Below are 54,621 nucleotides of genomic sequence, written 5' to 3'. Positions count from 1 at the left end.
CTGAGTGCTGACCGGCAAAGGTAAAGGCCGTGAATATATTTTCGCGTGCCTTGTCCCTGTCTTCGACCATCCGTTTGCCGCCACCCTTCGCCGCATTCGACTTCTCCCCAAGTATGTCCGCCAGCGTGTCGAATGTATCACCCACTGGCACATGAGGTCCGACATTTTGGAAGGCGGCGTGCCCCCTCAACCTTCGCCCAAAGATGCGAGCTTCCTGCATGAGGTCGCCGTCAGAAAGCTTCCAGAGATGCGACAGTTCGTGCTTCGGTACCGACATAATGGCCTCCTTTCATGGGTTACCTGCCTCGCATCGGCAGACGCGATGAATATTAGCTTGCGCCAATTTTTAGTCAAGCGTTGCCTGGCGTTTTTTTCCAAACTCCGTATGAAACGTAGGGCGTCCCGCGCTGTTCTCCCCCGCGTGACGCCTTCCCTCCACCACTCAAAAAACACCATACGTGCCCCCTTCCTAGCCCGGTCCTCCCTGCCTTCACCCTCCGTAGGCTTCGGTCCGCAGGTGAGTGCGGGAGCTCACCACCCCCTTGCAATATTACAAATATCTAATACAATGGTTTCATTCGGCTCATAATTCCTCGCGATGGGACCTGCCCACTCATGACTGAACCTGCTCCCGTACCGCCACATCTTTTCAAAAACCTCTCCACCAGGGCGCGTAACGTGCTCATCAATCTCAAGGTCGAGTCGCACCAGGACCTCATCGCCTTGAGCGAGCGCGGCCTCCCCAAGATCCGATGGTGCGGCACCAAAACTACGGCTGAACTCACACGGCTGCTTGAAGGGGTTCAGCTAGATTACGTGCCGATGCATTCCTCTTTGGCGCAACCTTCGGGCTGCGCCGAGGGTGCTGCTGCCTCCGAAGTTTCCGCTCCCCGAATGGCTGCCGTCCCTTCAAAATGGAGCATCCTGAATAGAACGTTTATGGAATTATCCACTGCGGCCGCTTCGCCTTCGCAGTGTGCTTGGCCGGAAACGATCAAGCTCCCGCCTGCGGACCTCGTGCGGCTTCGTGCCGTAGGCATCTTCCCGGAGGACACCCCGTACCTTCTTTGCTCGTTCACCATTGAGTACCTTCTCGAAGCGGGCTTGAGCGATACTGCCCTGTCCTCCATGTTGCATGCTATTGCGCGCGTTTCACAGCTGCCGGGGGACCCCCTTCCCACAATTACCCAAGAGGCCCAGGATCTCTCTTTATACACCGGCCTTCCTGAGGACCAGCTCGATCCGCTTATCGTCCACGATTTCCCCTTCCCCGCCCTCCTTGGCTTTGTGGATGCCCCAACTGACGCAGTTCCCTGGAGCGTCGTTGCGAAGATCACGGAACGTTCCGTTATCAAACGACTCGGCTTCTCGGTCACGGCCCTACGCGCCATCCGTTACCTGTGGCAGCTCAAGGAGCGCGCCGAGGCTTTCGTTGAGTCCGCCGCAGCTGGACTGCCCACCGCTTTGTATCTCGACTTAGACCGATTGCTCGACCAATACACGCTGACTGCAGGAACAAGCGGAGGCGGCACCGAGCCACCGAAACACTGGGACTGGTATCCGCGTCTGGCCAGGAAGCGGTTTGGGGCGGCCGCCGACAAGGTTTCCTTGCGGAAGTTAGGGGAGGAGATAGGCGTAACCACTGAACGGGTTCGACAGGTTGAAGCCAAACTGCTGCAAAAACTGACGGACGGGGCGAATCTACTGCACCTGGATTATCTCTGGCGTTTGCTCGACCATTTCTTGTTTTCAAGTGGCGGCGCGCGCTATGCCTACGAACTTTGTCTCTCTTTGCAGACGGTGCACGGCTGGGATACTCCTCCCTCAGAGGAGACGCTTTGCGTCCTCATGGGCCTCTCGCCGAGGTATCGCGTGGATCCGGATTCATCCCCCGTCAGGATATCCCTCACCACCGCTTGCTGCGCCGCTTGTGAGGCCGCCGGTGCCGCCCTTTCGGAGGCTCTCATTGCCTCGAAAACCGCCGCCTTTACCTACGATCACGCACTCGATGTCGTACGGGGTGCCTGCGTTAGGATGCAGTGCCCGGAGCTGCGTAAGATCACCTCCTTCTCCCCTAGTCTCGTTGAATTCATAGCGGACCCGTCACCGTCTCTCAGCGTCCACGACCAAGAGGTGCACCTTGAGCTGCCGCAGCATAAGTGCACCCTTATTCAGGAGCTAGAGGAGGTCATGCTCTCGGCCCCGGACGGGATGCATTACAAAGAGGCCTATCAACGCTTGAAGCTTATGGACCCGGAAACTACCACCAGCGCTCAATCGGTTCACGGCCGGTTGACGGACGCCAAGTGGGCGTTGCTGTGGGGCATGGGAACCTTCAAGCATCGTGCATTGCTGACTATCCCCGTCCCACTCATCACTGAAATTCTCGAAGACTTCGCCCATGAATTAGAGAGATACGACGTTCCCTACCTGTGTGCCAACGGTCATCATTTTGATCGATACGCGGAACGGCTCCGGGCACAGGACATACCTACGTCACGCGCCCTCTACTCTTGCATGAAAATCGTGGGAAGCCCCACCATGAGCTTCGAGGAATACCCGTATGTCCTGAGGAAAAGTCACGTTGGCCCCAGGCCCCCGGTTTCCTTATTGATCGAGCAGTTCCTCCTCAAGGCGCGTCGAGCGGTTTCCTATAAGGAACTGAAAGATTTCGAGGTTGGCATACTCGGCGGCCACATACTGCATATGCACAGCCATTTGAACCGGTCGCGCAACGTCCTGAAGATTGAGAACATCCTGCTTCATATCGACCACGCGCAATATGTAACAGATCAGTTGCGTCGCATGGTCGAGACACCTCCATTGGAGGAAGACGGGAGCGAACCCACGGAGGTCGCACTCTTCAGAAAGCATCAGGACGCATGCGAAGCAATCGGCATAGCAGGGCCAAAGGAGCTTTTTTGTTTCGTGGAGCGGTTTTTACCCGGAACGGTAAATTGGCATCTGGAGCCTCATCGGAAGTATCCGCTCTGGAAACAGGCAGCGGTTAAAGATGAGAAGGTGCAGGCAAAGCCGAAATCCAAGTCGCGCCGACACAAGTCGCCTCCACCCGAGCCGCCTGCTAAGAGGACCACCGCTGCGCCTCCCCCCGCCGACTGGGTGTACGCCTACCTGGAAGATCTGGGTAAGCCCTGCCTTACGAAGCACCTTTTCGAGGCATTCCGTGCTGACCCGCTGCGAAACAACCTCTATAAGGTGTGGCTCAGAAAGACGGAGAGGGTTTTGTGGTACTCGCGGGATAGCGTGATCGCACGAAAGGCCCTCGAGTGGGACGACGAAAAACAGTACGCCCTCGAGACACTCGCCCTGATGCATCTGGAGCGCGCAGCCGGGCTCGGCAAGCCTTACGGGTCGTGTCGCGCGATTCACACGGACCATTCGGGACAGTTACCTGAACTCGCGCACAGGGTCGCCTGGACCCCAGTGCTGCTCCATGGGCTCTTGGTATCCGGAGCAAACTTCGTCCAGATCGGCAGGCAGAAGGATCTGTTCGTTTCGGTGGACAACCCCCACGGCATACAAACGCTGAACGACCTTCTTTATCGCACTCTGCTGACCGAGCACGGCGGCTGTGTCCCGAAGAAGGAATTCCTGGCCGCTTGCGAGAAGGAAGGGATCATCCTCAAGCCTTCGGCGCTGTTTCTCACCGGGAAGGATCCGCGGGTGGTTGTCGATGGGGGTGTGATAAGGGCGGTGTCGCTTGAAGTTGGGGCTTAAAATGCCTCACCACAGAGCGCACTGAGGGGCACTGAGGGGCTCGGTGGGACACGGAGGAGTCCGGCGTGTACGCCTAGGTGAGTAGGCCTGCGTCCTAGGACGCCCTTATTGGTTAATATTTTAGGTATTGTGTTGTATATTGGGGTGCATACGATGCCGACAATCTCGATGTTTTACGGAATCGTCATTTACATGTTTTTCTACGACAACAAGCGGCATTCGTTGCCACACCTCCACGCGACTTATGGCGACCATGACGCTATTTACTCTATTGAGGATGGCGATTTGCTGGAAGGTAATTTGCCAAGGAACAAGCAAAAGCTTGTTCAGGCCTGGATCGAGATACATCGAGAGGATCTGCTTGCGGACTGGCGTCTCGCCGTCAATGGGCAAAATCCTCTGCCGATCAAACCTTTGGAGTGACAATGGACAAGGTGGTTTCAGTAAAGGCATTAACTGACAAGAAAGTCGCCGTGGTTTTCGCTGACGGGAAATCAGGGGTGTTTGACGTCGCGCCCTACATAAAGACAGAATTTTTTGAACGCCTCAACGACGCTGCGTATTTCAACCAAGTGCGCCTCTTCTTTTCGGGAATAGGATGGCCGGAGGGACAGGATTTCGGCCCTGACACCATCGCGGCTGAGTTGCAACCTATGCGGGAGTAGCTCCCTATTTCCCACCCAGCCCGCGCTCGTTATTTCTTGAGGGTTTTCTTGTACCTGCGAAGATTCTCCAGAGCTTCCTTCGCTTCCTTCAACAGCAAAGCGCGCTCACGCTCCAGCGAGTCCTCGAGCTCCGTTGGAGCCATGTCGAAACCCGCCTCAGGTCGTAGGCCCGCCAAAAGGGTCTCCGGAGCGATATCCTGATAGTTTGGCCAAGTCACTGCCCCCAGGAAGATGCCAACTTTATTGAAGTAGCTCACGTCCTTAAGCTCCCTGAAACCACCATGTTCCAGATATGGCTTCAGGTCGAAGATACCTTTGCGGCCATCCTAATTTCAACGTAAATGCGGTAGTCGGTCATCGGTTTAACGGCTTTCACGTCCCAGTACATCATTTCCTCACAGGTTCGATTTTGTATGGGTTCTCTCCACGAACTGCGAGCTCCCAGTCCGCCTGCTACTCCTCACGGTGAAGGCACAACCATGCCAAAACCAGCCTAAATTGTTTTCTCTGGAGTTGTCCAGCTGATTATGCCGTAGAACTTAGGAAATCAACGGTTCGCCTGTGTATAAGTCCCCGCATAGCCGTCCCCCAAGCTATATCTTTTCGAGGGATTGTCCCATCGCCTGAGTCCAAACCAGTTCATTCTTATTGTTCCCTGTTTTATTGTGGAGATATCCAGCTCAGCTAAAGGTTTTCTTTTGTCGAATTTATCCCAAGGCAAAGCTGCCCCTCCACTCCCCACCTCAACTACGCTTTCCCAAAACAAATACACTCTCTTCAATTTGGCGTCGAGCAGGTAACGAACATTCAAATATATCTGGTTTGACTCCACACAAAATGATTGAAGTACCCCAAGCTGAATGTCTATGCACTCTCCACAGCCACATCCAGCCGACTTTGCATGCAACTTCACCCACTTGCCGTTGATCGCGTTTGATTCCTCACCGGCATATGCCGCAGCAACGGTTGAACACATTGCCCAAAATATAATTACTGCTAACGTTCTCATCTCTTACTCCATCTAAACAAGCTAGTAGAATATACCTGGAGCAGTTCCCTCATACTCCGTGTTGACTGCCCATAGGGAGAACCAGGTAAGCTGGCCCATTCTTTGTCCCAAGTCGAATGGCTTTTTCAACGTCCCCCACAAACAAGGGTTTTCGCATTCTTCTTCTTTTGAATAGTTTGATTGCCGCTTTGTCTTGAGAGTCTGGCTTAAAATCCGGCATCTCCAAACCAACCCAAGTACTATTAAGAAACTGGTACCGTCCGGCCGCGGTACTTTTTAGTGATTTGTTCAGGGTAACGATCACATTAGGATGCTTCGAAAAATCCGTGATGGGAATACTACCTTCCCCTCTCACCATTGTGTCGTAGTTTGCCCCCTCTGCATAAGCTATGACATCGAGTAGAGCTTTGATTCTAGGATCTTTGACCAGCAACTCTTCTGACGATTGCTCGTCGATTGTTACGAAGGAGGAAAGCGCTGCACCGCCTTGATTCTTCCTCAGCGCACTCGTTTCTGTTTTAGCGTGTGGATCTGCATGGTCGTTCATGCCTAAGGGACCCGGGGTGTCACCGACAAGCGTTCTCGGTGCGTTCGGTGAAGCTGCATCGTTATGGCCAAGGGGGCCTGGGGTTAGGGACGGACGTTGGAAGGGGTCGCGATGAAAGTGCGGCTGACGGGAGTTTGCCATCTTGGAACCTCCTGTGGGAGGGGGCGCGAAGATGGAAATGTAGCAAAGGGGGGGCGGGTGTCAAATGGGGGCTGGTATGGAACTCTAGGATTCTAGAAATAAAAGCAAATCCCCCCTGCCCCCCCTTCGCAAAGGGGGGGACACTAGGGCACCTGCGGTGTTCCATGGGGAGCAGTGTTTCGCGTGCTATCGAAAAAAGCATTTAGATTTTATAGAAGGCAGCAACGTCAAACGCAAAAAGGGCACCCGAATCGGGTGCCCTCGTTTTTTTGCTTTGCTATCCTGCTTGTCTTAGAACTGCACGGCCTTCTGTGCCAGCTCGAGGACGGTGCCCGGAACCATGCCGAGTACCAGGGTGGCGCCGACGGCTACCAGCAGGCAGACGGCGACTGCCGGTGTGGCACCGGCCCACTCGAAGTCTTCGCTCGGGTCTTTCATGTACATGAAGACCATGACGCGCAGGTAGTAGTACAGGGAGGCTGCGGAGTTCAGCACGCCGATAACGGCCAGCCAGATGTAACCTGCCTTGATGGCGGCGCTGAAGAGGTAGAACTTCCCGATGAAACCGGCGGTGGGCGGCATGCCGGCCAGGGAGAACAGGAAGATGCTGAGCACCAGGGCCAGAAGCGGCTTCTTGTGGCCGAAGCCCGCGAGGTCCTGCACGTTGCCGTTGCTCTCGCCTTTCTTGGTGATGAGCACGAGCACCCCGAAGGCGCCGATGTTCATGAACGCGTAGGAGAGCATGTAGAACAGGATGCCTGCTGCGCCTTCGGCGTTGACGGCGGCGAAACCTACCAGGGCGTAACCCGCATGCGCGATGGAGGAGTAAGCAAGCATCCTCTTCACGTTGTCCTGGGAAAGGGCGATGATGTTACCGACGGTCATGGTGAGCACGGCCAGGACCCACAGGAGGTTCCCCCACTCAACCCTCAGCATCGGGAAGGCGAAGATCATCACGCGGATGAAGGCGGCGAAGCCCGCTGCCTTCGGTCCTGCGGACATGAAGGCGGTGATCGGGGTCGGTGCGCCCTCGTAGACGTCCGGGGTCCACATGTGGAACGGTGCCGCCGCGATCTTGAAGGCGAAGCCGGTGGCCATGAGCAGCATGCCGACAACGAAGAAGGTGTTGTTCGCTACGCCGGGGTTACCCATGACGAAAGCGGAGATGGCGTGGATCTTGGTGCTCCCGGTCGCGCCGTAGGTGAGCGCCATGCCGTAGAGCAGGAAGCCGGTGGAGAAGGAGCCAAGCAGGAAGTACTTGAGACCCGCCTCGTTCGACTGCAGCCTGTTGCGGTTGAAGCCGGCCAGCACGTACAGGCAGATGGAGAGAAGCTCGAGACCGAGGAAGATGACCATCAGGTCGGTCCCTGCCGCCATCAGCATCATGCCGACAGTGGAGAAGAGAATCAGGGGGTAGAGCTCACCCTGGTTGCACTCTTCCTGGGCCATGTAGCGGTCGGCGATCAGGATCGCGAGCCCCGCGGAAACCAGGAAGATCACCTTGAAAAAGGTGGCGAAGTTGTCCTGCACTACCGAACCGTTGAACGCCGATACTGACGGCCCCCAGCCGCCCACCACGCTCGCCGCGGTCACTGCAAGGCCGATGATGCTCAGGTAACCGAGGTAGGCCTTGTTATTGCCCGGCACGAAGACGTTGACGAGCAGCAGCACCATGGCTATGCATGAGAGCAGTATCTCAGGCATGATCACTGCCAGGTTTATGGCCGGCATAGCAATTGTTTCCATCTATAATCCTCCGTCAGTAGTTCTAAGCGGTCTATTTTGCTTCGTGGTTTGCGGGGATGGCCGGATGTCCTTCGGGCAGACCGGCGGGCGCTGCTGCCGGTGCCGCTTCTGCGCCGACTGCAGGGTGACCTGCGGGCATGCCGGCGGGTGCCGCACCTGCCTCGGACATGCCGGGAACGGCCATGTGCCCCGGGGGAAGCGCCGGTACTGCGCCGGGAAGCTGGGCTACCTGCTTCTGCACCTTGGTCTGGGCGATCATCTTGTCGATCGAGGGCGCCATGCTGTCGATGATCGGGCGCGGGTAGATGCCCAGGAAGAAGATGAGGAAGATAAGCGGCAGCATGATGGCGACTTCGCGTGCGTTCAGGTCCTTCAGGTTCTGGTTCTTCGGATTCTTCAGCTCGCCGAACATGACCCTCTGGAACATCCAGAGCATGTAGACGGCGGAGAGGATGACGCCGGAGGTGGCGATGATCGCGTACCAGCGCAGCCCGCTCTCGAAGGAGCCGAGCAGCACCAGGAACTCACCGACGAAGCCGTTGGTACCAGGCAGGCCGATGGAGGAGAAGGTGACGATCATGAACATGGTGGCGAAAACCGGCATCTGCTTCGCGAGACCGCCGAAGTCGGAGATGAGACGGGTATGGCGCCGCTCGTAGATGAAGCCGACGATAAGGAACAGCGCGCCGGTGGAAACGCCGTGGTTGAGCATCTGCAGCATGCCGCCGGTGACGCCCTGCTGGTTCAAGGCGTAGACGCCGAGCATTACGAAGCCTAAGTGGGCCACGGAGGAGTAAGCGACCAGTTTCTTGACGTCCTGCTGCATCATGGCGACGAGCGATGCGTAGATGATGCCGATCACGGACAGGGTCGCGATGAGCGGGGTGAACTGGGCGTTGGCATCCGGGAAGAGCGGCATTGCGAAACGAACGTAACCGTAGGTACCGCACTTCAGCATGACGGCGGCCAGGATTACGGAGCCTGCGGTCGGTGCTTCGGTATGGGCATCCGGCAACCAGGTGTGCAGCGGGAACATCGGAACCTTGATGGCGAAGGCCAGGGCGAAGGCCAGGAACATCCACATCTGGGTGGCCGGGTCAAGGTGCAGTTCGTAGAAGCGCAGGATGCTGAAGTCGCCGCCGCCCGCCTTGAAGTAAAGGGCGATCAAAGCGACCAGCATGAGGAGCGAGCCGACCGCGGTGTAGATGAAGAACTTGACTGCCGCGTAGATCCTGTTCTTGCCCCCCCAGATACCGATCATGAAGTACATCGGGATCAGCATGATCTCCCAGAAGATGTAGAAGAGGAAGAGGTCGAGCGAGATAAAGGTGCCGACCATGCCGACTTCGAGAAGCAGCAGGCAGATCATGTATTCCTTCACCTTCTCCTCAACCGCCGTGTAGGTGGAGAGGATGGCGATCGGCATGATGAAGGTGGTCAGGATGACGAGCCAGAGGCTGATACCGTCGATGCCCAGGTGGTAGCTCATCTGGAAAGGGCCGGCCGCGATCCAGGGGATGTTCTCGAGGAACTGGAACCCGCCGATGTCGGTGCCCGGCGCGTTGTACCCGGTGATCAGGGGCAGCGAGAGGATAAACGTCACCACCGTCACCGCCATGGCGATGGTACGGAGCACGCCGTGGCTGTTCTTGTTCACAAAGAGGAGCAGTATCGCCCCGATCAGCGGTGTGAAGGTTAATATGCTCAGTAACGGTAGCTGGCTCATTTACTCTGCTCCTTTTACTTCAGGTCAAAATTATCTGAAAGTCTTCAAGTCTTAACGGAAGAGGTATACCGCGACGATCAGCACCACGCCCAGAACCATGGAGAAGGCGTAGTTGTGAACGAAGCCGGTCTGCACGTAGCGCAGGATGCCGGAGAAACCACGGACCACGGCAGCGACGCCGTTCACGATGCCGTCGACCACCACCACGTCGAACCCTTTCCAGAGGAAGTTGCCGAGTGCCTTGCAGGGGTTGACGAACACGAAGTCGTAGATCTCGTCGATGTACCACTTGTTGTAGACCGCGCGGTGCAGCGCCGGGAAGGTCGCGGTGAACTTCTCGGGGATGCTCGGGGCGATGACGTACAGGGCGAAAGCGAGGCCGATGCCGGCGAAGGCGATCACGACGGAGGTGCCCATGAGACCCCACTCGAGTGCTACGGAGTGGACGCCGTGAGCGCCGTGGGCGATCGAGTACTGGGTCGAGTAGGCGAATACCGGCTCAAGCCAGTGCTCGAAGTAGTTCGGCATGTCGCCGAAGAGTTCGCCGAGGAGCTTCGGCACGCCGACCCAGCCGCCGACCAGGGAGAGGAAGGCGAGGCAGACGAGCGGCACGGTGATGACCCACGGGGACTCGTGCAGGTGGTGCCATGCCTTCTCGGAGAGACGGGTCTTGCCGAAGAAGGTCATGCAGACCAGGCGGAACATGTAGAAGGCGGTCAGACCGGCCGCGATGGCACCGGCTGCCCAGAGGGCGTAGTTGACGTCATGGTGATGCGGGTTGGCGAACGCCTGCCAGAGGATCTCGTCCTTGGAGAAGAAGCCGGCAAGGCCCGGAACGCCTGCGATGGCGAGGGTGGCGATGAAGAAGGTACCGAAGGTGACCGGCATCTTCTTGTACAGCCCGCCCATGTTTCTCATGTCCTGCGGGTCGGCCTCGGAGTGCTCGTGGTGCAGCGCGTGGTGCATGGCGTGGATGACGGAGCCGGAACCAAGGAACAGGCAGGCCTTGAAGAAGGCGTGGGTCATCAGGTGGAACACGCCGGCGGTGAAGGCGCCGACGCCCATGGCCAGGAACATGTAGCCCAGCTGGGAAACCGTGGAGTATGCGAGGACACGCTTGATGTCGTTCTGTGCGGTGCCGATGGTCGCCGCGAAGAGGGCGGTGGCGGCGCCGACGCAGGCGACGACGAGCAGAGCGGTCGGGCTCTTGATGTAGATGAAGTTCATGCGGGCGATCATGTAGACGCCGGCGGTGACCATGGTGGCGGCGTGGATGAGGGCGGAGACCGGAGTCGGGCCTTCCATCGCGTCAGGAAGCCAGGTGTACAGCGGTATCTGGGCGGACTTACCTGTTGCGCCCAGGAAGAAGCAGAGACAGATGGTGGTTACCACAGCGCCCGGGACGAAGAGGTCGGCGTTTTTCGCGAGCTCGACGAAGTTGATGGTCCAGACGTTGTTGTTGTGCCCCAGGTACCAGAAGAGGGTGAAAGTGCCGAGGAGGAAACCGAAGTCGCCGACCCTGTTCATCACGAAGGCTTTCTTGCCTGCGTCGCCTGCGCTCTTCTTGTGGAAGTAGTAGCCGATCAGGAGGTAAGAGCAGAGACCGACGCCCTCCCAGCCGATGAACATGAGGAGCAGGTTGTTGCCCGACACGAGGCAGAGCATGGAAAAGGTGAAGAGGTTCAGGTAGCAGAAGTAGCGGTAGAACCCTTCCTCGCCGTGCATGTAACCGATGGAGTAGAGGTGGATCAGGAAGCCGACCCCCGTTACGATCATCAGCATGGTTGCCGAAAGCGGGTCGATCAGGAAGCCGATGTCGGCCTTGAAGTTCCCCGACTGGATCCAGGTGAAGATCGTCTTTTGGATCACCCGCTCCTCGCCCGGCAGACTCAGGAGCTGGAACAGGATCCCGCAGGCGACCATGAAGGAGGCGAACACGCTACCGGCCGCGATACCGCCGATGACGGTCTCGTTTTTGATCTTCTTGCCGAGTAGGCCGTTGATGACCGAGCCGATGAGAGGGCACAGTGGGATCAACCATACTAAATCAAACATCCCTGACTCCTTTGTTCTGTATTCTTATAAGTCGTATCTTGGCAAGCGGCACGTCGCCGCCCATTCGCTTGTGACTGTCGCGGATTTCTCCGCCCGCAGCTGAGCGCGTCCAGTGGCGGCGGCGTGAAGCCCCGCTTCTAGAGTTTCAGCAGGTTGATGTCCTCGACGTCGATGGACTCGCGGTTCTTGAAGAAGGCGATCATGAGCGCGAGGCCTACTGCGGCCTCGGCCGCGGCGACGGTCATGACGAAGAACACGAAGACCTGCCCGTCGATGTTGCCCAGGTGCCTGGAGAAGGCGATGAAGGTCAGGTTCACCGCGTTGAGCATCATCTCGACGCACATGAAGATGACGATGGCATTTCTCTTGGTCAGGACGCCGATGGTCCCGATGGAGAAGAGGATGGCCGAAACTATCAGGTAATTTTCGATCGCTAGCATGTCAGTTCCCCTTGTAGCGTTAAATTTTCTTCTTGGCGAGAACGACTGCGCCAACGATCGCAGCCAGGAGGAGCACCGAGGTGACCTCGAACGGCAGCAGGAAATCGGTGAAGAGCGCCTTGCCGATCAGTTCGACGTGCCCGACGCTTACGATCTGTTCCTTGGTCATGGTCCCGACCTGGCCGGTCATGGAACCCTTCATCAGGAACCAGACGGTCTGGAAGAGAACGAAGAGCCCGATGGCGGAGCCGGCGATCACCGCGTGGGTGCCGCGCTTGACGGTCTCGACCCTCACGTTCAGGAGCATGATCACGAAGATGATCAGGACCATGATGGCACCCGCGTAGACGATCACCTGGGTGGCCGCCATGAAGGGAGCGTCCAGCATGACGTAGAAGGTAGCCAGGCAGAAGAAGGTCATCACCAGCGACAGCGCGCTGTTGATCGGGTTTTTGCAGGTGACAACTAGGATGCTGGAAATGATGGCCACCGCAGCCACGACGAGAAAGAATAACGATTCCATTGCTGCTCCTTTATTTCTTTTCTAAGAGTCTGTCTTTGGTGTAGGTGAAGTCAGCGCGCGAGTAGTTGGCGAGTTCGAACTGTTCCGTCATCCGAATCGCGTCAACCGGGCACGCTTCCACACAGTAGCCGCAGAAGATGCAGCGCAGCATATCGATTTCGTATTTCGCAGCGTACTTGTCGTGGTTTGCGTCCTCGCCCGCCTCGACCGTGATGCACTTGGCCGGGCAGACGGTGGGGCAGAGGTAGCAGGCTACACACTTCGCCTTGTCGTGGGAGACGTTCAGCGCGTGCAGTCCGCGGAAGCCGGGTTTGATCTCCGGACGCTCGGTCGGGTACTGCAGCGTGACCGGCTTCTTGAACATATGTGAAATGGTGATCTGAAGACCTTTTATGAGCGGCATTATCATTTGCGGCACCTCGCCTAGAAGTTGTGTATCTTAAATTCTGACTACTTGCTGATGAACATGACCCACAGGCCGGTCGCCATTACGTTGACCAGGGTGAGCGGCAGGAACACCTTCCAGCCCAGACGCATCAGCTGGTCGTAACGGTAACGCGGGTAGGTGGCCCTGACCCACATGCAGACGAAGATCAGGAAGTACACCTTGGCGATGAACCAGAACCAGCCGGGAAGGAAGGCCGGACCGTGCCAGCCGCCCAGGAACAGGGTGGTGGTGACGGCGCAGACGGTGATCATGTTGGCGTATTCAGCCATGAAGAACATCGCGTACTTCATGGAGGAGTACTCGGTGCAGAAACCGGAAACCAGCTCCGTCTCGGCCTCGGGAAGGTCGAACGGGGTCCTGTTGATCTCCGCCAGCGAGCAGATGAAGAAGATGATGAAAGCGAAGGGCTGCTTGAAGGCGTACCATGCGCCGCCCGCCTGATCGGCTACGATCTTATGCAGGCTGAGGCTCTCGGAGAGCATGAAGACCGAGATGATGGCGAGGCCGGCGGCAAGCTCGTAGGAGATCATCTGCGCCGCGGAGCGAAGCCCGCCGAGCAGGGAGTACTTCGAGTTGGAGGCCCAACCCGCGAGCACGATGCCGTAGACGCCCAGGGAAGCCATGGCCAGGATGTAGAGGACGCCGACGTTGATGTCGAAGACCTGCTTGCCGGCTTCATCGTAGTAGGCGGCGATCTGCAGCGGTACGGTGTACCCGCCGATGGTCACGCTGTCGCCGAAGGGGATAACGGCGAAGGAGATGAATGCCGGAATCAGTGCGACGAGGGGAGCTATCAGGAAAGCGAACTTGCTCGCCTGGGACGGGACGATCTCCTCTTTGAAGAACAGCTTAACGCCGTCCGCGATCGGCTGGAGCAGGCCGTGCCAGCCGGTCCTCATGGGACCCAGACGCACCTGCATGTGCCCGATGATCTTGCGCTCTGCGTAGGTGGCGTAAGCCACGGTAAGCAGTACGAAGACAAAGGCTACGAGCACTTTGGCAACCATGGCTATGTAGTACGCGACCGGCAGTCCTAAGATTAGCGTATCCATCTGATAGTCTTCCCCTCTTGTATAGATTTTCTAGCTGTCAGCTATTTCTTGGCGACGGTGACGTAGGTGACCTCGGCGCCGTCAGTGATGGTGTTGACGCTCCCCTCACCGAAGTGGTAGGGGGAGAAGACGACGCCCTGGGGCACCCTCTTGCCGACCTTGGCGGCAACCTGCACCGCGCCGGTGGCGCTCGTTACGGTGACCTGGTCACCCTCGGCGATCTTCAGTGCCGATGCGTCGGCCACGTTCAGTTCCGCGTAGGCATCCGGGCAGACGTACATCGGGCCTTCGCCGAAGCGGCTCATGGTGCCGCAGTGGTAAAGGGCGCTGCCGGTGACCATGGCGAGCTTGCCGGCAGCAGGTGCTGCCGTTTTTGCCTGAACCGGAACCAGTTTGGCGGCGACGGCGACCGGGTAAACGGCCCCTTCGTCCTTGAGACCCGCCTGGCTGAGACCCTTGTAGGCCGGGACGGTTGCTGCGATCTCGGTGAAGACCTCGCCCTGATTGTTGTAGCGGGCCCCGCCGAGAGCCTGGGAGAGCGCGTTCAGGATCTCGAAGTCGGTCTTCGCAAGGCCCACCGCCGGAATCGCCTTTCTCACGTTTTGGACGCGGCGCCCGAGCGAGGTGAAGGTACCGTTCTTCTCCGCGAAGGAGCAGGCCGGGAGCACCACGTCGGCAAGGGCCGCGGTCTCGGTGAGGAAGAGGTCGGCAACCACCATGAACTCGACGTTCTCGAGCGCCTTCTCGACCTTCTTGCGGTTCGGGTAGGAAACCACCGGGTTCTCGCCGGCGACGAACAGTGTCTTCACGTTGCCGTTCGCGCAGCCGTCGATGATGGCGGAAGCGGCAAGCCCGGTCCCTTTCGGGTAGATACCCATGTCGACCGCGCCCTGGCTGTTGTTCTTCTCGCCCATGATGAGGAGACCCGAGCCTTCCTTGCCGATCTTGCCGGTGAGGATGGCGAGGTTCGCTGCTGCGGAGGCAAGGGCAGCGTTGTGGCCGGGGTAGCCGAGGCCGATCGGGAGGATGATGAGTGCCTTCTCGGCGGTGGCGTAGTCTTTTGCGACTGCCGCGATCTCCTCGGCGGTGACACCGGCCTTCTCGGCGGTGGCATCGGCGACTGCGGCCTTCAGGGCATCCAGACCGGCAACGCCTTCAGCGACGAGACCCTGGTCGATGACCGACTTGCAGAGCGCGTTGAAGAGGGCAACCTCGCTACCCGGGGTGTGGACCGTGGTCTTGGCGCCCGGCAGACGGGTGAGTTTGCCTTTCTTGTCGGAGACGATCCTGATGGCGACCCCTTTTCTCTTCACGCCGAGGTTGATCTCGAAGCCGATGACCGGGTGGGTCTCGTAGGCGTCGGATTTCACGACGAGGAGCAGGTTCGACTTCTGGATGTCGGCGATCTCGGAGGGGGAGGCGGCGACGCCGAAGGAAGCGACGGCCCCCTTGGTGAGCGCCTCGTGGGCGAAGCCCGCCGAGTGGTCGATGTTGTCGGTGCCGATGGTGCCGCGGAAGACCTTCTCAAGGAGGAAGAGTTCTTCGTTGGTAAGCCTCGGGGTGGCAAGCGCAGCCACGGAAGCGGGATCGCTCTTGCCGGCGGAAAGCCTGGAGGTCACCTCGGCGAGGGCCTCTTCCCAGGTCGCTTCCTGGAGCTTGCCGTTTTTCCTCACAAGCGGAGTGGTGAGGCGCTTGTCGGAGTTGACGAACTGGTAGCCGAAGCGGCCGCGGGTGCAGAGCTGGCCGTTATGGAAGCCCTGGTTCTCGTCGTAGATGGTGGTGAGGACCTTGCCGTCCTTGCTCCCCAGGGTGAGCTGGCAGCCGGTGCCGCAGTAGGAGCATACGCTCTTGGTCTTCTGCAGCGCCCACCAGCGGGCCTTGAACTTGAAGGGGCGGGAGTTCAGCGCGCCCACCGGACAGACCGAGACGCAGGAGCCGCAGAACTCGCAGTTCAGGGGGCCGTCGAACTCGGTCCCCATCTTCGCCTCGATGCCGCGGTTGATGAAGGTGTAGGCGCCGTAGGAAACGATCTCGTCGCAGATCCTCGCGCACTTGCCGCAGTGGATGCAGCGGTTCATGTCGCGCTCGATGAGCGGGTTTTCGTAGTCGATCTCGTGGTTGAACTTCTCGTCCACGAACCGGTTCATGTTCACCTTGTACTCGTAGGTGAGGTTCTGCAGATCGCAGTCGCCTGCGGCGTCGCAGACCGGGCAGTCGATCGGGTGCTTGAGGAGCAGGAGCTCAAGGACCAGCTTCCTCGCCTTCACGATCTCGTCGGTGGTGGTCTGCACGATCATACCCTCGGTGACCGGGGTGGTGCAGGCGGGGATGAGACGTCCCTTCATCTGCTCCACCTCAACGAGGCACATGCGGCAGCCGCCGAACGGGTGCAGCTTTTTGTCATGGCAAAGGATCGGTATCTTGATACCACACGCCTTGGCGGCGTCGTAAATGGTGGCGTCCTTTTCTACCGCAACCTGTTTTCCGTTTATCGTAAGATTTACCATCTCGACCTCTGTCTCCCCGGAGTCATAAATCTGGTTCTACGTTCTATGTTCTACGTTCTACGTTCAGGCTTTTAACTTAGAACCTGGAACGTAGAACCTAGAACTGTCGTTATTACTCAATTGCCATGAAGCGGCAGGCGTCGTAGCAGGACTTGCACTTGGTGCAGTTCTCCTTGACCAGGAACGCCACCTCGCCCTTTTCCCACTTGATGGCGTTGGACGGGCAGGCCCTGAGGCACGCGCCACACTTGACGCACTTCTCGGGGACCACCTGCCACAGGAGGAGTTCCTTGCAGGAGTTGGAGGGGCAGCGCTTCTCCAGGATGTGCGCTTCGTACTCATGCCTGAAATACTTGACGGTGGAGAGAATCGGGTTCGGAGCCGTCTGCCCCAGACCGCAAAGGGATGCCTTCTTGATGGTGGCGCCCATCTCCAGGAGGGTGTCGATGTCTTCCATCTCGCCCCGACCTTCGGTGATCCTCTCCAGGATGTCGAGCATGGCCTTCAGGCCGATACGGCAGGGAACGCACTTGCCGCAGGACTCCATCTTGGTGAAGGAGAGGAAGAAGCGGGCCACGTCGACCATGCAGGTGGTCTCGTCCATGACGACCAGACCGCCGGAACCCATCATGGCGCCCGCCTTGATCAGCGAGTCGTAGTCGACCGGGGTGTCGAGCACCTCGGCCGGGATGCAGCCGCCGGAAGGACCGCCGGCCTGAACCGCCTTGAACTTGCGGTTGTTGGCGATGCCGCCGCAGACCTGGTAGATAACGTCACGTACCGACATACCGGCCGGAACCTCGACGAGACCGGTGTGCTTTACCTTGCCGGTGACCGCGAAGATCTTGGTACCCTTGGTGGTATCGGTGCCGAGCGATGAGTACCAATCGGAGCCCTTGTTGATGATGTGGCGCACGTTGGCGAAGGTCTCAACGTTGTTGATGTTGGTCGGGAAGCCCCAGAGGCCCTTGACCGCCGGGAACGGCGGACGGGGACGCGGCATGCCGCGCTCGCCTTCGATGGAGGCCATGAGGGCGGTTTCCTCGCCGCAGACGAACGCGCCGGCGCCCTTCTTGATCCTCATGTCGAAGTCGAAACCCCAACCCTGAATGTTCTTGCCCAGGTACCCTTTCTCGTAGCAGGTATCGAGCGCCTTCTGGAGACGGTCGATGGCGAGCGGGTACTCGGCACGGACGTAGACGTAGCCTGCGTCGCAACCGATGGCGTAAGCCGCGATCATCATACCCTCGATGACGCAGTACGGGTCACCTTCGAGGATGGAGCGGTCCATGAACGCGCCCGGGTCACCTTCGTCGGCGTTGCAGATGAGGTACTTGTGGTTGCCCGGCGAAGCGGCGCAGAAGCTCCACTTCATGCCGGTCGGGAAGCCGCCGCCCCCACGGCCACGAAGCCCGGATTTCTTCACTTCGTCGATGACTTCGGAAGGCTTCATCTCTTTGACGCACTTCTCGATCGCCTTGAAGCCGTCCTCTTCGAGGAAGGCGTCCAGACGCTCGGGGTCGATCTGGCCGCAGCCGGTCATGACCACGCGCATCTGCTGGTCGACGAAGGTGTTGTAGTAGGCCTTGGCCTTTTTCTTCTCGATGACTTCGTTGTTGACGATGTGCTGGTCGAGGATCGCCGCGACGTCCTCGGGCACGACGAAGTCGTAGGTGACCCTGCCCAGTTCGGGGGTGATGACGTCAACCAGAACGTCGTTGGCGCACAGGCCGCGGCAGCCGGTCTTGACCACGTCGCAACGCTTGCCGACCTGGGCCACGATCCCCTTCTCCGCTATCAGCCTGGTGAACTCGGCCTCGACCTGCTTGGCGCCGGCCGAGATGCCGCCGGTGCCCTGACAGATAAGTATTTTGATTCCTGCGTTATCGCTCATGACAAAAGGTCCCCTGCTGAGAAATTGACGTCTCGGCTTACTTCATCGGCCGTGCGTTGTAGGTTTCAATGATCTCGTCCACTTTCTGGACCGTCATCTTGCCGAAGGTGTCGTCGTTCACCATGGCCAGAGGCGCCATGCCGCAGGCGCCGAGGCAGGCCACCTTCTCGAAGGTGTAGCGCAGGTCGGCTGTGGTTTCCGCGTGCCCGATCCCCAGGCGCCCGAAGAAGGTCTCGGTGATGCGCTCCGCCCCCTGTACGTGGCAGGCGGTGCCGACGCAGACCCTGATGATGAACCTGCCGCGCGGCTTCAGGTGGAACTGGGCGTAGAAGGTGAGCACGCCGTAGATCTGGCTCGGGTAGACGTTCAGCCGCTCGGCGACCAGGTCGATGGTCGGCTTCGGTACGTACCCGTAAGCTTCCTGGATCCCCTGCAGGACCGGCATGAGGTTGCCCGGCAGTGTCAGGTACTTGTCGATGACTTCGTTGGCCTCGGTCAGATCGATTTCTTCGGCCGGAATTTCTTCGGCTGGAGCGTTAGACATTTACCCCATCTCCTTTACTTGTTGATTAAAACTAACGGTCAATTTCGCCAAGTACGATGTCTAGCGTTCCGATGACGGCAACCAGGTCGGCCAGCATGGAACCCTTGGCCATCTTCTCGATGGCGGAGAGGTTCACGAATGACGGCGGGCGGACCCTCATGCGGTACGGCCTGTTGCCGCCGTCCGACACGATGTAGTAGCCGAGCTCCCCTTTCGGGTTCTCGACGGCCATGTATACCTCGCCCTCGGGGACGGGGAAGCCCTCGGAAGCGATCTTGAAGTGGTGGATAAGACCCTCGATGGAGTTGTACACGCTCTCCTTCGGCGGGTAGCAGACCTGCGGCGCGTCGGCCAGGATCGGTCCGGGCTTCAGCCGCTTCAGGGCCTGGTCGATGATCTTGACCGCTTCGCGCATCTCTACGAGACGTACCTTGTAGCGGTCGAAGGTGTCGCAGTTCTCGCCGACCGGGACCTTGAAATCGAAGTCCTCGTAGCCGGAGTACGGCAGGTCGCGCCTGAGGTCGAAGTCGACGCCGGAGCCCCTGAGGGCCGGGCCGGAGATGCCGTAGTCGATGGCGTCCTCGGCGGAGATGACGCCGTTGCCGATGGTCCTTTGCAGCCAGATGGTGTTCTTGGTGAGAAGCCCCTCGTAGGTGTCGAAGTGACCCGGGAAGGTGTCCACGATCTCCTGCACCTTCTGCTCGAAGCCGGCGGGGAGCTCACGGGACAGGCCGCCCACGCGGAAGTAGTTGGAGGTCATCCTGGCGCCGGAGACCATCTCGTAGAGGTCCATCACCATCTCACGCTCGCGGAAGGCGTAGAGGAACACGGTCATCGCGCCGATGTCGAGGGCGTGGCAGGCGATCCAGACCAGGTGGCTCTTCAGACGGGTGAGCTCCGCCATGATGACGCGCACGAGCTTCGCGCGCTCCGGGACATCGAGGCCCAGGAGCTTCTCGACGGCCAGGACGTAGCCCAGGTTGTTGTGCATCGGGGCCAGGTAGTCCATGCGGTCCGTGAGGGGGAGGGCCTGGTGGAAGGTGCGGTGCTCGGCGAGCTTCTCGACGCCCCGGTGCAGGTAGCCGATGTGAGGGGTGATCTTCTGTATCACCTCGCCGTCGAGCTCTACTACGAGCCTCAGAACGCCGTGGGTACTGGGGTGCTGGGGCCCCATGTTCAAAGTCATTATTTCACTAGCCATTGATCGCCTCTATTTTCTTGGAAATGGAAATCGTCCCTGGTTTCGAACTTGCTCAGTCTTACGACACACGTCCCTTGTACGGCTCGCGGTCGGGGCCCTGGACCGGGTAGTCCTTCCTGAGCGGGTGCCCGACCCAGTCATCGGTCATCAGGATGCGCACCATGTTCGGGTGGTTCTTGAAGTCGATGCCGAAAAGGTCAAACACCTCGCGCTCCAGCCAGTTGGCGGAGTTCCAGAGGGCTGTTGCGGATTCGATGGAGCAGTCCGCCTCGGTCACCGGCGCCTTAATCCTGATCCGGTCCTTGTTGGGGATGGAGAGGAGGTTGTAGACCACCATGAAACGCGGCTCCTGGCCCAGGTAGTCGACCGCGGTAAGGTCGGAGAGGAAGTTGTAACGCAGGTCGTCCCTGAGGAACTTCAGTACCTCGAGAACGCTCTCCTTCTTGACGATCACCGTCACCTCGCCGCGATGCTCCTTGTACTCGAGAAGGGCATCCGCGTAACGCTCCTTCAGCTTCACTACAGCGCGATTATTTTCTGCCATGTCAGCCTTACCTTTCCCTTTGGTCGTTTTGGATTATGCGGCGGGTTCGAGTCTTTCGCCCAAGCCGATGGAAGAGCCGAAGGAGTTCTTCTCGTTGGCGATCTTGTCCTGAAGCTTCATCAGGCCATAGAGAAGGGCCTCAGGACGCGGCGGGCACCCCGGGATGTAGACGTCGACCGGGAGCGCCTCGTCGATGCCCTGCACGACGGAGTAGGTGTCGAAGATCCCGCCCGAGCAGGCGCAGGCGCCCATGGCAACCACCCACTTCGGTTCCGGCATCTGCTCGTACACGGTCTGAATGACCGGGAGCATCTTCTTCGTTACCGTGCCGGCGATGATGATGCAGTCCGACTGACGCGGGGAGGCGCGGAAGATGATACCGAAACGGTCAAGGTCATGCTTGGCCGCGCCGGTCGCCATCATCTCGATCGCGCAGCAGGCAAGACCAAAGGTCATCGGCCAGATGGAGGACTTCCTGGCCCAGTTAACCAGGCTGTCCAGGGAAGTCGTGATGATGTTGTCGCCCAGCGGCTGATTTACTCCCATTCCAGTGCTCCTTTTTTCCAAACGTAGATGTAGCCTACGAAGAGTATGACGATGAAGAGACCCATCTCGGCCAGGCCGAACATGCCCAGGCGCTTGAAGAGAACCGCCCAGGGGTACATGAAGACTGCCTCGATATCGAACAGGATGAAGAGCATCGCGATCAGGTAGAACTTGATCGAGAAGCGCTCGCGTGCGCTGCCCACCGGCTCGCAACCGCACTCGTAAGGTGCGAGCTTCACCTGAGACGGCTTCTTCTGGCCTATGAGCGATGAGAAGACCACCGACCCAAGACCGAACAAGACCGCTATGACCACCAGCACCAAGATTGGCAGATATGCACCAAGCATCCCTTATCCTCCCGTACTACCAGGTTGTTGTTGATTTTCTTTTCAAGCACGCGGAAATGCCGTATACTGCACGCTTCTCGACCAACAAGCCCGCCGCTTCCGATAGTTAGCAAGCGCTGCGCCTTCGAAAAAGTATACTGTATACAACATTGCGACCGAAAATTATTTCATTTCACCATCTTTGTCAAGCAGAAATTATGCAGTTAGCCACGAACCGTTTACAGAACGGCGTATACTTTTCTCAAATTGTATTACACCCTTAGGCCTCCCCCCCGCCTGCGCCTCTTTCACCCCTCCGGCCGTATACGAGAAAAGTTTTTAATTCTTGACAGAATATCCGCCCCTATGCTACCAGAGAGCCCGATAGTTAATAATTTCCAGCCATTTAGGAGAACCCCGTCATGCAAAACAGCCGTTCGTCGCAACTCTTTCAGCAGGCGCTCAAATCCATCCCCGGCGGGGTCAACTCCCCCGTGCGTGCCTTCCGTTCGGTGGGCTCCGATCCGCTGTTCATAAAGAGCGCTGCCGGCCCCATGATTTTCGACGAAGACGGCAACGGCTACATCGACTACGTGGGCTCCTGGGGTCCGATGATCGTCGGGCACTGCCACCCGAAGGTGGTCGAGGCGATCAAGAAGGCCGTCGATAGCGGCGCCTCTTTCGGCGCGCCGACCGAGCTCGAGATCACCCTGGCCGAGATGGTGATCGCGGCGGTCCCCTCCATCGAGATGGTGCGCATGGTGAGCTCCGGGACCGAGGCGACAATGAGCGCCATCAGGCTCTCCCGCGGCTACACCGGGCGTGACAACATACTGAAGTTCTCCGGCTGCTACCACGGCCACTCCGACTCCCTGCTGGTGAAAGCGGGCTCCGGTCTCGCCACCTTCGGGGTGCCCGACTCCCCGGGCGTTCCTGCCGACCTCGCAAAGCACACCCTGACCGCGACCTACAACGACCTCGACTCGGTACGCGCGCTGGTGGCCGCCAACAAGGGGACCATCGCCTGCGTCATCGTCGAGCCGGTGGCGGGGAACATGGGTACCGTTCCGCCGCAGGAAGGGTTCCTGGAGGGGCTGCGCGAGATCTGCACCGAGGAAGGGATCGTGCTCATCTTCGACGAGGTCATGTCCGGCTTCCGCGTCGCCTACGGCGGGGCCCAGGAGCGCTTCGGCATCACCCCGGACCTCACCACCCTCGGGAAGATCATCGGCGGAGGGCTCCCGGTAGGCGCCTTCGGCGGGAAGAAAGAGATCATGTCCCAGCTCTCGCCGGCAGGCGGGGTTTACCAGGCGGGCACCCTTTCCGGGAACCCGCTCGCCATGACCGCCGGGATCGAGACCCTGAAACTCCTGCAGGAGCCCGGCTTCTACGAGAAGCTCGAGGAGAAGAGCAAGTTCGTCGCCGAGGGGATCGCGAAGGCGGCCAAGGACGCCGGCTACCCGCTCTACTCGACCCGCGTCGGCTCCATGTTCTGCGGCTTCTTCTCGAAAGAGCCGGTGTACAACTGGGACAGCGCCGCCAAGTGCGACACGAAGGCGTTCGCCACCTACTTCCGCGGCATGCTGGAAGAGGGTGTCTACCTCGCCTGCTCCCAGTTCGAGACCGCCTTCGTGGGCGCTTCCCACACCGAGAAGGACCTCGAGAAGACCATCGCCGCCGCCGCGAAGTGCTTCAAGGCGCTCTAGGCCGAGCTTTTCCCATTGCGCAAAAAAAGAGGCGCCCGCAAACGCGGGCGCCTCTTTTTTTTGCCGTCGTTAGGTGACCGGAAAGGCGCCTACGACGATTTTATCTTCCTGCGCAGGGAGAGCATCTCGAGGCTCAGCTCGGCCATGACGCCTACCCGCTGCAGCTCGAATGCGCCCCCGCCTAACCGGCCCTTGCCGTCGCTCGCGCAGATCGCAGCCACCACGTGCCCTCCCATGGAAACGGGGAGCAGTAGGGCGGAAGCGGGCAGCGTACCCCCCAGTGAGCGCACCAACAGGCCGTCGGCGTCTCCCTTGGCAAGCTCGCACATGACGAGCCCCTTTTCCTCCACCATGCGCGCCATCTGCGGCAACTGCTCCAGGTCCGCCTCGAAGCGGACAAACCCTTCCACGGCCTCCCCATCGGCGACCGCCTGCACGCCGGAAACCTTGCCGGATTTCAGGCGTAAAAAGCCGCCGCGATCGAACTCGCCTCCCATGTAGGAGACCAAGGCCTGCACCACCTCCATTTCGGTCGCCGCAGCCGCCAACATCTCGGCGACGTCTTTCACGGTGAACTGTTCCGCCGGCGCCTTTTCCTCGGCCATGCTCACCCAGTGCGTTCCCACGGTGAGCGGCGTCGAAGCGGCGCTTGCCGCGCCAGCCTCAAAGGAGCTTCTCATCCCCCCTTCGACCTTTATGAAGCGGGTGGGACGGGCGATGCGGTAGTACCTCTCGAGCGCCGCGTTCAGCCTGAGTTCGGTGCAGATCCTAGGTTTCACGACGTACCCGGTGACGAACCCGATCTCCTCCACGGCATCGAAGTCATGGGGATCGGCCATGGCGAGGGAGAGCCGCTTGCCATCGAGCGCCAGGGGCATCACGCGATACTTGCGCACCAGTTCCACCGGAACCAATTGAAGAACCCCTTTCGGGATCTCGCCGAGCTCGAAAGGCTCGACGCAGGGCGCACCGGACTGTTCACTCAGAACATGGGCGAGCTCCTCTTCAGACACGAGCCCCATCTCCACGAGGTTGGTCCCTATCCTCCCCCCGTAGATCATCTGCGCCTTCAGCACCTGTTCCAGCTGGCCTTTCGTCAGGGCCCCCACCTTGAGCAGCATCTCGCCAAGCTTAGCCGACATCCGTTACCTCCTGGTTTTCTTGCGCCGATTTCTACAAACGGTACTGCCGCAACCTCAAAGTTGGCACATTCTACTTAATAGTGTCTTATGACGCAATAAAGTTCTGCTCCCCGCCTGTCGCATTACCTGTCTGCCGGCCGGGTTGCGCTACCTGACCCGCCACCGAAAGCACCGCTAGGTATCCTTAAGCTTACTAGAGATACGGCATGCTCGCAGTGACAGATTGGCCACAACGCCTATGACTGTCTGGATTTACCCTAATGTAATGTTTTTTGTGCCTGACCTGCGAAATTCAGCGAGCATGGTAGTATTTCTTCGTTTTGCATCCTGCTATGCAAGTAATCCGTACTCACCCGGAGGGGATATGCCTATTTCAGGAATCGTTGTGTCATGCAGGCCCGAGGAGGCCGGCGGCGTCGCCGAAAAACTCGCCGCCAACCAGGGGGTGGAGGTGCACGGCGTGCTTGCCGACGGCAAGATCGTGGCCGTCATCGAGGCCGACACCATCGACGCGGAGGTCGCCCTGGTGAACGGGCTGCAGCAAGTGGAGGGGGTGATCTCGGTGCAGCTTGCCTACCACAACTTCGAAGATGCGGCTCCCGAGGGGGCATAACCGGCCGGTTTTTAACGCATTCAATTCAACCTCAAGGAGGACGCGATGGGACTTTCCAGACGAGACTTCATCAAGGCCTGTGCCGCTGCGGCCGCATTTGCCGCGGCAGGCGCTTCGGTGGCACGACCCGAGTGGGCGGAAGCGGCGGAGGACGGCATCACCTGGGGCAAGGCTCCCTGCCGGTACTGCGGCGTCGGCTGCTCGGTCCTGGTGGGGGTGAAGGGGGGGCGCATCGTGAGCACCAAGGGGGACCCGGCCGGGCCGGTGAACAAGGGGCTCAACTGTATCAAGGGGTACTTCCTCTCGAAGGCGCTCTACGGCAAGGACCGTCTCACCACGCCTCTGATCCGCAAGGGGAACAGGATGGTCGAGGCGAGCTGGGACGAGGCGCTCGACCTGATCGCCACGCAGTACAAGAAGGCGATCGCCGAGCACGGGCCCGATTCGGTCGCCCTCTACGGCTCTGGGCAGTGGACCATCCAGGAGGGTTACGTCGCCTCGAAACTGATGAAGGGGGGGATCGGCACCAATAACCTGGAACCGAACGCGAGGCTCTGCATGGCGAGCGCCGTGGTGGCCTTCATGAACACCTTCGGCTCGGACGAGCCGATGGGGTGCTACGACGATCTCGACCTCGGCGACACCTACGTCCTTTGGGGCGCCAACATGGCCGAGGCGCATCCGGTCCTCTTCTCGCGTCTCATCGACAACAAGCTGAAGCACCCGAAAGTGAAGCTGATCGACATCGCGACGAGGCGCACGCGCACCACGAAGATGGCGGACGAGTATATCGCCATCAAGCCCCACGGCGACCTGGCCGCCCTGAACGGCATCATCCACGTCATCCTGCGCGACAAGCTCTACGACGAGGCGTTCGTTGCCAAGCACGTCTCCTTCAAGAGGGGGAAGGAGAACGCCCCTTACGGTCTGAAGGACAAGGAGGCGTTCAACGAGACCCCGGCCGACGTGAAGAACCTCTCCTTCGAGGAGTACAAGGCGCTCATGAAACCTTACACCCCACAGTGGGCGCAGAAGGTCTCCGGCATCCCGGCCGCGAAGATCGAGGAGCTCGCCAGGGTCTACGGGGACAAGTCCCGGAAGGTGAACTCGCTCTGGACCATGGGGGTGAACCAGCACTCCCGCGGGGTATGGGTGAACAACCTGATCTACAACCTGCACCTTTTGACCGGTAAGATCTGCAGGCCCGGTGAGAACCCGCTCTCCCTCACCGGCCAGCCCTCGGCGTGCGGCACGGCCCGCGAGGTCGGCACCTTCGCGCACCGTCTCCCGGCGGACATGGTGGTGATGAACGAGGCGCACCGCAAAAAGGCGGCGGGGATCTGGGGGGTCCCGGCGGAGAAGATACCGGCCAAGGTGGGGCTGCATACCGTCGAGATGTTCCGCGCCATCGACCGCGGCGAGCTTAAGTGCGTCTGGATCCAGTGCACGAACCCCTTCCAGTCGCTCCCGAACCTGAACCGGGTGCGCAAGGCGGCCCAATCGAGAAAGGCCTTCATCGTCGTCTCGGACATCTACCCGACCCGCAGCACCGAGCTCGCCGACGTGGTGCTCCCCTCGGCATCCTGGGTGGAGAAGGAGGGGGTCTTCGGCAACACGGAAAGGCGCACCCAGCAGTGGTTCAAGATGGTGAACGCCCCGGGCAAGTCGAGAGAGGACGTCTGGCAGCTGATCGAGTTCGCGAAAAGGATGGGGCACGGCGCGCTCTTCCCCTACCCCGAGAAAGGGATGCACCGGGCGATCTTCGAGGAGTACCGCAAGTTCACCTTGGGGACCGGCAAGGACCTTGCCCCCTACGGCACCTACGCCAAGGTGCGCGGGCTGCGCTGGCCCGTGAAAGCGAACGGCACGGAGACCAGGTGGCGCTACACCGAGGCGGACGACGAGCACGTCGCCAAAGGGGAGGGGATCAAGTTCTACAAGGCGCCCAACAACAAGGTGTCGGTCTGGTTCCGTCCCTACGAGCCGCCCGCCGAGGTCCCGGACCGCAACTACCCGTTCTGGTTCTGCACCGGGAGGCTCCTCGAGCACTGGCACACCGGCACCATGACCGGGCGCGTCCCCGAGCTCAGGAGGGCGGTCTCCCAGGCGACGGTGGAGCTGCACCCGGAGGATGCCAAGCGGCTCGGCATCAGAAACCGCGACCAGGTGCGCATCACCTCGCGGCGCGGCTCGATCGTGCTGACCGCCGAGATCGGCGGCAGGGGAACCCCGGAGCGAGGCTCCGTTTTCACCACCTTCTTCGACGAGAAGAAGCTGGTGAACGAGATCTGCATCGACGCCTTCGACCCGCTCTCCAAGGAACCGGATTTCAAGAAGTGCGCGGTCAAGGTGCAAAAGGCGTAGGGAGGTGCCGAAAGAGCGGGACGATAGCGGCATCTCGCGGCGCCGGTTCCTGAAGGGGGGAGCGCTGGCACCCTTAGCACTCGCGCTCGCGGCCGCCGGGGGGGCCTCGGTCTACCTGCGGCCGGGGGAGGCGCACGGCTTCGTGCTCAGGCCCCCAGGCGCCATCGCGGCGCGTCGCTTCCTGGCCGCCTGCGTGCGCTGCGGCAAGTGCGCCCAGGCCTGCCCGTATCACTCGATCAGGCTCCAGGACCGTGGCGTCGGGATCGGGACGCCGTACATCGCGGCGCGACAGATCCCCTGCTACCTCTGCCCCGATCTCCCCTGCGTCAAGGCCTGCCCGTCCGGCGCGCTCGACCCGAAGACCACCGAGGTGGAAAAGGTGCGCATGGGAACCGCGCAGATCGTGGACCGGGAGGGGTGTCTCTCGATACGCGGGCTGCGTTGCGAGGTCTGTTACCGCCAGTGCCCGCTCATCGACCAGGCCATCACCCTGGAGCCGCGGCACAACCCCAGGACCGGCGAGCACACCATCATGGAGCCGGTGGTGCACCGGGAGAAGTGCGTCGGCTGCGGGGTCTGCGAGAACGCCTGCGTGCTCCCAAAGCCGGTGATCGTGGTGCGGGAGAGGGTTGAGGTCCAGAGGGACGGCTATGACTTCTAGGTGGTGGCTGCCGCGCCGGGCGGTGCAGACCGGCACCATTTTGCTGCTCGCCTCTCCGGTGGCGGGGTTCACCTTTTTCAGCGGCAACCTCGCCTCAGCGGAACTTGGCGGGGTGCGCCTTTCGGACCCGCTCGCCTGCCTGCAGGCGGTGATCGGCTCCGGCGTCCTTATCCCCTCCTTCCTCTTCGGGGCGCTCCTGGTGACTTCCGGGTACTTCATCCTTGGGGGGCGCAGTTTCTGCGGGTGGGTCTGTCCGGTCGGCTTTCTCACCGAGTTGGGGGAAAAGTTCTCGCGCAGGATGAGGCGGGGGGGACGGCTCCTGCCGCTTGCCACCGGACGCTACGTCCTGGCGGCCGTGCTGGTGATTGTGGCGGCGACCGGGGTCCCCCTTTTCGAGGTGCTGTCCCCCATCGGCATCATGGGGCGCGCCATCGCCTTCGCTTCCCTCGTTCCGCTTTTGCTCCCGGCGGCGATCCTCTTGGTGGAAGGCGTTGCTGCGCCGCGGGTCTGGTGCCGCTCGCTCTGCCCGCTGGGGGCCTTCTACGCGCTCATCGCCCGCTGCAGTCCGCTGAAGGTCGGCTTCCGCAGGGAGCGCTGCACGGGGTGCGGCGACTGCGTTGCGGTCTGCCCGGTCCCGGAAGTGCTCGAGCCGCTTTGGGACCAGGGGGCGTGCCGTGTGCGCGCCGGAGAGTGCACCCGCTGCCTTGCCTGCCTCGACAGCTGTCCCGAGCGCGCCCTGAGCGTCGGGTTCCGTTTCAAGAAAGAGCCCCACTCCGTAACGGACGTGGGGAGACCTATCGAGAAGTCCGCCCCATAGGAGGTCTTATATGAAGAAAAACGTGCTCCCACTCATCCTTTGCGCCTTGCTGGCGCTGGCGCTACAGGCCCCGGCATGGGGAGACGAGGCGGAAGAGTCTGCACCCGACCTTGCTGCGGATGCGCAGCAGTCTCCCGGCGATCCCCCGGTGATTCCGCACGCCGTGAAGGCGAACCAGGACGGCGAGGAGTGCAACGTCTGCCATCGCGACGGAGTTAAGGGGGCGCCCGCCACGAGTCACCCCGAGCGGCTCAACTGTACCCAGTGCCATGTGCAGGGGGGTAAGGAGAGCTTGAAGAAAGGAAAGCGCGGCAAGAAATGACCCTGAGCCGGAAGGATTTTTTTCGCGGCAGCTTGTACGCGGTGGGGGAGTTTCTGCTGAACTCCGGCGGGGTCCCGGCGGATACAGTGGAGATGCGGGACCGTGAACCGGGCCAGTCGGCCTCTCCGGCAGAAGTGGTGGAGTCTGGGCTGGCCAGGGTGGCGCGGGTCGACCCGGGGCACTGCCCGGCCGGAAGCTGCGGCTGCTTTACCTGCCTCGACAGGTGTGAGGCAGGGGCCCTCTCCTTCGCCGCGGGAGTCGGCATCGTCATCGACGAGGGGCTCTGCACCGGGTGCGGCGCGTGCGTCTCCTGCTGCCCGCTCGCCGGCCTTGCGCTCCGCCTGGTGCCGGCTAGGTCAGAATCAGCTTCAGAGCCGCCGAAAAGGTGACCAGGGAAAGGGTCCTCAGGATGGCCGGCACGGGTAAGAGCCGGCTGCCGAGCGCCGAGCCCAAGAGGCCGCCCAGGACGGCCGCCGCGGCGAGCCAGGCGGAACCGGGCATGACGTTACCCAAGGAGCTCACATGACCGAGCAGCCCGGCGATGGAATTGACCAGGATGAAGAGCGCGGAAATGCCGGCGGTCTGACGGGGAGTGGCCCAGCCGAATAAAAGCAGGAGCGGGCTCAGGAAGATCCCTCCCCCGACGCCGATGAGCCCGGAGACGAAACCTAAGACCATGCCGATCGCCGCCGCGACCGCCTGGGGTGGAGACGAGGGGGGAACCGGATTTCCTACCTCTCGGTAAACCAGACGGAAGGCGGCAAAAAGAAGCACCGCCCCGAGCAGGGGCTTGAAGTAGATCGCGGGGAGTTGCAGCGCCCCTCCCACGAAACTCATCGGGATGGAGGTCACCGCAAAAGGCCAGAAGACGGACCAGCGGAACTGCCCGGCGCGCCGATAGGTGCAGGTGGCGATACCGGCGACAAGGATGTTGAGGACCAGGGCGGTCGGCTTTATGGAGGCGGTCGGCAGGGCGAAAAGGGCCATGAGGGCGATGTAGCCGGATGCCCCGCCGTGCCCCACGCTCGAGTAGAGGACGGCGACCACCAGGATGCAGACGAAGAGCGCTGCCAGCAGGGTGAGCGTCATAGGGCGAACCCCAGGTCGGCGAACTTGCCGTTCACGAGCTCTGCGAACCCCTTTTGCAGCGCTTCGAACTTCTGGAGCAGGCTTTCCGCCTCGGCTGTGAGCGTCGACACTCCACCGCCGCTCCCCCCCTTGGAGCGAAGCACAAGCGGAAAGCCGAGCCGTTTCTCCATGGAGTCGATGTAGGTCCATGCCTTGCGGTAGGGGATCCCCATCTCCTTCGCGGCGGCGTTTATGGAACCGCTTTTCCCCACCAGTCGCAGCAGCTCGAGCCGCCCCTGACCCAGCACCGGCTCCCCATCCAGTTCGATCCAGATCTTGGAACGGACGCAGAGTCGCGGACGAGCGGCGCCGGTCCGGCTCTCCCCTGCTCCATCCTGTCCGCAGCTCTCATCGCGGCTGTGGTCCGTCATTGCAGCTCCTTCCCCTGGAACTCATCCGTTATACCAAAAGCGCACAACGCAACAGATGGTACCACCTTTCCCGCAACGGGCAACCTTTTCCCACCGCGCCATGCCGTCCTGAGGTAACATAGAAGGCAAGACGCCGCGATAAATCGCTATTTTTGTTGAGGCGCGTCTTGGAAATTAATTGACATTAGTACCGTCGACGTGCTATTTAGCCTTGGTTTTCTACCCGTGATTTGTATACGGGACAGAGGACGCACAGTTATGGAACAAGAAAAGAAGAACCTGCTCAGGACCCTGGGCATGATCTCCACCATGGGGATCGCGTTCGCGGTGGCCATCGCCATCGGCGTCTTCGTGGGGTTGAAACTGGACCATTGGCTCGGCACCGATCCGTGGTTTTTCTTCATATTCATGTTCTTCGGCATTGCGGCAGGTTTCCGCAACATATTCATATTAGCGGGAAAAGAGCTGCGCGATGACGGGTCCGACAAGGATAAACGAGAGTAACATCTTCTCCTGGCTGGTGCGTGGGAGCCTCCTTCTGAGCGGGGTTTTCGGAGCCGCCGGTGCCTTGCTGGTCTCACCGAGGTTCGGAGTTTCGCTCTTCGCCGGCGGCATGCTCGCCATCGCGAACTTCTTCTGGATCCGCAACGGCCTGGAAGCGGCGCTCCGCCTGCAGCCACGCAACGCCTCGCGTTTCGCCGTGCTGCGTTACATCCTGCGACTGGCCATCATGGCGGCGCTTTTGTACCTGGCGATCGTGGTCCTCAAGGCAGACATCTTCGGCCTTTTGATCGGACTTTCGGTCCTCGTGATCAACATAATCGCTTTTTCGATATATTTGTCGACCCGTAAAGGAGGCTAGCTTCATGGTTCATCCGTTTTTATTCCTTCAGTTCTTCCGCGAGTTGCTCCACCCCCTCGGCTTTTCCGAGGCAGGTGCGGACGCCGTAGTCTACACCTGGCTGCTCATGCTCGGCCTGGTGCTTCTGTCCATCGCGGCAACCAAGAGGCTGCAGGCGGTTCCCTCCGGCCTCCAGAACTTCATGGAAGTGATCGTGGGCGGCATCGAGAACATGCTGGTGGAGACTATGGGCGAGCACGGCCGCCCGTTCTTCCCGCTGGTGGCCACCCTGGCCCTTTTCATCCTGGTGTCCAACCTGATGGGCCTCATCCCGGGCTTCTTCCCGCCGACCGCCAACATCAACACCACCGCGGCCTGCGCGGTCGTCGTGTTCGTCACCACCCACATCGTGGGCGTGAAGCACCACGGTGCCGCTTACATCAAGCACTTCCTGGGCCCCATCGCCTGGCTGGCACCGATGATGTTCTTCATCGAGGTGATCGGTCACCTGAGCCGCGTTATCTCGCTCACCCTGCGTCTCTTCGGTAACATGAACGGCCACGAGCTCGTCCTGATCATCTTCTTCGGTCTGGCTCCGTTCCTGGTACCGCTGCCGATGATGCTGATGGGCGTCCTGGTCTCCTTCATCCAGGCCTTCGTCTTCATGCTCCTGGCGATGATCTACATCCAGGGCTCGCTGGAGCACGCGCACTAAAACCAAAAGACGTTCAGCGTTCAACGTTCAAGGTTAAAACCGAGGACGCTGGAACGTTGAACGTTGAACGGACTTTACTTCCTATACTATTTAGGAAAAATACGCAGCAAAGGAGAAACAAATGGAATTCTTTACTATGTGTGTACTCGCAGCAGGCATCGGCATGGCTCTCGGCACCCTCGGCACCGGCATCGGCCAGGGTCTCGCAGTTAAGAGCGCTGTTGAAGGCGTTTCCCGTAACCCGGGCGCTTCCGGCAAAATCCTCACCACCATGATGATCGGTCTGGCAATGATCGAGTCCCTGGCGATCTACGCCCTGGTCGTCTGCCTCATCATCCTCTTCGCCAACCCGTACAAAGAAGTTGCTCTCGAGCTGGCTAAAGCTGTCGCGAAGTAATTCGTTACCGACACGAAGCTTGAAAAAGGGCACACCGCAAGGTGTGCCCTTTTTTCATTTCCGCTGCGTAACTTGTCCCCGGACGGCACCTGTTTCTCATTCATTCGACCGGCGACATCACTTCGCAGTAACGCCCTCACCCCCCTCCGCAGGACCACCGCTACGGGGGGCAGGCCCGCCCTTCGGGCACCCTCTCCCGGTGGGGAGGGGATGGGGGTCCCTTGACATTTCACACCCGCTATGAAATAGTCCGGCCATGAAAATCATAGCCGACATGCACACTCACACGCTCGCTTCAGGGCACGCTTACTCCACCATCAACGAACTGGCTAATGCCGCCGCACAGGCGGGGCTGCGCGGCCTCGCTGTGACCGACCACGGTCCGGGGCTCCCCGGCGGGCCGCACCGCTTCCATTTCTGCGCCATGCGCTTCGTCCCGGCCACCATCTCCGGCGTCCGTATCTTCCGCGGCATCGAGGCGAACATCCTCGATCACACCGGTAGACTCGACCTCGAGCCGGACGTCCTGGAGACGCTCGACTACGTCATGGCCGGCTTCCACGAGGACTGCGGCATCTGCGGCCAGGACCGCGCACGCAACACGAAGACCCTCCTCGCCGTGATGGAAAACCCGCTGGTAAAATGCATCTCCCACCCGGGCAATCCCGTCTTCCCGCTCGACTACGAGGAGATCGTGATGGGTGCGCTCGCGACCGACACGGCGCTCGAGCTGAACAACTCTTCGCTCTCGGCGGTGAGCCGCAAGGGGAGCGAAGGGAACTGCACCGAGATCGCTCGTCTCTGCGCACGGATCGGGGCGCGGGTAATGATAGGAAGCGACGCGCACATCTGCCAGGGTGTCGGGGTGTTTGACGAGGCGCTGAAGCTGGCGACTGCTGCGGGCATTGCCGAGGGACAGGTGGTGAACGCCTCGTGGGAGCGGCTGCTTGATTTCCTCGGGATCAAGGAATAGACGGAAAAGGGGAAAGGAAGCGATGCAAATCCCCCCTGACGTCCCCCCCTTCGCAAAGGGGGGAACGTCAGGGCTCGTGTCGCGCTTCAGAAGAGCTGTGCCCGCCTTTCCAGCAATTTCCAAACGAACCCCAAAACTCCCCAATATATAAAAAAAGGGGGCGAACTTTGTAGTTCGCCCCCCGTAGAAACAGTCTGATCTTCGGCCTAGCGCTTCACGATCCTCACGCAGTGCGCCGCCTGCTCGGCCTTCGCCCTCGCATCGTCACAATCCTTGCCGAGGACCAGGGCCACGCCCATGCGACGCCCCTTCCTGGTGTCCGGCTTGCCGAAAAGTCGCAGCTTGCTCGCCGGCATGGCGAGCGCCTCGGCAACCCCTTCGAAAGCAACCTCAACGGCAACATCCTCCGCCAAAATGACGTGCGACGCAGCGCAGCCAAGGCTCTCCACCTCAGGGACAGGAAGCCCCAGGATGGCGCGTACGTGCAACTCGAATTCGGAGAGGTTCTGGGAGACCATGGTGACCATCCCGGTGTCGTGGGGACGGGGGGAGACCTCTGAGAACCAGACCTTTTTGCCGGTCACGAAGAATTCGACGCCGAAGATGCCGCGTCCGCCAAGGGCCGCGGTCACCGCCTCGGCCTGGCGCTGCGCCTCGGCAAGCACGGCGGGAACCATGGGGGTCGGCTGCCACGACTCGTGGTAGTCGCCGTCGATCTGGCGGTGGCCAATCGGGGGGCAGAAGTTAGTGCCGCCCACGTGGCGCACGGTGAGGAGGGTGATCTCGTAATCGAACGGGATGAACTCTTCGACGATCACCTTGTTGGAGGCGCCGCGCGCCCCCTCGATGGCGTAGCGGAAGGAGCGCTCCATGTCAGCCGCGTCGCGCAGGACGCTCTGCCCCTTGCCCGAAGAGCTCATGATCGGCTTCACCACGCAGGGAAGTCCGATGGCGGCTACGGCCTCGGCGAACTCCTCCATGCTGGTGGCGAAACGGTACGCCGCGGTCGGGAGGCCTAGCTCCTCGGCTGCGAGCCTGCGGATCCCCTCCCGGTTCATGGTGAGGTTCGCGGCACGCGCGGTCGGGATGACGTTGAAACCTTCCTTTTCGAGCTCCAGGAGGTATTCGGTGTTGATCGCCTCGATCTCCGGGACGATGTAGGCGGGGTTTTCCAGGCGCACCACCCGGTCCAGCTCCTCACGGCTCAGCATGTCGATCACGTGGCTTCTATGAGCGATCTGCATCGCCGGCGCGTTCGCGTAGCGGTCCACCGCCACCACCTCGATCCCGAACCTCTGGGCCTCGATGGCCACTTCCTTGCCGAGCTCCCCCGAGCCCAAAAGCATCATCCTCGTCGCACCTGTCTTCAGCGGCGTACCGATCATCTTCTCTCCTGACTGTGTATTAGGTTACGGCTACTTCGAACTGTTCCTGGTGGAAACCGGGCTTCGCGCGGACCGTGATCCGCTTCTTGAAGTTCTTCTCCAGCTCCTCAAGACCGCGGCGCTCCTCGTCGTAGAGGAGGTCGGCCACCTGCGGGTGCACGGTGAGCATCACCTTGGTCCCCCGGATGTCCAGCATCTCGCGGCGCAGTTCGCGGAAGATCTCGTGGCATACGGTGATCTTGGACTTCACGTAGCCGCGTCCCTCGCAGTAAGGGCAGGGCTCGCACATCATGCGCCCGAGGCTCTCGCGCACGCGCTTCCGGGTCATCTCCACGAGGCCCAGTTCCGAGATCTTGAGGATGTTGGTCTTCGACTTGTCGCTCTTGAGCGCCTCCTCGAGCGCGCCGTAGACCTTCTCCCGGTTCACCTCCTTCTCCATGTCGATGAAGTCGATGATGATGATGCCGCCCAGGTTTCTCAAGCGCAGCTGGTAGGCGATCTCCTTGACCGCCTCGAGGTTGGTCTTCAGGATGGTGTCTTCGAGGTTGTGCTTGCCGACGTAGCGCCCGGTGTTGACATCGATGGCGGTGAGCGCCTCGGTCTGCTCGATGATGATGTAGCCGCCCGATTTCAGCCAGACCTTGCGGCCGAGGGCGCGACTGATCTCCACCTCGAGGCCGAAGTGGTCGAAAATCGGCTCCTCCTCGTCGTAAAGCTCGATGGAGTACTTCATCTTCGGCATGAAGGTGCTGATGAACTGGACGATCTTGTCGTGCTCGGGCTTCGAGTCGACGACGATGCGTTCAACCGACTCGGTGAGGATGTCGCGCACCACCTTCTGGGTGACGTCGAGGTCCGAATGGATCAGGCTCGGCGCACCTCCCTTGTCCTTCTTCTTGGCTATCTCGTCCCAGAGTTTGGTGAGGTAGTGGAGGTCGGCGACCAGGTCTTCCTCGCTCTTTCCCTCCGAGACGGTGCGGACGATGAAGCCGCCGCCGACCGGCTTGATGCGGTCGACGATCTCTTTGAGGCGCTCACGCTCCACCTCGTCCTCGATGCGCCGGGAGATGCCGACGTGGTCTACGGTCGGCATGTAGACCAGGTGACGCCCGGGGAGAGAGATGTGCGCCGTGATGCGCGCCCCCTTGGTTCCGATCGGTTCCTTCGAGATCTGCACCAAGAGTTCCTGTCCTTCCTGGAGGAGATCCTCGATCGGGTGCAGCGGATGCGGCACCGGCTCCTCACCCTGCTCCGGCTCGATGTAACTGTCGTACTCGTCCATGGCGTCGAAGACGTCCGCCACGTAGAGAAAGGCCGCCTTTTCCAGCCCGATGTCCACGAACGCCGCCTGCATGCCCGGCAGCACCCGGACCACCCTACCCTTGTAGATGTTGCCGATGATCCCCTTCACCCTGCTCCTCTCGACGTACAGCTCCGCGATGGTGCCGTTTTCGATGAGCGCGATGCGGGTCTCGTGGGAGGTGGTGTTGATAACCAGCTCGTTTCCCATGTGAACCCCTTCCTGTATATAAATTCAAAAACAAAACAGTTCTAAGTTCTATGTTCTACGTTCTACGTGAATGCATGGCCCGTGGGGCGCTATAAAACGCTATAACGCTCAGGCACTACACGGCATTAGGCTCGCGGTCGGGACGCTGTTAGCGACGTTAACGTAGAACCTAGAACGTAGAACATAGAACGCTTTACGCAGTAAAGAGGACTTCAAGCTTCTCCAGCCTGGCATCCTTGAGGGCCTCGGCGGGCACGTCCAGGATGGCGGAGGCAAACTCGACGGGCTTGCCGCGCCCGACCACCATCTCCAGTGCGTTACCTTCAGCCTTCAGTTCCACCAGCTCGTGACGCAGGTCGAACTCGATCACCTTCCCCTTCTTCTCGCGCCTGAGCGGCACGGACTCCAGGGCAAGAAACGCGGCTACCTTCTCCGGGAGCGATACGGCAAGCTCGCCGGGGAGGGTGACGCGGTAGCGCACCTTGTCCATGATGACGGAAAGCGCCGGGGCCCGCAGCGGGATCTCGCTCGACTCCAGCACCCGGACCCCTCCGGGAAGGGTCGCGTTCAACGCTTCCTTCAGCTCGTCCGCCGTGTAGCCTGTGTTCACCTCGAAGTCCATGTACTCCGCGTAGGACTCGATGCCGACCGACAGCGCGGTGGCGAAGGAGAACTTCGGGTGCGGATGGAATCCCTGGGAGTAGCGGATCGGGATGCCGGAGCGGCCGACCGCCCTGGTGAAGAGGGTCAGCATCTCGAGGTGGCTCAGGAAACGCATGCGCCCCACCTTCTCGAATCGGATGCGGATCCTGGTCCCCTCTTCGGTCTGCTCCTGCTGCGCGGCCTCGCAGGCGTAGGTGCCGAAGGGGACGGGATCGTTCAGTCTCAGTTTAACTTCCTTGAAGTCGCAGACGCCGCACCCGGTGCAGCGGTCGAAACGGCAGTCGGGCGTCGCCGCCCCGATGAGCGCCGCCTCGCGCTCCTTCAGGTGGAATTCCTTGGTCACGCCGCAGTCGATGTGATCCCAGGGGAGCACCTCGTCGACTTCGCGTCTTCTCAGATAAAAGGAGGGATCGATCCCGCAATTCTCGAAGGCCTGCGCCCACTTGCTGCGGTCGAAATGCTCCCACCAGCCGTCGAAGCGGCACCCGAGCCGGTGCGCCTCGATGAGAAGGCGCGACAGGCGCCGGTCGCCGCGGGCGAAGACCCCTTCCATGCCGGAGAGGGAGGCATCCTGCCACTTCATGATCAGCTTCTTTTTCTTGAGGGCGTCGCGCAGGTGACGCTGCTTCTCGACGATCTCGGCCTCGGTTATCTGCGGCTCCCACTGGAACGGGGTGTGCGGCTTAGGTACAAAGCTCGACACCGACACGTTGACGTCGCCGCCGTTGCCGGCGAGCTTCCCCTGCCGTTTCACCTCGCGGGAAAGTTCCACGATGCCGTCGACGTCCTCCATGGTCTCGGTCGGAAGGCCGATCATGAAGTAGAGCTTGATCAGGCGCCAGCCGTTGCCGTACACCGAGCGCGCGTTATCAAGCAGCGCCTCCTCGGTGATCCCCTTGTTGATGACGCTGCGCAGCCGCTCGCTACCCGCCTCGGGGGCAAGGGTGAAGCCGGTCTTGCGCACGCGGCGTATCTCCTCGGCCATCTCGTCGCTCAGGCTCCCGACGCGCATCGACGGCAGGGATACCGCCTTCTTCCGGGCCGAGTAGCGGTCCATGAGCCCCTTCAAAAGCGGGGTTAGGCAGCCGTAGTCGCCGGTGGAGAGGGAGAGGAGGGAGATCTCGTCGTACCCAGTGTTCTCGAGCGCCTCCTCCATGATCTCGAAGACACGCTCGGGGCTGCGCTCGCGCACGGGACGATAGATGTAACCGGCCTGGCAGAAACGGCACCCCCTGGTGCAGCCTCGGGATATCTCGACGCTCACCCGATCGTGCACCGTCTTCAGGAACGGCACGATGGGAGAGGTCGGGTAATAGGCGGTTTCCAGGTCGGCGACGAAACGACGGCGCACGCTGCGGTAGTTCTCATGCACGGGGGCGATGCGCTCCACCCGGCCGTCCGGGAAATAGCTCACCTCGAAGAAGGAGGGGATATACACCCCCTCTATCCGCGCCAGACGCTCGAGGAGCTCACCCTTGGTGAGTCCTTCTTCCTTGGCGGCCCGGACGCACGCGGCCAGCTCGATCACGGCCTCCTCGCCGTCGCCGATCAGGAAGGCGTCGAAGAAGTCGGCCAGGGGCTCGGGGTTATAGGCACAGGGACCGCCTCCGATGACGAGCGGATATCCGTCCGGCCGCTCGGCGGCCAAAAGAGGGATCCCGGAGAGGTCCATCATGTTCAGGATGTTGGTGTAGGAAAGCTCGTACTGCAGAGTAAAGCCGAGGATATCGGCCTTTGCCAGCGGGGTGCCGGCTTCCAGGGTCGCCAGAGATTTTCCCTCGGCGCGCAGCGACGCTTCCAGATCAGGCCACGGGGCATAGGCGCGCTCGGGCATGATCCAGGCCTGCTCTTTCAGCACGCCGTAGAGCACCTGCAACCCGAGATGGCTCATCCCTATTTCATATACGTCCGGAAAGGCAAGGACGAAGCGGAGCGCCCCTTCCCGGTCGGCAACGGTTCCCATCTCGCCGCCCATGTAACGGGCCGGCTTTTCTACTGACAAAAGTATGTTATTGCTCAAAAATCCCCCAGACAGCTCGGTCAAGCCATGACCGGTCATAATAACAAACTATCCTGATACCTGGCAAGGCAAATACCCGCCGCGGGATGGTCTGCAGGGGAAGTCGATACCCCATTTGAGGTATCGACTGGAGCATATGGGGCGTGGTTTTCATGAGGCAACGCCCCTTCCCCCTCTACCTAACGCGGTTAATCAAGTGTTTACGGTTATAATGAGACGCTGGCACGCTACCTGCTAATATCCGCAATACCAATCCATTTCAGTAAAGGAGATTTACCATGAAAAAGATCGTATCTTCCGTAGTTGCTGCTCTCGTTGCTGTTGCTTTCGCTGGTGTTGTTTTCGCTGCTGACGCTGCTCCGGCTGCTCCGGCTGCTCCGGAAGCAAAAAAAGAAGAAAAAGCTCCGGCTAAGAAAGCTGCTCCGAAGAAGAAAAAAGCTGCTAAGAAAGCTGCTAAGAAAGCCGAGAAGAAAGACGAGAAAGCTCCGGCTGCTGAAGCTGCTCCGGCTGCAAAGTAATTTCCCCTTAACGGGTAATTGCGAAAGGCCGCATCTCACGATGCGGCCTTTTTTTATTCCCGAAAGCAGACACAAAAAAAGATCCGGGGCATCTGCCTTGGATCTTTTTTTACCTTTATGTCTTTGCAATCTACTCTTTTTGCCAGGCGTAGCCGGGGTCCAGGTAGGGATCGTAGAAGCCCGGGTAGGCAAGGAAGAAGGTAGCGGCCTCGCCTACCCCCGCCACGGTGCGCACCAGCGTCATGCCGACCCCCTTCAAGGGCCCCACGGTGACGCACTTGGCGGCTCCGTCGTTCCGGCAGGTCAGATAGATCTGCTTGGGAAACTCGATCCAACCGGTCGCGACGTTGGCGACACCGCGGACCAGCTTGTTGGCCATGCCGTCAACAACCTCCTGCGGTGAAGCAGACTCGAGGTCACGGCCTTCAGCATGCGCCTTCCCTCCCGTTGCCAAGGCAAAGGCAAGCGTCAGCATGGCGACAAAGATAAACCGCTTGGACATCATCTATTCTCCCTTGGCTTCGACCGGCTGGGCCTCGCTCTGCCCTCTCGGTTCAACGCGTTTTTCCTCCCACCCCTCCCAGACGAACTCCGGGGTGATCATGGGATCGTAATAGCCTGGCTGGGGTACCGCAAAAAAGACGGTTTCGGTCAGACCGGTCAGCAGTCGGTAGAAAGCCATCCCTACGCCCTTAAGCGGCCCCACCGCGTACCCGATGGCCCCACGGTCGCGCACCGTCAGGTAGGATTGCTTGGGTATTTCCACGATGGAGGTGGCCGTGTTCGTCACGCCGCGCACCAGCTTGAATGCCATCTTCTCGGCGATCGCCTCCGGCTGCTGTCCCTCCAGGGCGAAAGATGAGGTGGCAAAAACCATGAGCAGCAACAGGGAAAACAAAGTCGCCTTGGTGCGCATTTTGACTCCTTTTGAGCTACATATCGGTAAATGCTCTGTTCTTTTAGCATAGATGTCTTTCATTGGCAAGACGACACTGTTTCTGCCATTCTTTCAGTGGCAAAAGAAAAGGGCGCGGTTCTCTCGAACCGCGCCCTCGTCACTCTGTTACTGTTTTATCCGGGTTACTTGTTACCGTGCTTTTTGGCGAGATACTCGGCAACGCCTGCGGTGGAAGCCTTCATGGAATCCTCGCCTTCCTGCCAGTTGGCCGGGCAGACTTCGCCGCCGTGGGTCTCGACGAACTGGAGCGCATCCAGCATCCTGAGGGCCTCGCCGACGCTGCGCCCAAGCGGCAGGTCGTTGATGACGGTGTGACGAACAACACCCTTGGTGTCGATCAGGAAGAGCCCGCGCAGTGCCACCGACTCGTTGAAGAGGATCCCGTAGGCCTTGGCGATGGACTTGTCGAGGTCCTCCACCAGCGGGTACTGGACGTTGCCGATACCGCCGTTCTCGACGGTGGTGTTCTTCCAGGCCAGGTGCGTGAACCTTGAGTCGACGGAAACACCGATCACCTCGCAGTTCTTCTCCTTGAACTCTGCAACCCTCTTGTTGAACGCGAGGATCTCGGAGGGGCAGACGAAGGTGAAGTCGAGCGGGTAGAAAAAGAGCACGACGTACTTGCCGCGGTATTTGGACAGAGTGAGCTCTGCGAAGGAGTTGTCGGGCATTACCGCCTGCGCCGTGAAATCGGGGGCTTCCTTAGTAACCAAGGTAGTGAGACTCATAAGTGCTGTTCTCCTTTCAGCTGATTGGGATTTCTAATGGAGGCAACTGTACCAGCCTCCTAATCCTCTGTCAATCAAAAAAGATCAAAAGCGTCCTATTTGTCCTTTTACCCTGTCGCGCCGTCAGATTTCCTCCTACCCTGCATGCCTAGCGTTCGATAATTTCGCCGCGAATGCTGATGGTTACCTCGCGGAAGGGGATTTCCATCCCAGAGGCGGCCAAGGCCTGACGAGCCGCCATCACGATGCCGCCGCAGCAGGGGACCTCCATCCTGAGCACGGTAATCCCCGTGATGCCGGAGACCCGGAACAGTTCGGTCAGCTTTTGCAGGTAGGCGTTGTTGTCGTCCAGCTTCGGGCAGCCGACCACCACCGCCTTCCCGGCGAGGAAGTCCTGGTGGTAGTTGCCGTAGGCGAAGGGGACGCAGTCAGCCGTGATGAGCAGTTCGGCACCCTTGAAATACGGCGCCGTCACCGGCACCAGGTGCAACTGAACCGGCCACTGCGCGAGCTGGCTCTGCGCCGCGCCCGCGGGCTGGGCCGGCGCCGCCGGGGCCGGGGCGAAGCTCTGGACGCGCGAACCGGGGCAACCGCCGCCGTGACCGCCGCCGTGACCGTGACCGTGACCGTGACCATCGGCAGGTGCTCCCTCGGCCTGGAGGTGTTTCTCGACGGCGACCTCGTCGAACTCGTCCGCCTCACGCTCGATGATGGTGATGGCGTCCTGCGGGCACTCGCCCAGGCACGCCCCCAGCCCGTCGCACAGGTTGTCCGCGGCGATCTCGGCCTTGCCGTTGACTATTTTGATCGCCCCCTCGGCACAAGACGGAACACAGAGTCCGCAGCCGTCACACTTTTTCTGGTCGATATTTACTATTTTCCTGATCATCCGTACCCCCTAAACATGTTCTATGTTCTACGTTCTATGTTCTACGTTAAAAAGCCTGAAAACCCACAGAGCCTATGTTGCCTGCCGCCACTTTCCTGACTTCCGGTTCTAGCGTAGAACGTAGAACGCGGAACGTAGAACGTCCGTTAAAAAAAGTAGTGCCAGAGAAGGTCAAGCCTGCCGCGCAGCATAAGGTGCTTGCCGGAATAGGCCATCACCTCGCGGATCTTGGCGCGCTGGAGCTTACCATAGCAGTGGACGTGGCAGTTTTTGCAGGTCGGCTTCGGGTCGAGCGGGCACTTCTCCCGCTTCATCTTCGCGTAATCGAGAAGCCCCTTGCACTCTTCGCAAAGCACGCCCTTCGGGCTTTCGTGCTTGCTGCGGCAGTAAAAGCCGATGAAGGTCTCCAGGACCCTGATGTCCTTTTCCTGTTTTTCTTTCTTTTCCATGCTGGCAACCATAGCAGAAGAAATCCCACATCTTCATGACTTAAGTCAACAAAATCAAGTACGCATCCTTTGCCTTTGCACGTAAACTGTGCTATTTTCCCGCGAATGAACACTAACATGGAAAAAGTCATCATCCCGCGGGCGGAGCACTCTATCTCGCGCGCACTGCTTAGCCCGAACGGCGTGAAGGTACTGTACAAACTCAGGGAGCACGGTTTCATCGCCTACCTTGTCGGCGGCGGAGTCCGCGACCTGCTCCTTGGTCGCGAACCCAAAGACTTCGACGTCGTCACAGACGCCACTCCCAATCAGCTGAAGAAGCTGTTCCGTAACTGCCGCCTGATCGGCCGCCGCTTCCGCCTGGCCCACGTCCACTTCCACGATGAAATCATAGAGGTTGCCACCTTCCGCTCCACGGTCGATGCGGCCGAGGCCGCCCTTGAGGAGGCCGCCGAGGCGCCGCCGGAAGAGCCGACCGAGGCCGTTTCCGAAGCCGAGCAACTCGAAGACGAGCGCGGCAGGAGAAGGCGCCGCCAGCACCATGGGCCTCCCATCCTGAAGAGCGAGGACGGCATGGTCCTCAGGGACAACGTCTTCGGCACCCCGGAGGAGGACGCCATACGGCGCGACTTCACCGTGAACGCGCTCTTCTACAACATCTCCGACTTCTCCATCATCGACCACGTGGGCGGCATGGAGGACCTGAAAAACGGCCTCATCCGCACCATCGGCGATCCCTTGGTCCGCTTCACCGAGGACCCGGTGCGCATGATCCGCGCCATTCGTTTTGCCTCCATGCTCGGCTTCAACATCGAGCCCCGCACCGAGGCCGCCATCGAGGCGCTCTGCGGCACCATCAACAAGGCGACGCCCCCGCGCCTCTACGAGGAGGTGCTGAAGCTGCTCCTCATGGGAGCCGGGGAACGCACTTACCAGATGATGCGTCACAACGGCCTGTTCGAGCCGCTCTTCCCGCACTTCGACGCCTGGCTCTCCCGCGAATCGGACGGGTACCCGCACGTTCGCGTGAGCAAGGCGCTGGAATGGGTCGACGACCAGTTGGCCCAGGGGGTCCCGGTGTCGGCGCCGCTCCTCATCGCCCTCATGTTCGGCGAATACCTGGAGGAGAAGGTCACTACGTTCCGCGAGGCGGGGCTGCCGCCCCAGCAGGCGACCGACGCGGCGGTGGCCGCCTTTGCCGGCGAGCTTTCGCCGACCGTGGCGGTTCCTAACCGCGTGCTCGTAACGGTACGGGACATCCTCAACCTGCAGCAGCGTTTCCACAAGACACCTGGGAGAAACGGCCGCGGCGTGATCGCGCGCCCCTCGTTCGGCGACGCGCTGCAGTACCTGCGCTTCGTGGAGCGGCTCACCCCTCCCAAGCGCTCGCTTGCGGAGTGGTGGGAGCGCTACGTCGCGCAGCAGCTCGAGGCGCAGGGAGCGCCCGTCGAAGCCGCCGGGAGCGAGGCGGCCGTCGAGGCACCGAAGAAGAAACGCAGGCGGAGAAAGCGGCGTAAGAAGCCGGGGCCGGCGCCGGAATAAAGCCCACTCTTCCCCCTCTCCCCCTCCTGGGGAGGGAGCAGGAACCACCTGGTACAGAAAAAAGAAAGCCCCTCTCCCGCAACGGGACGAGGGGCTTTTCGTTGTCAATCGTCAATTGTCCGTCGTCAATTGCCTAGGTGATTTCCGCCACCTCGAGCCGCTTGATCTTGTCCCTCAACTCGGCCGCCCTCTCGAATTCCTGCGCCTTCGCCGCCGCGAGCATCTCTTTTCTCAGCCGCTTCAGCGTCTTCTCAAGCTCTTTGGGACTTAAGAATTCCTCCGCCTTGACCGGCACGGTGACCCAGTCCTTCTCCTCGGGCGCCTGCAGCGCGTTGCCGATCACCCGCTTCACGCTCTCAGGGGTGATGCCGTGCTCGGCGTTGTAGGCCTGCTGCAGCTCGCGGCGCCTCAGCGTCTCGTCGATCGCCTCGCGCATGGAGCCGGTCACCTTGTCGGCGTACATGAGCACCCGGCCGGAGACGTTGCGCGCCGCACGGCCGCAGGTCTGGATCAGCGAGCGCGTGGAGCGCAGGAAGCCCTCCTTGTCGGCGTCCAGGATCGCTACCAGCGAGACCTCGGGAAGGTCGAGTCCCTCGCGGAGCAGGTTGATGCCGACCAGCACGTCGAACTCGCCCAGGCGCAGGTCGCGCAGGATCTCCATACGCTGGAAGGTGTCGATGTCCGAATGCAGGTAGCGCACCCGTATGCCGAGCTCGCGGTAGTAGTCGGTGAGTTCCTCAGCCATGCGCTTGGTGAGCGTCGTGACGAGGATCCGCTCGCCCCGCTCGACCGTGGCACGCACCTCGTGCAGCAGGTCGTCCACCTGCCCCGCCGCAGGACGCACCTCGATGTTCGGGTCGATGAGTCCGGTGGGACGGATGAGCTGCTCGACCACCACCCCGCCCGACATCTTCAGTTCGTAATCCGCCGGTGTCGCCGAGACGTAGATCACCTGGTTCAGCTTCTTCGTGAATTCCTGGAAGGTGAGCGGCCGGTTGTCCAGCGCCGAGGGGAGCCGGAAGCCGAAGTTCACCAGGGTCTCCTTCCGGCTGCGGTCCCCACGGTACATCCCCCCCACTTGGGAGACCGTGATGTGCGACTCGTCGACCACCAGCAGGAAGTCGTCCGGGAAGTAGTCGATCAGGGTGTACGGGGGATCTCCCGCGTTTCTGCCGTCGAAGTGGCGGGAGTAGTTCTCGATCCCCTGGCAAAAGCCCATCTGCTCCATCATCTCGATGTCGAAGAAGGTGCGCTGCTCGATGCGCTGCGCCTCCAGGAGCATGTTCTGCTCCTTGAAGTGACGGATGCGCTCCTCCACCTCGAGTCTTATCTGCTCGACGGCCCGCTCCAGGGTCTGGCGCGTCGCCACGTAGTGCGAGGCGGGGTAGATGGCGAAGCGGGTGAGCTTCTGCAGCTGCACGCCGCGCAATGGGTCGATCTCGGAGATGGCGTCGATGGTGTCGCCCCAGAACTCGACGCGGATGGCGCGCTCGTCGTCGTGCGCCGGGAAGACCTCGACGGTGTCGCCGCGCACCCGGAAGCTGCCGCGGTGAAAGTCTATGTCGTTTCTCTCGTACTGGATCTCGACCAGGCGCTTCAGGAGCTCGTCGCGTCCGAGTTCGTCACCCTCGCGCAGGCGGATCTGCATCTGCTGGTACGACTCGGGAGAGCCGATGCCGTAGATGCAGGAGACCGAGGCGACGATGATGGTGTCGCGCCGGGTCAGAAGGCTCCTGGTGGCGGCGTGGCGGAACTTGTCGATCTCGTCGTTGATCGAGGAGTCCTTCTCGATGAAGGTGTCGGAGGCGGGGATGTAGGCTTCCGGCTGGTAGTAATCGTAGTAGGAGACGAAGTACTCGACCGCGTTGTTGGGGAAGAGCTCCTTGAACTCGCCGTAGAGCTGGGCGGCCAGGGTCTTGTTGGGGGCGAGCACGAGGGCGGGGCGGTTGCAGCGGGCGATCACCTGCGCCATGGTGAAGGTCTTGCCGGAGCCGGTCACCCCGAGCAGGACCTGGTGCCGGTCGCCGCGCAGCACCCCTTCCGAGAGCTCGTCGATGGCGCGCGGCTGATCGCCCCGCGCCTGGAATTCCGTTACCAGTTCGAATTTTTCCATGGCGACGATACTAGCAGGAGGGGGTGCGCCTTGGCAACAGGGGATCAGGCCGTGGCGCAGCCTCGGGTGGGGGGGAGCTGGTTCACGCTGAGCCAGTAGTTCATCACCTGCTTCATGTTGTCGCAGAACTGGCCGTAATCCACCGGCTTCCTGATGTAGCTGTTGGCGCCCAGGCGGTAGCTGTCGAGGATGTCCTGTTCCTCGGTGGAGGAGGTGAACACGATGACGGGGATGGAGCGGGTGCGTGCCTCCTCCCGCATGCGCCGGAGCACCTCCAGGCCGTTCACCTTGGGGAGCTTCAGGTCGAGCAGCACGAGAATGGGGACCGGCACCTCGTGCCTGCCCGCACCTTGCCCCCCGCCGAACAGGTGCTCCAGCGCCTCGGCGCCGTCGCGAGCCACCACGATGCCGTACGGCATGTGCTTTCTGATCGCCCTCAGCGTCAGGGCCTCATCGTCAGGGTTGTCCTCGACCAACAGGATAGTTTTGTTCACCTTTGTTCTCCTTGGCCTAGAGATGGCGAGACTGCAGCTGTATAACAATTCCTGCGGCATGATGCAATATTTTTAATAATTTTCCTCTAAACTGGCGTTTAATCCAGATGTTGCTTTTTTCGATGGCCATGTGCCATACTGCACGCGCTTAGAGAACTCACAAAGGGAGGGTCACATGTTCGGATTCGGAATGCCGGAGCTCATCATAATTCTCGTCATAGTACTCGTGGTGTTCGGCGCAGGCCGGCTTCCCGAGATCGGCGGTGCGCTTGGCAAAAGCATCAGGAACTTCAAGAAGGCCTCCAGCGGCAAGGACGAAATCGAGATTAAAGCAACCCGCCCGGATGACGATAAGAAAGGGAGCTAGCTCCAGCTCATTAGTTTCCGTCCCGTCGAAACAGAGGTCCCCGCTGCAGCTTGTGGGGGCCTCTTTGTTTTTTGGGCAGTCGATAAAGACGCCGCACGGGACACCGAGGGGATCATGAAAAAGAAGGATTCGCACGCGTCCCAGGGCGCCGGCCAGATCGTCGAGCTTCTCGTCAGCACCGGTGTGATCAGCCACGACCAGCTCCTCTACGCCCAGCGCGTGCACGGCAAGTTGCAGTCCGCGAAGACGCTCATCGACGTCCTCCAGGAACTCGAGTTTCTCAAACGCGAGGACGTGGCGCGCATCCTGCGTGAGAACAGCCTCTCGATAAGGATCGGCGACCTCCTCGTGGAACTCGGTTACCTGAAACAGAGCGAGCTCCTCACCGCCTTGAACCTGCAGAAACAGGAAGGGGCACGGCGCAAGATGCTGGGCGACATCATCATCGAGAAGGGGTTCATCGAGGAGCGCAGGCTGGTCGAGGTGCTCTCGTTCCAGCTGGGCTTTCCGGTCGCCGAACTCGAGTTCCGCAAGCTGGACCGCAAGCTCTTCGCCAAGGCACCCTTCGAGGTGTTCCGTGACGAGCTGTTCGTACCGTACGCGACCGACGACGAAGGTGCCGTCCTGGTCGCCTTCGCCAATCCGCTCGAAACCTATTCGCGGCTGAGCGCCGAGCGCATCTTCGGCAGGACCGTGAAACCCGCGATAGCCACACGGAACGCCATACTCGCCGCGATCGCCTCCGCGCAAAAATCGGCGGGGAGCGAAAGCGCCGCCCCCGACGAGAGCACCGTCGTCGGCATGATCAACAAGCTCTTCGACGAAGCCATGACCCTCGGCGCCAGCGACATCCACATAGAGCCGCTCAGGGACCGCCTCCGTATCCGGATGCGCCATGACGGCGTCATGATGCCGCACCTGGAGCTCGCGCCGCAGATCTCCTCCAGAATCAAGGTCATGTCACAGGCGGACATCGCCGAGAAAAGGCGCCACCAGGACGGCCGCATACTCTACGAAAGCAGGCAGCACGGCTTCAACCTCGACATGAGGGTCTCCTTTTACATCACCCTCTTCGGTGAGAAGATCGTCCTGCGCCTGCTCAACAAGAAAGAGGCCATCCTCGCCATCTCCGACATCGGGATGGCGCCGCGCATGCTCAAACAGTTCGTGGAGGACGCCCTGGAGACCCCTTCCGGGGTCATGATCATAACCGGACCCACCGGCAGCGGGAAGACCTCGACCCTCTATGGGTGCGTAAGCCACCTGAACAACATCAACACCAGCATCATCACCGCCGAGGACCCGGTCGAGTTCGTCATCGAGGGTGTGTCGCAGTGCTCGATCAACCAGAAGATCGGCGTCACCTTCGAGGAGACCCTGCGCCACATGGTGCGCCAGGACCCGGACGTCATCGTGCTGGGGGAGATCCGCGACACCTTTTCCGCCGAGACCGCTATCCAGGCGGCGCTCACCGGGCACAAGGTGCTCACCACCTTCCACACCGAGGACAGTATCGGCGGTCTTTTGCGGCTGATGAACATGCAGATCGAGTCCTTTTTGATATCGTCCACCGTGGTCTGCGTCGTGGCCCAGCGGCTGCTGCGCCTGGTCTGCAACGACTGCGCTGAGACCTACGTTCCCACACCGGCCGAGTACGGCAGGATGGGGTACTCCGCGAAGGACCTGGCCGGCGCCACCTTCCGCACCGGGCGCGGCTGCCCCCAGTGCCGCTTTACCGGGTTCCGGGGCAGGACCGCCATCTTCGAGCTTTTGATCATGAACGAGCCGGTGAAGGAGGCCATCCTGCAGAGCAAGTCTTCGGCGGAGATCCGGCGGCTCAGTATCGAGACCTCCGGGATGGTGACCCTTTTCGAGGACGGACTGGTGAAGGCCGCCGACGGGAAGATCTCGATCCAGGAAGCGCTGCGCGACCTGCCGCGCATAGGGAGCCCCCGCCCGCTGCGTGAATTGAGGCGCATCCTGGGAAGCTGACGGAAAGCGGCAAGGAGATACTGCGAAATGAACGAACAGGCCTCTATCGTAGAGGTGATCAAGGAACGGCTCGCCGCCGGCACGCTCAGCGTCCCGGTCTTTCATGCCGTGGCGGTGAAGCTGCAACAGGCGCTGGCCCGCCCCGACTTCGACATAAAGGAGGTGCACCAGCTCCTCAATGCCGACCCGGGGGTCGCCACCCGCGTGCTCAGGGCCGCCAACTCCTCCTTCTATGCCGGGCTCAGCAAGGTAAGCACCATCCGGGAGGCGATCATACGCCTCGGCTCGAAGGAGGTCGCGAACCTCGCCATGGTCACCACGCAGCGCGACCTGTACAAGTCCGACGACATCAGGTTCAACGCCATCATGCAGACGCTCTGGAAGCACGCGTTCTGCTGCGCCGTGGGAAGCCGCTGGCTGGCGCAAAAGGTGGGTTTCGGCGCGCAGGCGCAGGAGGCTTTCCTCGGCGGGCTCCTGCACGACCTGGGCAAGCTCTTTCTTTTGAAGTGTCTGGAGGAAGTGTCGCGTGAGGAGCGCTTCAAGGGAGGGGTGATTCAGCCGGTACTAAGGGAGGTCCTGGCCACCCTGCACGTGGAGCAGGGGCACCAGTTGATGGTGCAGTGGCAGCTGCCGCAGATCTACTGCGACATCGTCGCCGGGCACCAGCAGGAGCGCTGGGATCAGGCGAACGTGCTGCTCGCCATGGTGCGGCTCTCGAATCTTACCTGCAGGAAAATCGGCGTGGGCCTCAACCGCGACCCGTCCGTGCTCCTGTTCGCCTCGAGCGAGGCCCAGGTGCTGGGGCTTAAGGAAACGGCCCTTGCCGAGTTGGAAATCATCATCGAGGATAACGCCAAGACCCCGGTGCTATCCTCCTGAGGGCAACCGCAGCGGTCAGTGCAGCCAGCGCTTGAGCTGCTCCGCGTCGAGCGGTTTGGGCAGCACCGCCACCACGCCCAGGTTGCGGCATTGCTCCAGGTCCTCCGGGTCCTCGGACGAGGAGAGGGCAAAGACCTTCAGCTTCCTGGTGCGCTCGTTACTGCGCAGCTTTTGCAGCACCCCCACGCCGTCTATCTTGGGCAGTTTCATGTCCAGGAGCACGAAATGGGGGTGGTGCTCACCGCCGACCTCCCCGCCCAAGAGCATCCCCAAAGCTTCCGCACCGTCGCGCGCGACCGCAACATTGCTGTAGCCCGCCTTTCTCAAGGCCCGCAAGGCGAGTTCTTCGCAATTGCTGTTATCTTCGACCAGCAAAATCTCAGCGTCTTGCATAACGCCTCCACAAACTGCGTTCCGGGGGCCGGTCAGACCGGCATACTGGGGTTCCAGGTTTAAAGCTTGGCGATAATTATTAAGCACATTCAAACCTTGCATTGACTCGATATCCACCTGAGCTGGGCCTGGCATGGTTCTCATAGCGATGACACAGGCAACGCCGCCGCCTCACGATTCCACTCATGCCGCTGAAATAGCGGCATTATTTTCAGAGATACGAACGGTTACGAAAGTTGTGAGTATCGCTATGACATTGTACCGCAGCCCCTGTGAGCTGAAAATTATTTTATAACATACATTAAGCTACACACAAGCATTCTTTTTCAAACAGTAAGACAAAAAAACGCCGCCCGGCCAGTCAAGCCGGTGCGGCGCCTTTTTCCCGCGTGCCGTCATACCGCTAACCTTCCACGGGTGCCCCCCGTGAAGGCCGGTGCCCTTCCCGCTTGCTCTTCTGGAACGACAAGGCGATCTCGTGCTGCTGCTCCTTGCCCAGAGCCTTTCTTGCCATCTTGAAGATTTCGCGCTCTTCCTCCTGCATGTGGTGCTCGACGATCTCACCAAGCACTTTGAGCTTCGCCACCCAGCGCTCGTCATCGACCGCCAGCGATTTAAATGTGCCGAGCATGGTCTTGGCAACCTGGTGCTCCTCGTAGGACTGCAGGACGTGGTCGCGCATCTCCTCGTCCTGTTCGAGGGCACTGTAGAAAAAGCGCTCTTCCCCTTCCATGTGCAGTTCCAGCTCCTCCTCTATCTGGGCGAAGAGCTTCTGCAGCGAGGCGATCTCCTTTTTCCCCGCCTTCTGCGCCTTATCGAAGAGATAACGCGCCTTTTCGTGGTCCTGTTTCAGCACGTCGAAGATGGTCATCTCCGCCTTGCCGTGCGACTCGCTCGTCTTCTGACCCGTTGGCATCTCGTCTCCTCCTGCGCCGTTACCCCGGCAGGTGGAGGCGGCTTGCGCCGCCCCCACGGTCGAGCTTACGCCATTCCCCTCGGTTTAGGTTTGTCGGAGGACGCGAAATCAGCCTTCGCCTCGCCTTCGGACCCGATGTCCTGCGCTCCGGTCTCCCTCAGGATCTCCATGGCGCGCTTTTTCCAGTCCGCATTGTCGCAGTGTACCGAGAGGAGGATACCCCCTTCCTTCACCCTCCCTTCATAACGCTTCGCCTCGTACTCGGGAATCCCCATGCCGACCAGGGCGCCGGCGATCCCGCCGATCACCCCGCCCGCACCGAGACCAGCCAGGGCCGCCACGATGGGGCCTGCCGCGATAAACGGACCGACACCGGGGATGGCGAGGGCACCGATGCCCGAGAGCCAGCCGAGAGCGCCGCCGATTACCGCACCGGTCCCTGCGCCGGTAGCGGAGCCTTCAGGGACCTTGGTGTGCTTTTCGTGGGCGAAGTCCTTGGTGCCTACGTTCTCGGAGAACAGCACCGAGATGTCCGTGTTGCGAAAGTCCGCGGCACGCAGAGAATCGACGGCCTGCTCGACGCTCTCGCGGCTGCGGTAGATCCCGAAAACTGCGGTGTTCTTTGCCATGACAGCCTCCTTTTCCTTTCTACAGGTTTGCGGTGCCCGTCACTTCTTCTTCGGAGGCTCAGGCACCTTGGCTCCCTTCTCGCGCGCCTCCGAAAGTCCGATGGCAACTGCCTGCTTGCGGTCGGTTACCTTCTTTCCGCTGCCACCGCTCTTTAGTTCCCCTTTCTTGAACTTGTCCATCACCTCATGCACCGTTTCCTGCGCCTTCTTTCCGTACTTGGCCATGCATCTTCCTCCCTTTTCCTCCCCTGTACCTGCCGCTAGATGCGACCCATCAGCATCAGGATCAACAGGATCAAAAGGATGAGCCCCAGACCGCCGCTGGGATAGTAGCCCCACCCGGAACTGTACGGCCACGTGGGGAGCGAACCGAGCAACAACAGGATCAGGATGATCAGCAGTATCAACCTCATGGCTTCCTCCTTTTGCGTCTGGTTGTTTTGCCGCCGGAAGTCAGCGCTTTCTCCCCAGTGCCGTCACCTCCTTCTCGAAGGTGGGGAGTATCGCCTTAAAGAACGCGTTTCGCACCAGTTCCACGACGACCTGCCAGGTACTGGTTTTCGGACTCTGCAGCGGGCCGGAGATATCGGCCTTGGTCGCGACCTGGTCGCGCTGCTTGTTTTCCAGGAGCTTTGCGATCCCTCCCACCAGCATCTCGTAGACGCGGTGGAAGAACCCCTTGTTCTTGTCCTGGCGCCGGTCGTAGACCTTCATGTCCTTGAAAAACGGCTTGATATAACCGTTGACGCGGTTGTTCTTCACATGGAGCTCGGTCACCAGGGAGAAGGTCCCCGCGGTTACGTCGAAATCGCCGTAGCTGCGAAGCAGGTCGTTCAGCGACACGAGCTGCGTCCCGGTGACCTTTACGTAGAGGTCGAGGTCGGGCCCCTTATCCTCGGGGCGGAAAGCGGCGGTCGCCTCGGTAACGCCGCTTCCCATGAAACGTCCGGAAAGCTTCGCCCGCGCCGGCCCTTTCGAGAACTGGTTCGAGAAGTTGTCCAGGTAGAGGTTGGCGTCGGAAAGAAAGAGGCGGACCTTTTTCCCGCCGTAATCGTTCACAAAACCAATGTTCGAATCGGTCAGGCTGAAGTGTTCCACGGTGAGGATCAGGTTCGGCTTGTTGCTCACCTCCTTCGCCGCCTTCTTGACCTTCTCCGTGCGCCTTTTCTCGGCCTGCGCCGTCTCCGGCGCATGGATGTAGTCGAGACGCACCCCATGGATGGTGAGCTTTTTGAGCCGCGCCGTCTGGACCTTCCGCCCGTACTCAACGTTACCGTCCGCGCTCAGCACACCACCTTCGATCTTCATGTTCGTGCGGGCGAGCATCGGCGCGAAGTAGCCGAGCGGAACCTTGGCGAGTTCGATAGCCGCCTTCACCGCCGGGGTCGGCTCGGCAAGGAAGTTCGCCCGACCGTCCACGGTGCCGTGACCGCTGCCGAAGATGTCCGTCTCCAAGTGGAAGTTTGATGGGTAGACCTTGTCCGGGAGGTGGATGTTGCGGATGTTGTCCGCCTCCAGCGACAAGTTGGTCAGCCTGAGGGGGCGCTTGTCGTCCGCGTCGATGTAGGTGATGCCGGCGTTGGTGATCTTCAACAGGTTGATCTTCAGCGGATAGATCGCCTCGAAGGCCTGCTGCCACCCCTTCTGCTTCATGGGGACCTTGCTCGCCGCCTCGGTGCGGAGCTGTTGCAGGTTGACGTGGATCTTCGGTCCGTCTAGCCTCATGTCCCCGACGAGCTTCCCGGAGAGGATCTCGCGCCACTGCACGCTGGCACGCAGATACGGGAACTCGGCCACGGGAGGCTGCGGGTGGGCCTGCTGGGATATGGTGAGACCTTTCAGCGTAATGGAGAGGCCGATGAGGCTGAAGTGCAGCTTTGGGAGACGAACCGAATACCCCTTGAGGCTCTGGTTCATCCTTTTTTCCGTGGTGCGCCTTAGCGGTTCGTCGATGAAGAAACTGGCGATGAACACGATGAGGACCAGGGCGATCAGCACCCCGACCACCCAGAGCAGCACCTTCGGCACGACGCCCCCGCAGGTTCGCCCCTGCAACTCTTTGTCTTCAACCATAATGATCTCCGCAGGTTACCGCTGCGCGCGCCTTGCGCGATAAAAACACGTTAATAAATGTATGCACCGTGGTTGTTTTGTCAATCGCCGGGAGCTGTTTAGCGCAAAGAGGATGCACCGCCGGCCTCCCCGGCGTCAGGCGGCGCCGGAGCAGGGGAATTCGGGCGAGCAGGCTCAGACATGGTAGAATTCGTGCTGTGCCGGGGGTGCGCTGAACCGGCTAGAACGGCGGCCGGTTTCGGTGCCTAGAGGAGGTGGATATGAGAGCGATGTGGTCAGGTTCCATCAGTTTCGGGCTGGTCAACATCCCGGTCAAGCTTTACAGCGGGTCGCAGAGTAACTCGCTCGATCTGGACATGCTGCGCAAGAGCGACCTCTGCCCGATCAAGTACCTGCGGGTC

58 protein-coding genes (2 of these 58 running past the window's edge) are annotated in these 54,621 nt (G+C 60.6%); 21 read left to right on the top strand and 37 right to left on the bottom strand.

Going from position 1 to position 54,621, the window contains the following annotated elements; translation table 11 throughout:
• Window positions 1-277: the 5' end (the start) of a hypothetical protein gene (locus E8L22_RS06225; protein WP_136524323.1), read on the bottom strand. 374 nt of this gene lie to the left of the window's left edge; only the first 277 of its 651 coding nucleotides appear in the window; the start codon lies at window positions 275-277; its stop codon lies off the left edge, out of view.
• A gap of 401 nt (window positions 278-678) precedes the next feature.
• On the opposite strand from E8L22_RS06225, the gene E8L22_RS06220 reads away from it, so the two are divergent.
• From E8L22_RS06220 to E8L22_RS06210, 3 genes are all read left to right on the top strand, one after another.
• On the top strand, window positions 679-3,738 hold the full coding sequence (locus E8L22_RS06220) for a hypothetical protein (protein ID WP_136524322.1): 3,060 nt from the start codon (window positions 679-681) through the stop codon (window positions 3,736-3,738).
• Window positions 3,739-3,846: 108 nt separating this feature from the next.
• Entirely contained in the window at window positions 3,847-4,161 is a 315-nt protein-coding gene (dhiT, locus tag E8L22_RS06215) for a type II toxin-antitoxin system toxin DhiT (RefSeq protein ID WP_246044560.1), read from the top strand.
• Between the two features lie 2 nt (window positions 4,162-4,163).
• Window positions 4,164-4,403: a DUF2442 domain-containing protein gene (locus E8L22_RS06210; RefSeq protein WP_136524321.1), complete on the top strand. Its 240-nt coding sequence runs from the start codon at window positions 4,164-4,166 to the stop codon at window positions 4,401-4,403.
• A 29-nt stretch (window positions 4,404-4,432) separates the two neighbouring features.
• Here the strand turns inward: E8L22_RS06210 and E8L22_RS06205 are convergent, their stop codons facing one another.
• From E8L22_RS06205 to E8L22_RS06125, 17 genes are all read right to left on the bottom strand, one after another.
• Window positions 4,433-4,693 (bottom strand): DUF2442 domain-containing protein, encoded by a 261-nt coding sequence (locus tag E8L22_RS06205; RefSeq protein WP_246044592.1) that lies wholly within the window; start codon window positions 4,691-4,693, stop codon window positions 4,433-4,435.
• A 257-nt stretch (window positions 4,694-4,950) separates the two neighbouring features.
• On the bottom strand, window positions 4,951-5,412 hold the full coding sequence (locus E8L22_RS06200) for a hypothetical protein (protein WP_136524320.1): 462 nt from the start codon (window positions 5,410-5,412) through the stop codon (window positions 4,951-4,953).
• Window positions 5,413-5,461: 49 nt separating this feature from the next.
• Window positions 5,462-6,100, bottom strand: a complete 639-nt coding sequence (locus E8L22_RS06195; RefSeq protein WP_136524319.1) for a lysozyme family protein — start codon at window positions 6,098-6,100, stop codon at window positions 5,462-5,464.
• Between the two features lie 291 nt (window positions 6,101-6,391).
• Window positions 6,392-7,846, bottom strand: a complete 1,455-nt coding sequence (locus E8L22_RS06190) for an NADH-quinone oxidoreductase subunit N (RefSeq protein ID WP_136524318.1) — start codon at window positions 7,844-7,846, stop codon at window positions 6,392-6,394.
• 31 nt (window positions 7,847-7,877) lie between these two features.
• Window positions 7,878-9,572 (bottom strand): NADH-quinone oxidoreductase subunit M, encoded by a 1,695-nt coding sequence (locus E8L22_RS06185; RefSeq protein WP_136524317.1) that lies wholly within the window; start codon window positions 9,570-9,572, stop codon window positions 7,878-7,880.
• 51 nt (window positions 9,573-9,623) lie between these two features.
• Window positions 9,624-11,627 carry an NADH-quinone oxidoreductase subunit L gene (nuoL, locus tag E8L22_RS06180; RefSeq protein ID WP_136524316.1) on the bottom strand — a complete coding sequence of 668 codons (2,004 nt, stop codon included), beginning with the start codon at window positions 11,625-11,627 and terminating at the stop codon, window positions 9,624-9,626.
• Window positions 11,628-11,764: 137 nt separating this feature from the next.
• Window positions 11,765-12,067: an NADH-quinone oxidoreductase subunit NuoK gene (nuoK, locus tag E8L22_RS06175; RefSeq protein WP_135869124.1), complete on the bottom strand. Its 303-nt coding sequence runs from the start codon at window positions 12,065-12,067 to the stop codon at window positions 11,765-11,767.
• A 19-nt stretch (window positions 12,068-12,086) separates the two neighbouring features.
• Window positions 12,087-12,590: an NADH-quinone oxidoreductase subunit J family protein gene (locus E8L22_RS06170; RefSeq protein WP_135869123.1), complete on the bottom strand. Its 504-nt coding sequence runs from the start codon at window positions 12,588-12,590 to the stop codon at window positions 12,087-12,089.
• Window positions 12,591-12,600: 10 nt separating this feature from the next.
• A complete protein-coding gene (gene nuoI, locus E8L22_RS06165) occupies window positions 12,601-12,999 on the bottom strand; it encodes an NADH-quinone oxidoreductase subunit NuoI (RefSeq protein ID WP_136524315.1) in 399 nt (132 codons plus the stop codon).
• Between the two features lie 41 nt (window positions 13,000-13,040).
• Window positions 13,041-14,090: an NADH-quinone oxidoreductase subunit NuoH gene (gene nuoH, locus E8L22_RS06160; RefSeq protein ID WP_136524314.1), complete on the bottom strand. Its 1,050-nt coding sequence runs from the start codon at window positions 14,088-14,090 to the stop codon at window positions 13,041-13,043.
• Between the two features lie 41 nt (window positions 14,091-14,131).
• Window positions 14,132-16,597, bottom strand: a complete 2,466-nt coding sequence (locus E8L22_RS06155; protein WP_136524313.1) for a molybdopterin-dependent oxidoreductase — start codon at window positions 16,595-16,597, stop codon at window positions 14,132-14,134.
• Window positions 16,598-16,709: 112 nt separating this feature from the next.
• Window positions 16,710-18,491: an NADH-quinone oxidoreductase subunit NuoF gene (nuoF, locus tag E8L22_RS06150; RefSeq protein WP_136524312.1), complete on the bottom strand. Its 1,782-nt coding sequence runs from the start codon at window positions 18,489-18,491 to the stop codon at window positions 16,710-16,712.
• Window positions 18,492-18,528: 37 nt separating this feature from the next.
• Entirely contained in the window at window positions 18,529-19,035 is a 507-nt protein-coding gene (nuoE, locus tag E8L22_RS06145; protein ID WP_136524311.1) for an NADH-quinone oxidoreductase subunit NuoE, read from the bottom strand.
• A 31-nt stretch (window positions 19,036-19,066) separates the two neighbouring features.
• Window positions 19,067-20,236 (bottom strand): NADH dehydrogenase (quinone) subunit D, encoded by a 1,170-nt coding sequence (gene nuoD, locus E8L22_RS06140; RefSeq protein ID WP_136524310.1) that lies wholly within the window; start codon window positions 20,234-20,236, stop codon window positions 19,067-19,069.
• A 58-nt stretch (window positions 20,237-20,294) separates the two neighbouring features.
• Window positions 20,295-20,780, bottom strand: a complete 486-nt coding sequence (locus E8L22_RS06135) for an NADH-quinone oxidoreductase subunit C (RefSeq protein WP_136524309.1) — start codon at window positions 20,778-20,780, stop codon at window positions 20,295-20,297.
• A gap of 33 nt (window positions 20,781-20,813) precedes the next feature.
• Window positions 20,814-21,326 carry an NADH-quinone oxidoreductase subunit B gene (locus tag E8L22_RS06130; protein ID WP_136524308.1) on the bottom strand — a complete coding sequence of 171 codons (513 nt, stop codon included), beginning with the start codon at window positions 21,324-21,326 and terminating at the stop codon, window positions 20,814-20,816.
• Window positions 21,317-21,673, bottom strand: coding sequence for an NADH-quinone oxidoreductase subunit A (locus E8L22_RS06125; protein ID WP_136524307.1), 357 nt, complete (start codon window positions 21,671-21,673; stop codon window positions 21,317-21,319). Before E8L22_RS06125 ends, E8L22_RS06130 begins: the two co-directional genes overlap by 10 nt.
• 401 nt (window positions 21,674-22,074) lie before the next feature.
• Here E8L22_RS06125 and hemL point away from each other — a divergent pair, with 401 nt between their 5' ends.
• Entirely contained in the window at window positions 22,075-23,358 is a 1,284-nt protein-coding gene (gene hemL, locus E8L22_RS06120; protein ID WP_136515146.1) for a glutamate-1-semialdehyde 2,1-aminomutase, read from the top strand.
• Between the two features lie 89 nt (window positions 23,359-23,447).
• Here the strand turns inward: hemL and E8L22_RS06115 are convergent, their stop codons facing one another.
• Window positions 23,448-24,500, bottom strand: coding sequence for a GspE/PulE/PilB domain-containing protein (locus E8L22_RS06115; RefSeq protein WP_136524306.1), 1,053 nt, complete (start codon window positions 24,498-24,500; stop codon window positions 23,448-23,450).
• A gap of 364 nt (window positions 24,501-24,864) precedes the next feature.
• Between E8L22_RS06115 and E8L22_RS06110 the strand changes: the two genes are divergently transcribed.
• Genes E8L22_RS06110 through E8L22_RS06085 form a run of 6 tightly spaced genes read left to right on the top strand, consistent with a single transcriptional unit; the run spans window position 24,865 to window position 29,666 of the window.
• On the top strand, window positions 24,865-25,113 hold the full coding sequence (locus tag E8L22_RS06110) for a chaperone NapD (RefSeq protein ID WP_136524305.1): 249 nt from the start codon (window positions 24,865-24,867) through the stop codon (window positions 25,111-25,113).
• 45 nt (window positions 25,114-25,158) lie between these two features.
• Entirely contained in the window at window positions 25,159-27,477 is a 2,319-nt protein-coding gene (locus tag E8L22_RS06105; protein WP_136524304.1) for a molybdopterin-dependent oxidoreductase, read from the top strand.
• Between the two features lie 4 nt (window positions 27,478-27,481).
• The gene (locus E8L22_RS06100) at window positions 27,482-28,138 is read left to right on the top strand and encodes a 4Fe-4S dicluster domain-containing protein (RefSeq protein WP_136524303.1); all 657 of its coding nucleotides are present in this window, start codon (window positions 27,482-27,484) and stop codon (window positions 28,136-28,138) included.
• Window positions 28,128-28,955 carry a 4Fe-4S binding protein gene (locus tag E8L22_RS06095; RefSeq protein WP_136524302.1) on the top strand — a complete coding sequence of 276 codons (828 nt, stop codon included), beginning with the start codon at window positions 28,128-28,130 and terminating at the stop codon, window positions 28,953-28,955. The genes E8L22_RS06100 and E8L22_RS06095 overlap by 11 nt, the downstream gene beginning before the upstream one ends.
• Window positions 28,956-28,965: 10 nt before the next feature.
• Window positions 28,966-29,277, top strand: a complete 312-nt coding sequence (locus E8L22_RS06090; RefSeq protein ID WP_136524301.1) for a hypothetical protein — start codon at window positions 28,966-28,968, stop codon at window positions 29,275-29,277.
• A complete protein-coding gene (locus tag E8L22_RS06085; RefSeq protein WP_136524300.1) occupies window positions 29,274-29,666 on the top strand; it encodes a hypothetical protein in 393 nt (130 codons plus the stop codon). The genes E8L22_RS06090 and E8L22_RS06085 overlap by 4 nt, the downstream gene beginning before the upstream one ends.
• On the opposite strand, the gene E8L22_RS06080 is transcribed toward E8L22_RS06085, so the two are convergent.
• Both E8L22_RS06080 and E8L22_RS06075 read right to left on the bottom strand, forming a co-directional pair.
• Window positions 29,629-30,366 carry a sulfite exporter TauE/SafE family protein gene (locus tag E8L22_RS06080; protein ID WP_136524299.1) on the bottom strand — a complete coding sequence of 246 codons (738 nt, stop codon included), beginning with the start codon at window positions 30,364-30,366 and terminating at the stop codon, window positions 29,629-29,631. The genes E8L22_RS06085 and E8L22_RS06080 overlap by 38 nt on opposite strands.
• Window positions 30,363-30,776: a winged helix-turn-helix domain-containing protein gene (locus E8L22_RS06075; RefSeq protein WP_136524298.1), complete on the bottom strand. Its 414-nt coding sequence runs from the start codon at window positions 30,774-30,776 to the stop codon at window positions 30,363-30,365. Before E8L22_RS06075 ends, E8L22_RS06080 begins: the two co-directional genes overlap by 4 nt.
• Before the next feature lie 258 nt (window positions 30,777-31,034).
• Here E8L22_RS06075 and E8L22_RS06070 point away from each other — a divergent pair, with 258 nt between their 5' ends.
• The 5 genes from E8L22_RS06070 (at window position 31,035) to E8L22_RS06050 (ending at window position 33,702) form a co-directional block, all read left to right on the top strand.
• Window positions 31,035-31,280 carry an AtpZ/AtpI family protein gene (locus E8L22_RS06070; protein WP_136524297.1) on the top strand — a complete coding sequence of 82 codons (246 nt, stop codon included), beginning with the start codon at window positions 31,035-31,037 and terminating at the stop codon, window positions 31,278-31,280.
• Window positions 31,249-31,638, top strand: a complete 390-nt coding sequence (locus tag E8L22_RS06065; RefSeq protein WP_136524296.1) for an ATP synthase subunit I — start codon at window positions 31,249-31,251, stop codon at window positions 31,636-31,638. Before E8L22_RS06070 ends, E8L22_RS06065 begins: the two co-directional genes overlap by 32 nt.
• A 4-nt stretch (window positions 31,639-31,642) precedes the next feature.
• Window positions 31,643-32,332 carry a F0F1 ATP synthase subunit A gene (gene atpB / locus E8L22_RS06060; protein WP_136524295.1) on the top strand — a complete coding sequence of 230 codons (690 nt, stop codon included), beginning with the start codon at window positions 31,643-31,645 and terminating at the stop codon, window positions 32,330-32,332.
• 121 nt (window positions 32,333-32,453) lie between these two features.
• Complete coding sequence (atpE, locus tag E8L22_RS06055; RefSeq protein ID WP_015722622.1) at window positions 32,454-32,729, top strand: ATP synthase F0 subunit C; 276 nt, start codon at window positions 32,454-32,456, stop codon at window positions 32,727-32,729.
• Between the two features lie 256 nt (window positions 32,730-32,985).
• Window positions 32,986-33,702 carry a phosphatase gene (locus tag E8L22_RS06050; protein ID WP_136524294.1) on the top strand — a complete coding sequence of 239 codons (717 nt, stop codon included), beginning with the start codon at window positions 32,986-32,988 and terminating at the stop codon, window positions 33,700-33,702.
• Window positions 33,703-33,908: 206 nt separating this feature from the next.
• Here the strand turns inward: E8L22_RS06050 and purT are convergent, their stop codons facing one another.
• From purT to E8L22_RS06035, 3 genes are all read right to left on the bottom strand, one after another.
• The gene (purT, locus tag E8L22_RS06045) at window positions 33,909-35,087 is read right to left on the bottom strand and encodes a formate-dependent phosphoribosylglycinamide formyltransferase (RefSeq protein ID WP_136524293.1); all 1,179 of its coding nucleotides are present in this window, start codon (window positions 35,085-35,087) and stop codon (window positions 33,909-33,911) included.
• Window positions 35,088-35,106: 19 nt separating this feature from the next.
• Window positions 35,107-36,597 carry an Rne/Rng family ribonuclease gene (locus E8L22_RS06040; RefSeq protein ID WP_136524292.1) on the bottom strand — a complete coding sequence of 497 codons (1,491 nt, stop codon included), beginning with the start codon at window positions 36,595-36,597 and terminating at the stop codon, window positions 35,107-35,109.
• A gap of 193 nt (window positions 36,598-36,790) precedes the next feature.
• Entirely contained in the window at window positions 36,791-39,280 is a 2,490-nt protein-coding gene (locus tag E8L22_RS06035) for a TIGR03960 family B12-binding radical SAM protein (RefSeq protein ID WP_136524291.1), read from the bottom strand.
• A 278-nt stretch (window positions 39,281-39,558) separates the two neighbouring features.
• Between E8L22_RS06035 and E8L22_RS06030 the strand changes: the two genes are divergently transcribed.
• Window positions 39,559-39,798, top strand: a complete 240-nt coding sequence (locus tag E8L22_RS06030) for a hypothetical protein (RefSeq protein ID WP_136524290.1) — start codon at window positions 39,559-39,561, stop codon at window positions 39,796-39,798.
• A 130-nt stretch (window positions 39,799-39,928) separates the two neighbouring features.
• Here E8L22_RS06030 and E8L22_RS06025 read toward each other — a convergent pair whose 3' ends face one another.
• From E8L22_RS06025 to E8L22_RS06005, 5 genes are all read right to left on the bottom strand, one after another.
• A complete protein-coding gene (locus E8L22_RS06025; RefSeq protein ID WP_136524289.1) occupies window positions 39,929-40,300 on the bottom strand; it encodes an exosortase system-associated protein, TIGR04073 family in 372 nt (123 codons plus the stop codon).
• 3 nt (window positions 40,301-40,303) lie between these two features.
• Entirely contained in the window at window positions 40,304-40,714 is a 411-nt protein-coding gene (locus E8L22_RS06020; RefSeq protein WP_135869095.1) for an exosortase system-associated protein, TIGR04073 family, read from the bottom strand.
• Window positions 40,715-40,878: 164 nt separating this feature from the next.
• Entirely contained in the window at window positions 40,879-41,484 is a 606-nt protein-coding gene (locus E8L22_RS06015) for a peroxiredoxin (RefSeq protein ID WP_136524288.1), read from the bottom strand.
• Between the two features lie 148 nt (window positions 41,485-41,632).
• Window positions 41,633-42,373, bottom strand: coding sequence for an ATP-binding protein (locus E8L22_RS06010; RefSeq protein WP_136524287.1), 741 nt, complete (start codon window positions 42,371-42,373; stop codon window positions 41,633-41,635).
• A 146-nt stretch (window positions 42,374-42,519) separates the two neighbouring features.
• Window positions 42,520-42,822 carry a nitrous oxide-stimulated promoter family protein gene (locus E8L22_RS06005; RefSeq protein WP_246044559.1) on the bottom strand — a complete coding sequence of 101 codons (303 nt, stop codon included), beginning with the start codon at window positions 42,820-42,822 and terminating at the stop codon, window positions 42,520-42,522.
• A 105-nt stretch (window positions 42,823-42,927) separates the two neighbouring features.
• On the opposite strand from E8L22_RS06005, the gene pcnB reads away from it, so the two are divergent.
• Window positions 42,928-44,364 carry a polynucleotide adenylyltransferase PcnB gene (pcnB, locus tag E8L22_RS06000; RefSeq protein ID WP_136524285.1) on the top strand — a complete coding sequence of 479 codons (1,437 nt, stop codon included), beginning with the start codon at window positions 42,928-42,930 and terminating at the stop codon, window positions 44,362-44,364.
• A gap of 133 nt (window positions 44,365-44,497) precedes the next feature.
• On the opposite strand, the gene uvrB is transcribed toward pcnB, so the two are convergent.
• The gene (uvrB, locus tag E8L22_RS05995; protein WP_136524284.1) at window positions 44,498-46,477 is read right to left on the bottom strand and encodes an excinuclease ABC subunit UvrB; all 1,980 of its coding nucleotides are present in this window, start codon (window positions 46,475-46,477) and stop codon (window positions 44,498-44,500) included.
• Between the two features lie 44 nt (window positions 46,478-46,521).
• A complete protein-coding gene (locus tag E8L22_RS05990; RefSeq protein ID WP_136524283.1) occupies window positions 46,522-46,971 on the bottom strand; it encodes a response regulator in 450 nt (149 codons plus the stop codon).
• 175 nt (window positions 46,972-47,146) lie between these two features.
• On the opposite strand from E8L22_RS05990, the gene E8L22_RS05985 reads away from it, so the two are divergent.
• The 3 genes from E8L22_RS05985 to E8L22_RS05975 all read left to right on the top strand — a co-directional run bounded on the left by E8L22_RS05985 (window position 47,147) and on the right by E8L22_RS05975 (window position 50,209).
• Complete coding sequence (locus tag E8L22_RS05985) at window positions 47,147-47,338, top strand: twin-arginine translocase TatA/TatE family subunit (RefSeq protein ID WP_135869089.1); 192 nt, start codon at window positions 47,147-47,149, stop codon at window positions 47,336-47,338.
• Window positions 47,339-47,452: 114 nt separating this feature from the next.
• Window positions 47,453-49,330, top strand: a complete 1,878-nt coding sequence (locus E8L22_RS05980; protein WP_136524282.1) for a GspE/PulE family protein — start codon at window positions 47,453-47,455, stop codon at window positions 49,328-49,330.
• 27 nt (window positions 49,331-49,357) lie between these two features.
• Window positions 49,358-50,209, top strand: coding sequence for an HDOD domain-containing protein (locus E8L22_RS05975; RefSeq protein ID WP_136524281.1), 852 nt, complete (start codon window positions 49,358-49,360; stop codon window positions 50,207-50,209).
• A gap of 15 nt (window positions 50,210-50,224) precedes the next feature.
• On the opposite strand, the gene E8L22_RS05970 is transcribed toward E8L22_RS05975, so the two are convergent.
• The 6 genes from E8L22_RS05970 to E8L22_RS05945 form a co-directional block, all read right to left on the bottom strand.
• On the bottom strand, window positions 50,225-50,602 hold the full coding sequence (locus tag E8L22_RS05970) for a response regulator (protein ID WP_136524280.1): 378 nt from the start codon (window positions 50,600-50,602) through the stop codon (window positions 50,225-50,227).
• A 403-nt stretch (window positions 50,603-51,005) separates the two neighbouring features.
• The gene (locus E8L22_RS05965; RefSeq protein ID WP_136524279.1) at window positions 51,006-51,518 is read right to left on the bottom strand and encodes a hemerythrin domain-containing protein; all 513 of its coding nucleotides are present in this window, start codon (window positions 51,516-51,518) and stop codon (window positions 51,006-51,008) included.
• A gap of 65 nt (window positions 51,519-51,583) precedes the next feature.
• Window positions 51,584-52,147 carry a quinol:electron acceptor oxidoreductase subunit ActD gene (locus E8L22_RS05960; RefSeq protein WP_136524278.1) on the bottom strand — a complete coding sequence of 188 codons (564 nt, stop codon included), beginning with the start codon at window positions 52,145-52,147 and terminating at the stop codon, window positions 51,584-51,586.
• A 39-nt stretch (window positions 52,148-52,186) separates the two neighbouring features.
• Window positions 52,187-52,372 carry a DUF6496 domain-containing protein gene (locus E8L22_RS05955; RefSeq protein ID WP_129124983.1) on the bottom strand — a complete coding sequence of 62 codons (186 nt, stop codon included), beginning with the start codon at window positions 52,370-52,372 and terminating at the stop codon, window positions 52,187-52,189.
• Between the two features lie 35 nt (window positions 52,373-52,407).
• Window positions 52,408-52,560, bottom strand: coding sequence for a DUF3309 family protein (locus tag E8L22_RS05950; RefSeq protein ID WP_129124984.1), 153 nt, complete (start codon window positions 52,558-52,560; stop codon window positions 52,408-52,410).
• 40 nt (window positions 52,561-52,600) lie between these two features.
• Window positions 52,601-54,220, bottom strand: a complete 1,620-nt coding sequence (locus E8L22_RS05945) for a DUF748 domain-containing protein (RefSeq protein ID WP_136524277.1) — start codon at window positions 54,218-54,220, stop codon at window positions 52,601-52,603.
• A 260-nt stretch (window positions 54,221-54,480) separates the two neighbouring features.
• On the opposite strand from E8L22_RS05945, the gene ku reads away from it, so the two are divergent.
• Window positions 54,481-54,621: the beginning of a non-homologous end joining protein Ku gene (gene ku, locus E8L22_RS05940; RefSeq protein WP_136524276.1), read on the top strand. The gene runs 636 nt beyond the window's last position; the window shows 141 of its 777 coding nt (coding positions 1-141); the start codon lies at window positions 54,481-54,483; its stop codon lies off the right edge, out of view.

The organism is Geomonas ferrireducens, assembly GCF_004917065.1.
GTDB lineage: Bacteria > Desulfobacterota > Desulfuromonadia > Geobacterales > Geobacteraceae > Geomonas > Geomonas ferrireducens.
The sequence above is the reverse complement of the archived record's forward strand: the minus strand, read 5'-3'. Positions and strand labels throughout refer to the sequence as shown.

What these genes read in the sequence shown, in the direction of transcription:
- E8L22_RS06105 (WP_136524304.1), top strand. Translation starts at nt 25,159, where the DNA reads ATGGGACTTTCCAGACGAGACTTCATCAAGGCCTGTGCCGCTGCGGCC.
- E8L22_RS06040 (WP_136524292.1), bottom strand. Translation starts at nt 36,597, where the DNA reads ATGGGAAACGAGCTGGTTATCAACACCACCTCCCACGAGACCCGCATC.
- E8L22_RS05950 (WP_129124984.1), bottom strand. Translation starts at nt 52,560, where the DNA reads ATGAGGTTGATACTGCTGATCATCCTGATCCTGTTGTTGCTCGGTTCG.
- pcnB (WP_136524285.1), top strand. Translation starts at nt 42,928, where the DNA reads ATGAACACTAACATGGAAAAAGTCATCATCCCGCGGGCGGAGCACTCT.
- E8L22_RS06065 (WP_136524296.1), top strand. Translation starts at nt 31,249, where the DNA reads ATGACGGGTCCGACAAGGATAAACGAGAGTAACATCTTCTCCTGGCTG.
- E8L22_RS05960 (WP_136524278.1), bottom strand. Translation starts at nt 52,147, where the DNA reads ATGGCAAAGAACACCGCAGTTTTCGGGATCTACCGCAGCCGCGAGAGC.
- nuoF (WP_136524312.1), bottom strand. Translation starts at nt 18,491, where the DNA reads ATGAGCGATAACGCAGGAATCAAAATACTTATCTGTCAGGGCACCGGC.
- E8L22_RS06095 (WP_136524302.1), top strand. Translation starts at nt 28,128, where the DNA reads ATGACTTCTAGGTGGTGGCTGCCGCGCCGGGCGGTGCAGACCGGCACC.
- E8L22_RS06185 (WP_136524317.1), bottom strand. Translation starts at nt 9,572, where the DNA reads ATGAGCCAGCTACCGTTACTGAGCATATTAACCTTCACACCGCTGATC.
- E8L22_RS06005 (WP_246044559.1), bottom strand. Translation starts at nt 42,822, where the DNA reads ATGGAAAAGAAAGAAAAACAGGAAAAGGACATCAGGGTCCTGGAGACC.
- E8L22_RS06015 (WP_136524288.1), bottom strand. Translation starts at nt 41,484, where the DNA reads ATGAGTCTCACTACCTTGGTTACTAAGGAAGCCCCCGATTTCACGGCG.
- E8L22_RS06125 (WP_136524307.1), bottom strand. Translation starts at nt 21,673, where the DNA reads ATGCTTGGTGCATATCTGCCAATCTTGGTGCTGGTGGTCATAGCGGTC.
- nuoK (WP_135869124.1), bottom strand. Translation starts at nt 12,067, where the DNA reads ATGCTAGCGATCGAAAATTACCTGATAGTTTCGGCCATCCTCTTCTCC.
- E8L22_RS06030 (WP_136524290.1), top strand. Translation starts at nt 39,559, where the DNA reads ATGAAAAAGATCGTATCTTCCGTAGTTGCTGCTCTCGTTGCTGTTGCT.
- nuoD (WP_136524310.1), bottom strand. Translation starts at nt 20,236, where the DNA reads ATGGCTAGTGAAATAATGACTTTGAACATGGGGCCCCAGCACCCCAGT.
- E8L22_RS06135 (WP_136524309.1), bottom strand. Translation starts at nt 20,780, where the DNA reads ATGGCAGAAAATAATCGCGCTGTAGTGAAGCTGAAGGAGCGTTACGCG.
- hemL (WP_136515146.1), top strand. Translation starts at nt 22,075, where the DNA reads ATGCAAAACAGCCGTTCGTCGCAACTCTTTCAGCAGGCGCTCAAATCC.
- E8L22_RS06090 (WP_136524301.1), top strand. Translation starts at nt 28,966, where the DNA reads ATGAAGAAAAACGTGCTCCCACTCATCCTTTGCGCCTTGCTGGCGCTG.
- uvrB (WP_136524284.1), bottom strand. Translation starts at nt 46,477, where the DNA reads ATGGAAAAATTCGAACTGGTAACGGAATTCCAGGCGCGGGGCGATCAG.
- E8L22_RS06190 (WP_136524318.1), bottom strand. Translation starts at nt 7,846, where the DNA reads ATGGAAACAATTGCTATGCCGGCCATAAACCTGGCAGTGATCATGCCT.
- E8L22_RS05965 (WP_136524279.1), bottom strand. Translation starts at nt 51,518, where the DNA reads ATGCCAACGGGTCAGAAGACGAGCGAGTCGCACGGCAAGGCGGAGATG.
- E8L22_RS06050 (WP_136524294.1), top strand. Translation starts at nt 32,986, where the DNA reads ATGAAAATCATAGCCGACATGCACACTCACACGCTCGCTTCAGGGCAC.
- E8L22_RS06085 (WP_136524300.1), top strand. Translation starts at nt 29,274, where the DNA reads ATGACCCTGAGCCGGAAGGATTTTTTTCGCGGCAGCTTGTACGCGGTG.
- nuoH (WP_136524314.1), bottom strand. Translation starts at nt 14,090, where the DNA reads ATGGATACGCTAATCTTAGGACTGCCGGTCGCGTACTACATAGCCATG.
- E8L22_RS06110 (WP_136524305.1), top strand. Translation starts at nt 24,865, where the DNA reads ATGCCTATTTCAGGAATCGTTGTGTCATGCAGGCCCGAGGAGGCCGGC.
- E8L22_RS06210 (WP_136524321.1), top strand. Translation starts at nt 4,164, where the DNA reads ATGGACAAGGTGGTTTCAGTAAAGGCATTAACTGACAAGAAAGTCGCC.
- E8L22_RS06195 (WP_136524319.1), bottom strand. Translation starts at nt 6,100, where the DNA reads ATGGCAAACTCCCGTCAGCCGCACTTTCATCGCGACCCCTTCCAACGT.
- E8L22_RS06010 (WP_136524287.1), bottom strand. Translation starts at nt 42,373, where the DNA reads ATGATCAGGAAAATAGTAAATATCGACCAGAAAAAGTGTGACGGCTGC.
- E8L22_RS06025 (WP_136524289.1), bottom strand. Translation starts at nt 40,300, where the DNA reads ATGTCCAAGCGGTTTATCTTTGTCGCCATGCTGACGCTTGCCTTTGCC.
- nuoE (WP_136524311.1), bottom strand. Translation starts at nt 19,035, where the DNA reads ATGTCTAACGCTCCAGCCGAAGAAATTCCGGCCGAAGAAATCGATCTG.
- atpE (WP_015722622.1), top strand. Translation starts at nt 32,454, where the DNA reads ATGGAATTCTTTACTATGTGTGTACTCGCAGCAGGCATCGGCATGGCT.
- E8L22_RS06020 (WP_135869095.1), bottom strand. Translation starts at nt 40,714, where the DNA reads ATGCGCACCAAGGCGACTTTGTTTTCCCTGTTGCTGCTCATGGTTTTT.
- E8L22_RS05970 (WP_136524280.1), bottom strand. Translation starts at nt 50,602, where the DNA reads ATGCAAGACGCTGAGATTTTGCTGGTCGAAGATAACAGCAATTGCGAA.
- nuoL (WP_136524316.1), bottom strand. Translation starts at nt 11,627, where the DNA reads ATGTTTGATTTAGTATGGTTGATCCCACTGTGCCCTCTCATCGGCTCG.
- E8L22_RS06200 (WP_136524320.1), bottom strand. Translation starts at nt 5,412, where the DNA reads ATGAGAACGTTAGCAGTAATTATATTTTGGGCAATGTGTTCAACCGTT.
- E8L22_RS05955 (WP_129124983.1), bottom strand. Translation starts at nt 52,372, where the DNA reads ATGGCCAAGTACGGAAAGAAGGCGCAGGAAACGGTGCATGAGGTGATG.
- E8L22_RS06155 (WP_136524313.1), bottom strand. Translation starts at nt 16,597, where the DNA reads ATGGTAAATCTTACGATAAACGGAAAACAGGTTGCGGTAGAAAAGGAC.
- E8L22_RS06075 (WP_136524298.1), bottom strand. Translation starts at nt 30,776, where the DNA reads ATGACGGACCACAGCCGCGATGAGAGCTGCGGACAGGATGGAGCAGGG.
- E8L22_RS06115 (WP_136524306.1), bottom strand. Translation starts at nt 24,500, where the DNA reads ATGTCGGCTAAGCTTGGCGAGATGCTGCTCAAGGTGGGGGCCCTGACG.
- nuoI (WP_136524315.1), bottom strand. Translation starts at nt 12,999, where the DNA reads ATGATAATGCCGCTCATAAAAGGTCTTCAGATCACCATTTCACATATG.
- E8L22_RS06080 (WP_136524299.1), bottom strand. Translation starts at nt 30,366, where the DNA reads ATGACGCTCACCCTGCTGGCAGCGCTCTTCGTCTGCATCCTGGTGGTC.
- purT (WP_136524293.1), bottom strand. Translation starts at nt 35,087, where the DNA reads ATGATCGGTACGCCGCTGAAGACAGGTGCGACGAGGATGATGCTTTTG.
- E8L22_RS06170 (WP_135869123.1), bottom strand. Translation starts at nt 12,590, where the DNA reads ATGGAATCGTTATTCTTTCTCGTCGTGGCTGCGGTGGCCATCATTTCC.
- E8L22_RS06130 (WP_136524308.1), bottom strand. Translation starts at nt 21,326, where the DNA reads ATGGGAGTAAATCAGCCGCTGGGCGACAACATCATCACGACTTCCCTG.
- E8L22_RS05985 (WP_135869089.1), top strand. Translation starts at nt 47,147, where the DNA reads ATGTTCGGATTCGGAATGCCGGAGCTCATCATAATTCTCGTCATAGTA.
- E8L22_RS06070 (WP_136524297.1), top strand. Translation starts at nt 31,035, where the DNA reads ATGGAACAAGAAAAGAAGAACCTGCTCAGGACCCTGGGCATGATCTCC.
- E8L22_RS05945 (WP_136524277.1), bottom strand. Translation starts at nt 54,220, where the DNA reads ATGGTTGAAGACAAAGAGTTGCAGGGGCGAACCTGCGGGGGCGTCGTG.
- E8L22_RS05975 (WP_136524281.1), top strand. Translation starts at nt 49,358, where the DNA reads ATGAACGAACAGGCCTCTATCGTAGAGGTGATCAAGGAACGGCTCGCC.
- atpB (WP_136524295.1), top strand. Translation starts at nt 31,643, where the DNA reads ATGGTTCATCCGTTTTTATTCCTTCAGTTCTTCCGCGAGTTGCTCCAC.
- E8L22_RS05980 (WP_136524282.1), top strand. Translation starts at nt 47,453, where the DNA reads ATGAAAAAGAAGGATTCGCACGCGTCCCAGGGCGCCGGCCAGATCGTC.